This window comes from Thermoanaerobacterium butyriciformans, assembly GCF_017874545.1.
Lineage (GTDB): Bacteria > Bacillota > Thermoanaerobacteria > Thermoanaerobacterales > Thermoanaerobacteraceae > Thermoanaerobacterium > Thermoanaerobacterium butyriciformans.
This window is the reverse complement of record NZ_JAGGLT010000031.1, coordinates 1-41,822: the sequence shown is the minus strand read 5'-3', so window position 1 is coordinate 41,822 and position 41,822 is coordinate 1. Positions and strand designations below refer to the sequence as shown.

General features: G+C 34.5%; 42 protein-coding genes, 2 tRNA genes and 2 other annotated features. Of the genes, 42 read left to right on the top strand and 2 right to left on the bottom strand.

Annotated features, from left to right (window positions below; all coding sequences use genetic code 11):
- Positions 1–494: 494 nt before the first annotated feature.
- The 27 genes from J2Z80_RS12335 to J2Z80_RS12205 all read left to right on the top strand — a co-directional run bounded on the left by J2Z80_RS12335 (position 495) and on the right by J2Z80_RS12205 (position 29,709).
- Positions 495–2,087 (top strand): ammonium transporter, encoded by a 1,593-nt coding sequence (locus tag J2Z80_RS12335; RefSeq protein WP_209454652.1) that lies wholly within the window; start codon positions 495–497, stop codon positions 2,085–2,087.
- The gene (locus J2Z80_RS12330; protein WP_209454651.1) at positions 2,087–2,425 is read left to right on the top strand and encodes a P-II family nitrogen regulator; all 339 of its coding nucleotides are present in this window, start codon (positions 2,087–2,089) and stop codon (positions 2,423–2,425) included. Before J2Z80_RS12335 ends, J2Z80_RS12330 begins: the two co-directional genes overlap by 1 nt.
- A gap of 157 nt (positions 2,426–2,582) precedes the next feature.
- Positions 2,583–4,424, top strand: a complete 1,842-nt coding sequence (gene asnB, locus J2Z80_RS12325; RefSeq protein ID WP_209454650.1) for an asparagine synthase (glutamine-hydrolyzing) — start codon at positions 2,583–2,585, stop codon at positions 4,422–4,424.
- Between the two features lie 117 nt (positions 4,425–4,541).
- Positions 4,542–4,745: a 4Fe-4S binding protein gene (locus J2Z80_RS12320; protein WP_209454649.1), complete on the top strand. Its 204-nt coding sequence runs from the start codon at positions 4,542–4,544 to the stop codon at positions 4,743–4,745.
- 150 nt (positions 4,746–4,895) lie between these two features.
- A complete protein-coding gene (locus tag J2Z80_RS12315; RefSeq protein WP_209454648.1) occupies positions 4,896–6,230 on the top strand; it encodes a GH1 family beta-glucosidase in 1,335 nt (444 codons plus the stop codon).
- Between the two features lie 174 nt (positions 6,231–6,404).
- Entirely contained in the window at positions 6,405–7,367 is a 963-nt protein-coding gene (locus tag J2Z80_RS12310; RefSeq protein ID WP_245301320.1) for a GGDEF domain-containing response regulator, read from the top strand.
- Between the two features lie 49 nt (positions 7,368–7,416).
- Positions 7,417–8,157 carry a DUF6873 family GME fold protein gene (locus J2Z80_RS12305; RefSeq protein WP_432422724.1) on the top strand — a complete coding sequence of 247 codons (741 nt, stop codon included), beginning with the start codon at positions 7,417–7,419 and terminating at the stop codon, positions 8,155–8,157.
- Between the two features lie 54 nt (positions 8,158–8,211).
- Positions 8,212–9,090, top strand: coding sequence for a putative sporulation protein YtxC (gene ytxC / locus J2Z80_RS12300; protein WP_209454647.1), 879 nt, complete (start codon positions 8,212–8,214; stop codon positions 9,088–9,090).
- Positions 9,091–9,167: 77 nt separating this feature from the next.
- On the top strand, positions 9,168–9,767 hold the full coding sequence (locus J2Z80_RS12295; protein WP_209454646.1) for a DUF445 domain-containing protein: 600 nt from the start codon (positions 9,168–9,170) through the stop codon (positions 9,765–9,767).
- A 281-nt stretch (positions 9,768–10,048) separates the two neighbouring features.
- Positions 10,049–11,953, top strand: coding sequence for a threonine--tRNA ligase (thrS, locus tag J2Z80_RS12290; RefSeq protein WP_209454645.1), 1,905 nt, complete (start codon positions 10,049–10,051; stop codon positions 11,951–11,953).
- A gap of 100 nt (positions 11,954–12,053) precedes the next feature.
- Positions 12,054–13,295, top strand: a complete 1,242-nt coding sequence (locus tag J2Z80_RS12285) for an MFS transporter (protein ID WP_209454644.1) — start codon at positions 12,054–12,056, stop codon at positions 13,293–13,295.
- 1 nt (position 13,296) lies between these two features.
- Positions 13,297–14,343 carry a chorismate synthase gene (locus J2Z80_RS12280; protein WP_209454643.1) on the top strand — a complete coding sequence of 349 codons (1,047 nt, stop codon included), beginning with the start codon at positions 13,297–13,299 and terminating at the stop codon, positions 14,341–14,343.
- Between the two features lie 56 nt (positions 14,344–14,399).
- Positions 14,400–14,512, top strand: a sequence feature (ribosomal protein L20 leader region).
- A gap of 21 nt (positions 14,513–14,533) precedes the next feature.
- On the top strand, positions 14,534–15,046 hold the full coding sequence (infC, locus tag J2Z80_RS12275; protein ID WP_209454655.1) for a translation initiation factor IF-3: 513 nt from the start codon (positions 14,534–14,536) through the stop codon (positions 15,044–15,046).
- Between the two features lie 17 nt (positions 15,047–15,063).
- Positions 15,064–15,261, top strand: coding sequence for a 50S ribosomal protein L35 (gene rpmI / locus J2Z80_RS12270; RefSeq protein ID WP_013298266.1), 198 nt, complete (start codon positions 15,064–15,066; stop codon positions 15,259–15,261).
- A 20-nt stretch (positions 15,262–15,281) separates the two neighbouring features.
- The gene (rplT, locus tag J2Z80_RS12265) at positions 15,282–15,641 is read left to right on the top strand and encodes a 50S ribosomal protein L20 (protein WP_209454642.1); all 360 of its coding nucleotides are present in this window, start codon (positions 15,282–15,284) and stop codon (positions 15,639–15,641) included.
- 57 nt (positions 15,642–15,698) lie between these two features.
- Complete coding sequence (locus J2Z80_RS12260; RefSeq protein WP_192403355.1) at positions 15,699–16,469, top strand: TrmH family RNA methyltransferase; 771 nt, start codon at positions 15,699–15,701, stop codon at positions 16,467–16,469.
- A 33-nt stretch (positions 16,470–16,502) separates the two neighbouring features.
- Positions 16,503–16,717 (top strand) — a binding site (T-box leader).
- Between the two features lie 57 nt (positions 16,718–16,774).
- Positions 16,775–17,794, top strand: coding sequence for a phenylalanine--tRNA ligase subunit alpha (gene pheS / locus J2Z80_RS12255; RefSeq protein WP_192403352.1), 1,020 nt, complete (start codon positions 16,775–16,777; stop codon positions 17,792–17,794).
- Positions 17,795–17,806: 12 nt separating this feature from the next.
- Positions 17,807–20,191 (top strand): phenylalanine--tRNA ligase subunit beta, encoded by a 2,385-nt coding sequence (gene pheT, locus J2Z80_RS12250; RefSeq protein WP_209454641.1) that lies wholly within the window; start codon positions 17,807–17,809, stop codon positions 20,189–20,191.
- 98 nt (positions 20,192–20,289) lie between these two features.
- Complete coding sequence (locus tag J2Z80_RS12245) at positions 20,290–20,664, top strand: cell division protein ZapA (protein WP_209454640.1); 375 nt, start codon at positions 20,290–20,292, stop codon at positions 20,662–20,664.
- Between the two features lie 36 nt (positions 20,665–20,700).
- Positions 20,701–23,046: a U32 family peptidase gene (locus J2Z80_RS12240; protein WP_209454639.1), complete on the top strand. Its 2,346-nt coding sequence runs from the start codon at positions 20,701–20,703 to the stop codon at positions 23,044–23,046.
- Positions 23,046–25,406, top strand: a complete 2,361-nt coding sequence (locus J2Z80_RS12235; RefSeq protein WP_209454638.1) for an endonuclease MutS2 — start codon at positions 23,046–23,048, stop codon at positions 25,404–25,406. Before J2Z80_RS12240 ends, J2Z80_RS12235 begins: the two co-directional genes overlap by 1 nt.
- 50 nt (positions 25,407–25,456) lie before the next feature.
- The gene (yunB, locus tag J2Z80_RS12230) at positions 25,457–26,167 is read left to right on the top strand and encodes a sporulation protein YunB (protein WP_209454637.1); all 711 of its coding nucleotides are present in this window, start codon (positions 25,457–25,459) and stop codon (positions 26,165–26,167) included.
- Between the two features lie 38 nt (positions 26,168–26,205).
- Positions 26,206–26,281 (top strand) — tRNA-Ala (locus J2Z80_RS12225).
- 1 nt (position 26,282) lies between these two features.
- Positions 26,283–26,356, top strand: a tRNA-Ile gene (locus tag J2Z80_RS12220).
- A 107-nt stretch (positions 26,357–26,463) separates the two neighbouring features.
- Positions 26,464–27,612 (top strand): sensor histidine kinase, encoded by a 1,149-nt coding sequence (locus J2Z80_RS12215; protein ID WP_209454636.1) that lies wholly within the window; start codon positions 26,464–26,466, stop codon positions 27,610–27,612.
- On the top strand, positions 27,605–28,237 hold the full coding sequence (locus J2Z80_RS12210; protein ID WP_013298257.1) for a response regulator: 633 nt from the start codon (positions 27,605–27,607) through the stop codon (positions 28,235–28,237). Before J2Z80_RS12215 ends, J2Z80_RS12210 begins: the two co-directional genes overlap by 8 nt.
- A gap of 68 nt (positions 28,238–28,305) precedes the next feature.
- Positions 28,306–29,709, top strand: a complete 1,404-nt coding sequence (locus tag J2Z80_RS12205) for an aminopeptidase (protein ID WP_209454635.1) — start codon at positions 28,306–28,308, stop codon at positions 29,707–29,709.
- 64 nt (positions 29,710–29,773) lie between these two features.
- Here the strand turns inward: J2Z80_RS12205 and J2Z80_RS12200 are convergent, their stop codons facing one another.
- On the bottom strand, positions 29,774–30,550 hold the full coding sequence (locus J2Z80_RS12200) for a CAP domain-containing protein (RefSeq protein ID WP_209454634.1): 777 nt from the start codon (positions 30,548–30,550) through the stop codon (positions 29,774–29,776).
- 126 nt (positions 30,551–30,676) lie between these two features.
- Between J2Z80_RS12200 and J2Z80_RS12195 the strand changes: the two genes are divergently transcribed.
- On the top strand, positions 30,677–30,934 hold the full coding sequence (locus J2Z80_RS12195) for a putative Se/S carrier protein (RefSeq protein WP_209454633.1): 258 nt from the start codon (positions 30,677–30,679) through the stop codon (positions 30,932–30,934).
- On the opposite strand, the gene J2Z80_RS12190 is transcribed toward J2Z80_RS12195, so the two are convergent.
- Entirely contained in the window at positions 30,918–32,291 is a 1,374-nt protein-coding gene (locus J2Z80_RS12190) for a coiled-coil domain-containing protein (protein WP_209454632.1), read from the bottom strand. The genes J2Z80_RS12195 and J2Z80_RS12190 overlap by 17 nt on opposite strands.
- Before the next feature lie 129 nt (positions 32,292–32,420).
- Between J2Z80_RS12190 and J2Z80_RS12185 the strand changes: the two genes are divergently transcribed.
- From J2Z80_RS12185 to J2Z80_RS12120, 14 genes are all read left to right on the top strand, one after another.
- A complete protein-coding gene (locus J2Z80_RS12185) occupies positions 32,421–33,005 on the top strand; it encodes a hypothetical protein (RefSeq protein ID WP_245301318.1) in 585 nt (194 codons plus the stop codon).
- 123 nt (positions 33,006–33,128) lie between these two features.
- Positions 33,129–33,494, top strand: coding sequence for a hypothetical protein (locus J2Z80_RS12180; protein WP_245301317.1), 366 nt, complete (start codon positions 33,129–33,131; stop codon positions 33,492–33,494).
- A gap of 456 nt (positions 33,495–33,950) precedes the next feature.
- The gene (locus J2Z80_RS12175) at positions 33,951–35,105 is read left to right on the top strand and encodes a hypothetical protein (RefSeq protein WP_245301316.1); all 1,155 of its coding nucleotides are present in this window, start codon (positions 33,951–33,953) and stop codon (positions 35,103–35,105) included.
- Positions 34,990–35,718, top strand: coding sequence for a CpaE/TadZ family protein (locus J2Z80_RS12170; protein ID WP_245301315.1), 729 nt, complete (start codon positions 34,990–34,992; stop codon positions 35,716–35,718). The genes J2Z80_RS12175 and J2Z80_RS12170 overlap by 116 nt, the downstream gene beginning before the upstream one ends.
- Positions 35,705–36,847, top strand: a complete 1,143-nt coding sequence (locus tag J2Z80_RS12165; RefSeq protein ID WP_209454629.1) for a TadA family conjugal transfer-associated ATPase — start codon at positions 35,705–35,707, stop codon at positions 36,845–36,847. Before J2Z80_RS12170 ends, J2Z80_RS12165 begins: the two co-directional genes overlap by 14 nt.
- Positions 36,844–37,737, top strand: a complete 894-nt coding sequence (locus J2Z80_RS12160; RefSeq protein WP_209454628.1) for a type II secretion system F family protein — start codon at positions 36,844–36,846, stop codon at positions 37,735–37,737. The genes J2Z80_RS12165 and J2Z80_RS12160 overlap by 4 nt, the downstream gene beginning before the upstream one ends.
- 36 nt (positions 37,738–37,773) lie before the next feature.
- Positions 37,774–38,571 carry a type II secretion system F family protein gene (locus tag J2Z80_RS12155; RefSeq protein ID WP_245301314.1) on the top strand — a complete coding sequence of 266 codons (798 nt, stop codon included), beginning with the start codon at positions 37,774–37,776 and terminating at the stop codon, positions 38,569–38,571.
- A 13-nt stretch (positions 38,572–38,584) separates the two neighbouring features.
- Positions 38,585–38,782, top strand: coding sequence for a flagellin (locus J2Z80_RS12150; protein ID WP_209454626.1), 198 nt, complete (start codon positions 38,585–38,587; stop codon positions 38,780–38,782).
- A 40-nt stretch (positions 38,783–38,822) separates the two neighbouring features.
- Positions 38,823–39,248, top strand: a complete 426-nt coding sequence (locus J2Z80_RS12145; protein WP_209454625.1) for a hypothetical protein — start codon at positions 38,823–38,825, stop codon at positions 39,246–39,248.
- Positions 39,238–39,744: a hypothetical protein gene (locus J2Z80_RS12140; RefSeq protein WP_245301313.1), complete on the top strand. Its 507-nt coding sequence runs from the start codon at positions 39,238–39,240 to the stop codon at positions 39,742–39,744. Before J2Z80_RS12145 ends, J2Z80_RS12140 begins: the two co-directional genes overlap by 11 nt.
- A 3-nt stretch (positions 39,745–39,747) precedes the next feature.
- Positions 39,748–40,389, top strand: a complete 642-nt coding sequence (gene cpaB, locus J2Z80_RS12135; protein WP_209454624.1) for a Flp pilus assembly protein CpaB — start codon at positions 39,748–39,750, stop codon at positions 40,387–40,389.
- 11 nt (positions 40,390–40,400) lie between these two features.
- Positions 40,401–40,838 (top strand): A24 family peptidase, encoded by a 438-nt coding sequence (locus tag J2Z80_RS12130; protein ID WP_333511124.1) that lies wholly within the window; start codon positions 40,401–40,403, stop codon positions 40,836–40,838.
- 145 nt (positions 40,839–40,983) lie between these two features.
- A complete protein-coding gene (locus J2Z80_RS12125) occupies positions 40,984–41,352 on the top strand; it encodes a type II toxin-antitoxin system Phd/YefM family antitoxin (protein ID WP_209454623.1) in 369 nt (122 codons plus the stop codon).
- A 1-nt stretch (position 41,353) separates the two neighbouring features.
- Positions 41,354–41,722, top strand: coding sequence for a type II toxin-antitoxin system RelE family toxin (locus J2Z80_RS12120; protein ID WP_209454622.1), 369 nt, complete (start codon positions 41,354–41,356; stop codon positions 41,720–41,722).
- Positions 41,723–41,822: the final 100 nt, after the last annotated feature.

Genomic DNA, 41,822 nt, shown 5'->3' with positions numbered 1-41,822 from the left:
TGTATCGCTCCTTCTATTTCCTTTTGTTTATATTTCTATTTTACCATATTTCATCTAAACTTGGATGAAAAAAATACTTTTGACACCTTAATCATATATTTAATATAAATTTTGCCAGATAAATATAATCAATTTATTTGGCAAATGAAAAGCAAAGGTGCTTAATCTTTATCTTTTAAGATATAAGCACCTTCATTTTTTATAAGGAGGTGATAATATAAGTGAAAAAAATATCTATCATCATCTTATATACCATAAATACAATAATTTTAATTTTAAGTTTGGCGTTTATATTATACAGTATTTCAATGCATAATACAATATTAATTTTTTCAAATCACGTACCAGCATTCATAATGGCATTGCCCATCATCTACCTTGTAATAATATATTTTGCAAGAATTCACAATCTTTCAAAAAGCATAAAAGACAAAAAGTTTTCGATCAGCAATTTTAAAAGAATATAAAAAATAAATAATCTGGAGGTGTTCCTTATGAAAAAGAAAGTGATAATAGGCCTCGTATTGGCAGTGCTCTTGGCAATGACAGTTGGTTTTGCATATGCTGCTGGTGGTGATCCAACAGGAGCAAATCTTGGCACTGCAAAAGACATTGCAAGTGCAGTTGCAGGTAAGCCTACATTAGAAGAAGTAGCGACACAAGTTGCAAAGAATAAGCTTGGGATTAACTTTGTATGGGTTATGTTAACTGCCTTTTTGATATTCTTCTTTCAAGCTGGATTTGCACTTGTTGAAACAGGCTTTACACAGGCTAAAAATGCAATGCACACTATGGCGATGAACCTCATGGTATTTTTAGTAGGTACTGTTGGATTCTTCTTAACAGGTTTTGCATTTATGATGGGAGGTTCAGGAGCATTTTCAAGCCTTGGAGGTACAGCGCCTTTAAACCATGCACTAAGCATAGGAGGATGGAATTTACTTGGATTAAACGGATTTTTCTTATCAAGCGGTGGAACGTATGACGTCGGTGTGTATGCGTTGTTCTTCTTTGAGATGGTATTTATGGATACAACTGTAACCATTCCTACAGGAGCAATGGCAGAAAGAGTTAAATTTTTAGCAATTGTTATCGGATCGTTTTTTGTTTCAATGGTTTATTATCCGATTTATGGAGGCTGGGTCTGGGGAGGAGGATGGCTATCACAGCTTGGAGCCAAACTTGGACTCGGAAATGGTGTAATTGATTTTGCAGGATCTGGTGTTGTTCATGCGATGGGGGGCATGATGGCACTTGCAGGAGCGATGGTAATAGGACCGAGGATAGGAAAATTCAAGAAAGATGGCACACCGGTGCCAATACCGGGTCATGACATACCAATGGCTATTCTCGGTACCATCATACTATTCTTTGGATGGTTCGCATTTAATGCAGGTTCCACACTTAATGGAACGGATTTAAGGCTTGCAGTTGTTGCAACAAATACCATGATCGCCGGTGCTGTAGGAGGACTTGTTGCAATGCTTTATATGTGGTTTAAATACGGAAAGCCTGATCCGTCTATGATGTGCAACGGCGCTTTAGCCGGTCTCGTGGCGATAACGGCTCCGTGTGCGTTTGTAAATGGTATATCGGCTTTTATAATCGGTGCTGTAGCTGGTATCTTGGTCTGCGTATCTGTTGCCTTTGTTGAAAATAAACTGAAGGTAGATGATCCGGTAGGAGCTTTTTCTGTACACGGTGTAAATGGCTTGTGGGGTATTTTAAGCGTCGGTATATTTGCTGACGGCACATATGGTGCTGGACTTAATGGAGTACAAGGTGCTGTAACAGGAATACTCTACGGCAGCACAGGCCAGCTTTGGGCACAGCTCATAGATATAGCAGTTATAATCATATATGGTTTTGGATTAAGCTACTTGTTCTACAAAGCACTTGATGCTATAATGGGTATAAGAGTTAAACCGGAAGACGAGATCGCAGGGCTTGATTTGCCAGAGATGGGCGTTTTAGCGTATCCTGATTTCCAATTGACACCTGTTGTGTACTCAGATGGAGTTCTTGAAAAGAATATGAAAAGTCCGGAAGTTATTGATGATACCGGGATAAGCAAGGGGGTAAAATAATGAAAAAAGTCGATTGTATCGTAAGACCAGATGTTTTAGAAGAAGTTAAGAATGAATTGAGTAAAATAAAAATACATGGGATGACAGTATCACAGGTTTTTGGATGTGGTCTGCAGAAAGGGAAAAAAGAGATCTACAGAGGAGAAGAAATAGAAATAAGCCTCCTCCCAAAAGTTAAGATAGAGATAGTGACAGATGATGCAAGCGTTGAAAGCATCGTAGATGCAGTTACAAAAGTGGCAAGGACAGGCAATGTAGGCGATGGAAAGATATTCATATACGACATACAAGACGCTATAAGGATAAGAACTGGTGAGCGTGGAGAAAAAGCGATATAATAAGTTTTATTGAAATTTCATTAGGCTTCTACACAAGAAAAATTTTTAGTGTAGAAGCCTTTTTCACATTTTACATGATTCCACATATACTACAAACAGATGAAATTCAATATCAAATAAGCTACCCTTATTATTTATATTGGAAGGGGCTGGTAAGATGTGTGGAATAGTTGGATGGGTAAGCTTTGAAGAAGATTTGACACATAGAAGCAGTATAATTGCATCAATGGGTGAAAAGCTTAAGAATCGAGGTCCTGACAGTTGGGGAATATGGCTTTCATCACATTGTGCATTTGCACAGACTAGGCTTATTGTAATTGACCCAGAAGGTGGAGTGCAGCCGATGATTAAAGAATATGGAGATAAAAAATACGTCATCATATATAATGGGGAATTATACAATACAGAGGAAATAAGGCATGAACTTGCATCATTAGGATATACATTTAATGGTCATTCAGACACTGAAGTTCTTTTGACATCATATATCGAATGGGGCACTGAATGTGTATATAAATTAAATGGCATATATGCTTTTGCAGTATGGGATGACCATGAAAATAAGCTTTTTCTTTCGAGAGATCGCTTAGGTGTTAAACCTCTTTTTTATACTTATAAAAATGGGTCACTTATTTTTGGCTCTGAGATAAAAGCTATTTTAGCACATCCATATATTGATGCTGAAGTAGATGCAGAAGGTCTTGCTGAGATATTTGTTATGGGACCTACCAGAACCCCGGGTGTTGGCATTTTTCGTGGCATATATGAGTTAAAGCCCGGGCATTCTATAACATTTAGCAAAAGCGGGATTAAAATTAAAAAATATTGGTCACTAATAAGTAGAGAACATGAGGATGATCTTGATACTACGATGGAAAAGATTCGGTTTCTTTTAGATGATGCCTCAAAACGCCAACTCGTGTCTGATGTGCCGCTGTGCTCACTTCTTTCTGGTGGATTAGACTCAACTGCGGTTTCCGTTTTTGCCAACGAGAAATTAAAAAGATTAGGCAGTAAGCTTATAACATATTCAGTTGATTATATCGGAAATGATAAATATTTTAAGCCAAATCAATTTCAGCCAAATAGCGATTCGGATTTGGTTGAAGATGTTTCAAAAGAAATAGATACAAATCATAATTATGTTTATGTAGATAATGAGGAATTGGCAGATGCACTAATACCAGCTTTATATGCTCGCGATTTACCAGGCATGGCTGATGTTGATTCTTCATTGTACTTATTTTTAAGAGAAGTCAAAAAAGGCGTAAAAGTCGCACTATCAGGTGAAGGTGCTGATGAAGTGTTTGGAGGATATCCATGGTTTAGAAACAAAACTGCTATTGAAGCCAATACTTTTCCGTGGATAAGAATGGTTAAAGAGAGAATGAAGCTGTTATCACCACAAGTAGTAAAGTTGATTCGTCCAATTGAGTACTTAAATGATCGGTACAGAGAAGCTTTAAATGACGTGCCAAAACTTCCTGGTGAAGACAAAGTATCTTCCCGCATGAGAGAGATATTTTATTTGAACCAAACCAGATTCCTTGCTATGCTTCTTGATAGGATGGATAGAATGAGCATGGCATCAGGTTTGGAAGTTCGAGTTCCATTTCTTGATCACAGGCTTGTAGAATATGTATGGAATATCCCATGGGAGATGAAAAATTTGCATAATAGAGAGAAAGGGCTTTTGAGAGAATCATTAAAAGGGTATATACCAGATATGGTTGTAGAGAGAAAGAAGAGCCCATATCCTAAGACACATAACCCAGTCTTTAAAGAGAAAGTAAAAAGCTGGCTTCAAAGGATTATTGACGATCCATCTTCACCGATTCTACAGTTAATCAACAAAAAGGAAGTGCAAAATCTCATAGATACTGATGCCAAAGATTACGATCCAGCATGGTTTTCTCAACTTATGGGTGGTCCACAGCTATATGCATACCTCATACAAGTAAATGAATGGCTTTTAAAATACAAGATAAGAATTTTATAGATGATATTGTAGAAAGATCTTGACAAATAAATCAGAAAACAAGTATAATGTATACAGGCACACCTACTACGGTAGGGGGGTATAATAATCACTGAAGAATTAAAAGGAGGAAATGTTATGAGGTATGCATATGTTGATCAGAATATTTGTGATAGATCACCATTTTGCCCGGCAAGTCGCAGCTGCAAGTTTGGCGCTTTTAAATTAGAAAGAAAAGGCTTATTTCAGGTAGAAATAAATGTTGATAAAGATAAATGTACTGGGTGTGGGGTATGTACCAGATACTGCCCACATGGTGCAATAAAACTTGTTAATGAATAGATGAAGTGTCTAGTTATATTAAATATAGGATTAAAAAAGAAGAAAGGTATGTACGTAATGGTATATACCTATATTTTTTTGTTTATTTTCTTTTATTGAGAGTAAATATATGGTATAATTGTAATTAGATAATTTATGGGAGGGTTTGAAATGTCTGATTTTAATAAAGATTTTTTGTTTGGTGTAGCAACAGCTTCATATCAAGTTGAAGGTGCTTACAATGAGGATGGCAGAAGTATGTCAATCTGGGATACGTTTTGCAGGCAGGATGGAAAGGTATACAATGGCCACAATGGCGATGTAGCTTGTGATCACTACCATCTTTACAAAGATGATGTAAAGATGATGAAAGACTTAGGCATTGAAGCTTATAGATTCTCTATTGCATGGCCTAGAATTTTTCCAGAGAAAGGTCATTACAATTCAAAAGGCATTGATTTTTATAAAAGGCTGACAGATGAGCTACTTAAAAATGATATAAAACCATTTGTCACAATCTATCACTGGGATTTGCCTCAATGGGCTGATGATTTAGGTGGATGGCTTAATAGAGAAGTTGTAGATTGGTTTGGCGAATATGCATCAAAGCTTTTTAACGAGCTTGGCGGGTACATAAAAAATTGGATAACTTTAAATGAGCCTTGGTGTTCATCATTCTTATCATACTTTATAGGTGAGCATGCTCCTGGACACAAAGACTTGGGAGAAGCAGTTTTAGTTTCACACAACCTTTTGCTTGCACATGGCAAGGCTGTAGAAATATTTAGACACATAAATTCAAGTGATTCTAAAATAGGTATAACACTAAATTTAAATGAAGTATTTCCAGCTACAGATAGTCCTGAGGATAAAGCTGCCGCTCAAATAGCTGATGGATTCCAAAACAGATGGTTTTTAGATCCGATATTTAAAGGTGAATATCCAAAGGATATGCTGGAGTTATTTGGTAAATATGCAAAGACTGATTTTATAACCGATGACGACTTAAAGCAGATTTCACAAAAATTAGATTTCCTTGGTGTCAATTATTATACTAGAGCTGTTGTTAAGAAGGGCAATGACGGTATTTTAAATGCTGAGCAAATAGATGTTGATAATGAAAAAACTGAGATGGGATGGGAGGTTTATCCTGAATCACTTTACAATATATTGATGAGATTGAAAAATGAATATACTTTTGATTTGCCATTGTATATTACAGAAAATGGTGCTGCCTATAAAGATGTGGTATCAGATGATGGACACGTCCATGATGAAAAGAGGATCGAGTTTTTGAAGAAACATTTTAAACAGGTTAAGCGTTTCATAGACGATGGAGGAAATTTGAAAGGATATTTTGTGTGGTCATTGATGGACAATTTTGAATGGGCTCATGGTTATTCAAAGAGATTTGGAATAGTATATGTAGATTATGAAACAGAGAAAAGGATATTGAAAGATAGCGCATTGTGGTACAAGAATCTTATTTCAACCAGGACCATTTAACAAAAAAATTAATATTATATATGTATAAAATGGCAGAGCATAAAATCTGCCATTTTATTTTATTGACTATTGCTGCTTTCAATATTATAATTTATTAGTGATGTAATATATTGGTTATTATTTTTTTAATTTACATTTGGTGCGAATCATTCTTATCAAACGCAAATATAATATATGGGTGAAAAAAATTTTGGGGGAAGTAATGTGAATGAAAAAAGTATACTGATCGTAGATGATGATAAGTTTAGCAGAACCATTCTAAAAAACATTCTCAGCGGTGCCGGATATAAAATTTACGAGTCGCAAGACGGTGACGAGGCTTTAAAGCTATATAGGCTGATATTACCGGATATGATTATATTGGATGTTGTCATGCCAGGGTTAAGTGGGTTTGACTTATTGAGGATTTTGAGGGATGAAGAGGAAAATCAATTGGTACCAGTGATTCTTTTGACTTCAAGTGATGATTTTGAAGAAAAGATACATGGGTTGGAGCTTGGTGCTGATGCCTATATAACAAAGCCTTTCAATGAGAAAGAACTTCTCGCACAAGTCAAGAACCTCTTTCAAAGAATTGAGCACAACAGAATGGCCAATCCTTTAACAGGTTTAAGAGGGAATATAGATATCAAATATGAAATTAGAAGGCGTATAAAAAGCGGATCTCTATATGCAGTTCTCTACATTGATTTGGATAATTTTAAGGCTTACAATGATTATTATGGTTTTTCACGTGGAGATAAGATAATAAAGCAGACATCAAGGATATTAAAAGATGCACTTTTTAAATTTGGAAATACAAATGATTTTTTGGGACACATTGGCGGTGACGATTTTATCATTATCACTACACCTGATAGAGTCGAATGTATATGCAATTATATAATAAATAATTTTGATGAAGACATAAAAAGGTATTATGACGATGAAGATGTGGCGAATGGCTATATAGAAGTTATAAATAGGCGCGGTGAGATACAGAGATTTCCATTTGTTTCTATATCAATAGCGGTTGTTACTAATGAAAATAGGAAATTTGAAAATGAGCTTCAGATAAGTGCTGTAGCTGCAGAGATAAAAAGAAAATTGAAGTCTATGGAGGGAAGCAAATATTTAAAAGATAGAAGGAAAAGTTAAGCATACGGTTTGTATGCTAATTTTTTATGCTTAGGTAGGAGGATGTAAATTGTTTTTGAAATACCCTTATGTGCCTGACAGAAAAGTACAAGCTGTGGTGGTAGATGGAAGGCAAATGGAGATAGCATATACATTAAATAGTTTAGGTATAAAGGTTATAATGACAGAAAAACACAATTCACTTTATGAAGCTATATCTTTCCATCCTGATATAATATTGCATAATGCAGGTGATGGCCATATAATCATCGCTCCTGATGTAAATAAACATTTTGTAGATAAATTGAAAGATTTAAATTTAGACGTTAAATTTGGACAAACTATGTTAAGTAGAAACTATCCCGGCAATATAGCATATAATGTAGCAAGATTAGGTGATTATGCATTCCACAACTTAAAATACACTGATCCAATATTAAGAAAAATGCTGGAAGAAAAAGGTGTAAAGTTTATCCATGTAAATCAAGGATATACTAAATGCAATATTGCTATTGTTGATGAATACAGCTTTATTACATCAGATGCAGGAATTTTTAAAACGGCGGTTAAGAAAGGATTTGATTGCCTTTTGATAGAACAAGGTGATATAAAATTATATGGATTTGAATACGGCTTTATTGGAGGAGCATCTGGTTTGATTGATAAAGATGTTTTTTGTGTTGCTGGCGATTTAAGATTTCACAGGAACTATATGAAAATAATTGATTTTTTGAAATATAAAAACAAGGAAGTACTTTTTTTAACATCTGGTGAAGTAAAAGACATTGGTTCCATTATTCCACTCTACTAATGATGCAAAGAAAAAACATTTAGGCACATACTACTAACGAAGGGAGTGAGAAAAATGCAGCTTTTGTCTATCGGTATCCCAAATGCGTTAAAGAATGGCAGTGACTTTTTAAAGCATGGCTTAAAAGACATGAAAACAGAAGGTATAGACGTTAACGTAAATTTAGATAATCGTGGCAATATAACGTTTTTCAATATTGATGTAGAAGATAAAGCCTCATATAAAAATATAACCAAAATAAGACAGCATATATCAGATATTATTTCAGATATAATAGTAAATCAAATTGACAAAAAACTGATAAAAAAGATCATAGATAAATATTATAACTATTTTAATTCTGATGAAAAGCAAAAGATTGCCAACATAGCAAACAGTATTTTAGATAACGATGTAAATAGAGAAACATTTAAATTGGTGAAGAAAGAAAAAATATTTATAGAAATAGAGGATTTTTTAAAGGATAGTGAAACCATAGACATAGAGGGATTTGTTAATTTTAGGCTTCGGGACTTTATTGGAGAGCTAAGTGAAGTTGTCGATAGAGCAGTTGATGAGTACTTGATGCAGAAGGAGTACGATGAATTTATAGGACTTTTAAAGTATTTTGTTGAACTGCAGGATTCTAAAATAGATGTTTTGAATATTCTTGTTGATAAAGGCGGTAAGTTTAGGTTTTTCGATAAGGATAATAACCCAATAACAGGGAAATTCTTAAGCGATATAACTATTGAGTTTAGCGGTGGCGAATTAAGCGATGATGATATGCTTATAAGCACTTTAATAGCGATGGCACCAGCTAAAATCTATATCCATTCTGCAAATAATATAAAAAGCAAAGAAGTCCTTGATACTGTAGAAAAAATTTTTTCAGACAGGGTATTTATATGTAATGGCTGCAGCTTATGTGCTGCACATGAAGCAAGGAAATAATGCCCAGCGGTTGCTGGGTTTTATTATTGTATAAAATCTGCTATTATATATTTAGGCTATTTTGTTGAGGTGATTAAATGCATTTTTTTATACAAATGATGTTTTTAGGGCTTGTTGGGGCAGCTATTGGATGGATAACAAATTATATAGCTGTCGTCATGCTTTTTAGGCCTATTGAGCCAGTAAAAATATTTGGGATTTCTATTCAAGGGCTTATACCAAGAAGGAGAGATGAGATTGCAGCATCTATAGGCAAAGTTGTGGAAAATGAGCTTGTATCAATAGACGATATCTGGGATAAGCTTTTAAACGATGAGAATCGGCAGTATATTTTAGATAGAATACTAAGTGGTATAGGCGATGCTGTGGAAAACAATATGCCATCATTTATACCGAAGTCATTAAAAGCAATGATTGTCAATTACGTAGGTGGTATTGTAAATAAAGAAGCCGAGAAATTTATAGATGAGTCTGCTGCAACCATGCTAAACGATATGTCTGAAAAAGTTGATATAGCAGGAATAGTTGAGGATAAGATAAAGCTTTTTGAGCTTAAAAAACTTGAAAAGATCATTCTGAACGTTTCCAATAAAGAATTAAAGATGATTGTAGTGCTAGGCGGGGTTTTAGGCTTTATAATAGGTATTCTACAGGCATTTGTAGTAAGAGTGTTGTAGATTATTGACAAGTTTCATTATCAATTATATAATAGTAAAAAATCAATATTTCGGCAATGAGAAGGAAAGTAGATATCTAAAAATATCAAAGAGATTGAATGACTTAGGCTGAAATCATTCAAATATTTTTGATATCGAAGACCACCTTTGAGCTGCGGGTGATGAATCCGATCGGTAATACCGTTATAATTTCGAGTATAAATGAGAGTGGAACCGCAGAACCTCTGCCTCTTTTGGCGTGAGGTTTTTTTAGTTTAAAAAATTATAAAGGAGGACAAGATATGAAGATAATTTTAAAAGATGGTACAGAGAAAGAATTTGAAAATGGTAAGAATGTGTACGAAATAGCCAAGAGTTTGAGCCAAAGGCTTGCAAAGGAAGCTGTTGGAGGCAAGTTTAATGGGAAGATTGTGGAGCTTTTTACGCCTATAAATGAAAACGGCAAATTGGAGATATTGACGTTTGATGATGAAGATGGAAAGAAGATATATTGGCATACTTCATCACACATAATGGCGCAGGCAATTAAGAGACTTTATAAAGATGTGAAGCTTACAATAGGTCCTGCCATTGACAACGGATTTTACTATGATTTTGATGTTGATGAGCCATTTACAGTTGATGATTTTTCTAAAATAGAAGAAGAGATGAATAAAATCATAAAAGAAGATTTAAAACTGGAGAGGTTTGTTCTACCTAGAGAAGAAGCTATAAAATTCATGGATGAAAAAGGTGAACCATACAAGGTAGAGCTTATAAAAGATTTGCCTGAAGATGCAGTCATATCTTTTTACAGGCAAGGGGAATTTACAGATCTTTGTGCAGGACCACACCTTCCCAGCACAGGGATGGTAAAATCAATAAAGCTTCTTTCTGTAGCAGGTGCTTACTGGAGAGGCGATGAGCACAATAAAATGCTTCAGAGGATATACGGCATAAGCTTCCCTAAAAAAAGCATGCTGGATGAATACTTAAATATGCTGGAAGAAGCAAAAAAGAGAGATCACAGGAAATTAGGAAAAGAACTAGACCTTTTTAGTATTCACAATGAAGGACCTGGTTTTCCATTTTTCCATCCAAAAGGAATGGTTATAAGAAATATATTGGAAGATTTCTGGAGAAAAGAACATGCAAAAAGAGGCTATCTTGAAATAAAGACACCTATCATATTAAATGAAGAACTATGGCACAGATCAGGACATTGGGATCACTACAAAGAAAACATGTATTTTACAAAAATCGATGGTGAGGATTACGCTATAAAGCCAATGAATTGTCCCGGTGCTTTGCTTGTGTACAATTCAACTATGCACAGCTACAGGGATCTCCCACTTAGGCTTTGCGAGCTTGGATTGGTCCACAGACATGAACTTTCCGGTGCGCTCCACGGCCTTATGAGGGTAAGAAGCTTTACACAAGATGACGCCCATTTATTCATGACGCCTGATCAGGTAGAGTCAGAGATTTTAGGGGTTATAAAACTTATTGACTATTTCTACAAGATATTTGGATTTGATTATTTTGTAGAGCTTTCTACAAGGCCAGAAAATTCCATAGGCTCCGATGAAGACTGGGAACTTGCCACTAACGCATTGATTAAGGCGATGGAGCACATAGGCCTTAACTACAAAGTAAATGAGGGAGATGGAGCATTTTACGGTCCTAAAATAGATTTTCATTTAAAAGATAGCATAGGGCGTACATGGCAGTGCGGAACAATACAGCTAGATTTTCAGATGCCAGAAAGATTTAACTGCGAATACGTAGGTCAAGATGGAGAGAAGCACAGACCTGTCATGCTTCATAGAGTTGTTTTTGGCAGCATAGAAAGGTTTATAGCTATTCTTACAGAGAATTTTGCAGGAGCATTTCCTACATGGCTTGCACCTGTGCAGGTAAAGATTCTCCCTATTTCTGATAAACACTTAGCATATGCCCAGAATATACAGCAGAGACTTTTAGAAAATGATATTAGAGTTGAATTAGATGATAGAAACGAAAAGATAGGCTACAAGATAAGAGAAGCACAAATGCAGAAAATACCTTATATGCTTATACTGGGTGATAAAGAAGTAGAATCAGGCAATGTTTCTGTAAGGTCTAGAAAAGAAGGAGATCTTGGGTCTAAATCAATTCAAGAATTTTTATCATCTATATTGGAAGAAATTAAGAATAAATCTCTTTAAAAAGAATATCCACCGGCTTGCCTGGTGGATATTTTGCTTCTTGATTGCCGTATAAAAACATGATAATCTAGTTATGTAATGATATTAATGGGGGGTTATCATGACAACTAAAAATAGGGAGGTCTATAAATATCTTAACTACAACATAAAGATGAATTTGTTAAACGGCATAACTTTTTCAATAGGGTACAACATGATAATGCCGTTTGTCGGAATATTTGCGATTAAATTAGGTGCTAATAATTATGAAGTCTCCCTTATAAATTCCCTGCCGGCTCTTATGGCTTTAATTGGGATACTGCCTGCGACAATTTTTATCAACAAGTCTAAAAACGTTTTTAAATTTGCATATATTTTGGAATACATAACAAGGGGATTTTACCTTTTAGTAGCATTGGTTCCATTTATGAGCAAATTTAGATCGGAAGCAGTTGTGTTGTTTGTAGGGTTACTTAATTTACCTGCCATCATTACAGGCATGTGCTGGCAGTCGTTTATGAGCGACTTGATTCCTGAAGAGTTTCGCGGAAAAGTGTTTGCAGACAGGAATATTTGGACGGGTGTACTAGGTACTGCATCAGTTTTTATAACAGGTTTGCTGCTGGACAGAATCAAGTTTCCATATGGATATCAAATAATGTTCTTCATAGCTTTCATATTTGGAATCCTTGATGCATACTATTATTCAAGGTTTCACTATGTTGTGAATAAAAAGGAAAAGTCTATATTATTTATAGATTCTTTAAAAGCTATGAAGCAATCGAAGAAGTTTATTTATTTTTGCCTTGCCTCATTTATATTTACTTTTACGTGGATGATGGCATGGCCGATATTTACCATATATAAGGTTGATAATCTTCATTCAAATAATATGTGGATGAGCATATTCACTATTGTAGGATCTGTTGGGTCCATAATTACATACAGATGGTGGGCAAGACTTGCTGACAGACGTGGAAATGGCGTGGCTTTAAGCATAAGTGCGTTGCTTATGGCAACAGTTCCAGTACTTTGGGCTAAAGTTGCAAGACTATTTGTAGGTGCTGTTATTGATTTTTACGGTGGTATGGTAACAGCAGGATACACTATGCTATCATTAAATTGGCTTTTGGAACTGCTGCCTGATCACAAGGAAAAGATGAATTATATAGCAATATACACAATTGTAACGCAGTTTGCAGCATTTTTGTCACCTATTGCAGGAACATGGTTTTATGAAATTATAGGATATGAGAAATTTATGTATGTGACAGCGATTTTAAGAGTATTATCAAGTGTGCTGTTTTTTGCTGTTGCTTTGTACAAAAGCAAAAATGCTTTATTAAGTAAAGGAGGAGTCTAGTTTGAGATACTTAACATCAGGAGAGACACATGGGGAAGCACTTACAGCCATTATTGACGGATTGCCATCAAATCTTTTTATTGACGTAGATTTTATCAATAATGAGCTTGGAAGAAGGCAATCTGGTTATGGCAGAGGTGGAAGGATGGAGATTGAAAAAGATACTGTTCACGTATTAGGTGGTGTTAGAAATAATTTAACGATCGGTGCCCCTCTTTGCATGGTCATAAAAAATCGCGATTACGAAAACTGGAAAGATAGAGACATACCTGTGATTACAAGGCCAAGACCTGGGCATGCTGATTTGTCTGGTGCAATCAAGTATAATCAGAGAGACATGAGAAATATTTTGGAAAGGGCTAGTGCTAGAGAGACTGCCGCAAGAGTTTCTGTTGGAGCTGTTGCTAAGCTTCTTTTGAAGAACTTTGGGATAGAGGTTAAAAGCAATATTCTTGAGATAGGTGGAGAGAAAAACAAGGATAAATGGCATAATATTATAGATGAAGCAAAAAATGATGGCGATACACTAGGAGGGATAATTGAAGTTACTGTAGAAGGTGTACCAATAGGGCTTGGCAGCCATACTCAGTGGGATCGAAAGCTTGATGCGCTGTTGGCTTATAGCGTAATGAGTGTTCAGGCGATAAAGGGCGTGGAATTTGGCATGGGATTCATGGCTGCAAGAAGCAAAGGATCTTCTGTCCATGATGAAATATATTACGACGGAAAATTTTTAAGAAAGACAAACAATGCAGGCGGTATAGAAGGAGGTATTTCCAATGGGATGCCTATCGTAATAAGAGCTGCTATGAAGCCTATACCTACCTTGAGGAAGCCGCTTAATTCGGTTGATATAAACACAAAAGAAGAGATAAAAGCGGTATATGAGCGCTCAGACGTTACAGCGGTGGAAGCAGCTTCCGTTGTTCTTGAAGCTGTTTGTGCATGGACTATAGCCGATGAAATGACAAAAAAATTTGGCGGCGATTCTCTGTCTGAAATGATGGACAATTTTAATATGTACAAGAAAAAAGTGGAAGAATACTGATGATCTTTATGAAATGGTATTGACGAGTACGATAAGTTATGTTATAATTTAACATGTATTTAAAGTAGAAGCACCCGCTTCTCACCTTTCACCACAGGTGTCAGGTTTCTAAAGGGACGTTAGTTAACAGTATATAGAAGCGGGTTTATACCCGCTTTATTTTTTGTAAAATTTTAGGAGGTGCGTATTTATTAACAAGGAGCTGCAGGTTAATGAGGAAATTAGGGATAAGGAAGTGCGCCTCATTGATCAAGATGGTAATCAATTAGGCATAATGTCAGCGAAAGAAGCATATAAGATAGCATTAGAAAGGCACATCGATCTGGTTAAGATTGCGCCACAGGCAAATCCACCAGTATGCAAATTAATGGACTTCGGAAAGTATAGGTATGAGCAAAGCAAGAAGGAAAAAGAATCAAAAAAGAAGCAGAAAGTCATAAATATCAAGGAAATCAGGATGACTCCGGCAATAGAAGAGCATGACTTTGGTGTTAAAGTTAAAAATGCCATGAAGTTTTTAAAAGATGGAGACAAAGTTAAAGTGACTATTAGATTCAGAGGCAGAGAAGCTACACATACAAATCTTGCCGAAGAATTATTAAATAGATTCGCAAAAAGTGTAGAAGAATATGGCAATGTTGAAAAAGCCCCAAATATGGAGGGCAGAAATATGATGATGATATTAGCACCTAAAAACGTTTAATTGAGGAGGATACGAACATGCCTAAAATGAAAACACATAGAGGAGCAGCAAAAAGGTTTGCTCTTACTAAAAGTGGTAAAGTAAAGAGATCTAAAGCTTTTAAAAGACATATACTTACAAAGAAGTCTAGAAAGACTAAGAGAAATCTAAGAAAGATTGCATATCTCTACAAAACTGATGCAAAGAATATAAAGCGTTTGATTCCTTATGCGTAAATAATTAGGAGGTTATAGAAATGTCGAGAGTAAAGTCAGGAAAAGTCACGAGAAGAAGACATAAAAAGATATTAAAACTTGCCAAAGGTTACTATGTCGCAAGAAGCAAACTTTTTAGAGTAGCTAACCAAGCTGTAATGAAGTCACTTAATTATGCATACATTGGTAGGAAATTAAGGAAAAGAGATTTTAGGAAATTATGGATTGCCAGAATTAACGCTGCAGCAAGAGCAAATGGTATATCGTACAGCAGATTTATAAATGGCCTTAAGAAGGCTAACATAGAGATAAACAGAAAGATGCTGTCTGAGATGGCTATACACGACAACAAAGCTTTCGTAGATTTAGTAAACATTGCTAAGCAACAACTAAATGCGTAATTTTTATACCCGGTTATTTGCCGGGTTTTAACCTATATACGGGATAGTGGAGTTTATATGTTAATAACGAGTGAAAAAAATAATCTTATAAAAGACATTAAAAAGTTATCAGAGAAGAAATATAGATATGAAAAGAAGCTCTTTTTTGTAGAGGGCAAAAACAGCGTCTTTGAATCTTTAAAAAGCAGTTTTGAAATTAAGTACGTGTTGGCTTCAGAAGATTGTGACATCGACTTGGATGTTGAAAAAGACAGACTTGTATTTGTAGATAAAAGTATATTTAAAAAGATATCTGACACTGTCACACCACAGATGATAATGGCTGTTGTAAAAATGCCTGATTATAATGTGAATGATTTGATAAAAAAAGATGGCTTGTATGTAATATTAGATGAAGTTCAGGATCCCGGAAATTTAGGTACAATAATAAGGTCTGCAGATGCATTTAATGTAGATGCTGTTTTTACCATAAATAATGCAGTTGATGTCTACAATCCAAAGGTTTTACGGTCTACTATGGGATCTATATTTCATCTACCTGTTGTAAATGATGTGCCAGTTGATAAACTTTTTGAAGCGTTAAAAAGAAACGGTGTAAGGGTTTTGTCAACAAATTTAAAAGCTGAAAAGTACATTTATGATTGTGATATTTCAAGAAATATTGCTTTGATTTTTGGAAATGAATCAAGAGGTGTTAATAAATTACTAGATATGTACGTGGATGGCTCATTTAAAATACCAATGGATGGCATGGCAGAATCTTTAAATGTGTCAGTAGCAGCGTCCATATGCCTGTATGAGTCCCAAAGGCAAAGATTGATTAAATAGAACAAAAATGATATAATATCCCAAAAATATATTGAAAATGCTATGAAGGAGTAAAGTACATTACATCCAATACGACAGGGAGGCGGTGCCATAGATTGAGAGCACTGCTGGTATTGCGTAATGGAAAGTTCCCTCTGGAGCAGTGTGCTGAACTGATAGTAGGCATTACCGGTTTTATCCGTTATATCAAAATGAGTGGGCTTTTTGGCCAAATTAGGTGGTACCACGGTTATATCTCCGTCCTTTTGAAGATGGAGTTTTTTTATTATTAACACCTTAGAAAATAAAGAAAGGAGAGTATTTCTTTGGAAGAGACATTAAGAAATTTATTAGAAGAAGCCAAGAGAGAACTAGAAACCGTCGATAGTATAAAATCACTAGAAGAGCTTAGGGTAAAGTATTTAGGCAAAAAAGGTGAGCTTACAAAGATATTGCGGGGAATGGGAAATTTGTCCCCTGAGGAAAGACCGGTAGTTGGGAAGATATCAAATGAAGTAAGAGCTGAGATTGAAAGCCTTTTGGCAGCAAAAAGAGATGAAATATTAAAAGTAGAGAAGGAAGAAAAGATAAGAAGTGAATATATAGACATAACATTGCCCGGGAAAGTTCATGAAATAGGACATAAACATCCTATGACGAAAGTTTTAGACGAAATAAAGGATATATTTTTAGGGCTTGGGTTTTCTATTGCTGAAGGCCCTGAGATAGAGCTTGATTATTATAATTTTGAAGCGTTAAATACTCCACCAGATCATCCAGCAAGAGATTTGCAAGATACTTTTTATATAACTAAAAATATTTTGCTAAGAACACAGACGTCACCGGTGCAAGTAAGGACTATGGAAAAAAATAAACCACCTATAAAAGTTATCTCACCTGGTAGAGTCTATAGATCTGATGAAACAGATGCAACTCATTCACCTGTATTTAATCAGATAGAAGGACTTGCAGTCGATGAAGGCATAACAATGGGTGATTTGAAGGGTGTTTTAAACTTGTTTGCAAAAAGACTTTTCGGTTCAGATACTAAGACAAAATTTAGGCCCCATTATTTTCCGTTTACGGAGCCTAGTGCAGAAATGGACGTATCATGTTTTGCATGTGGTGGCAAAGGTTGCAGAGTCTGTGGTTATTCAGGTTGGATTGAAATATTAGGATCTGGCATGGTGCATCCAAATGTTCTCAGGATGTCCGGGATAGATCCAGAGAAGTATTCTGGATTTGCTTTTGGAATGGGACTTGACAGGATAACTATGCTAAGCTATGGAATTGATGATTTAAGGCTTTTATATGAAAATGATCTGCGCTTTATTAAACAGTTTTAAGGAGGAAGGCAAATGTTAGTATCGTATTCATGGCTAAAGGACTATGTAGACGTATTGGTGGATGCAAAAAAATTGGCTGATGATCTTACTATGTCAGGTTCAAAAGTTGAAACAATTAAAAGCTACGGCAACGAAATAAAGAATGTTGTAATAGGAAAGATCATTTCTATTGAGAAACACCCGGATGCTGATAAACTTCAGGTAGGAATTGTTGATGTAGGAGAAGAGAAACTGCAGATAATAACTGGTGCTCAAAACATAAAGGTTGGCGATTATATACCTGTTGCACTTCATGGTTCTACGCTGCCAGGTGGTGTGAAAATAAAAAGAGGAAAGCTGAGAGGCCTTGAATCAAATGGCATGATGTGCTCTGCAAAGGAATTGGGATTAGATGAAAGTTTGCTTCCTGACTATCAAAGGAATGGCATATTTATACTTCCAGAACTTCCTATTGGCGAAGATATAAAAAAGGTCCTTGAACTTGATGATGTTATAGAGTTTGAGATAACTCCAAATAGGCCTGATTGTCTATCTGTAGTTGGAATCGCCAGGGAGACTGCAGCAACATACAGAAAAAGCTATAGAATGCCTGAAATAAAGATATATGAAGTTGCTGACAAGAATCCTGCAAATGTTACGATAGATGCTGATGATTTGTGCTATAGGTACGTTGCAAGAGTGATAAGAAATGCAAAGATAGGGCCATCACCTATTTGGATGCAGATGAGATTATTAAAAGCTGGAATAAGACCAATAAACAATATAGTAGATGTTACCAACTACGTAATGATGGAGCTAGGTCAGCCGTTGCATGCTTTTGATTTGGACAAAGTTAAAAATAGACATATAATCGTAAGAAGGGCTAAAAACGGTGAAAAGCTTGTGACTCTCGATGATAAAGAAAGGATACTTGATAGTGAGATGCTGGTAATAGCCGATGAAGAAAAGGCAATAGGTTTGGCTGGTGTTATGGGTGGTCAAAATACTGAAATAACAGATGATACTGTAAATATATTGATAGAAAGTGCCAATTTCAAAGGCAGTAACATAAGGTATACATCTAAAAAACTTGGTCTAAGGAGTGAAGCGTCATCAAGATTTGAGAAAGGACTCGATCCTGAGATTACAGTAATGGCGTGCAATAGAGCAGCACAGCTTATGGCTGAATTAAGCGGCGGTGAGATATTAAACGGCATTGTTGATGTATATCCTAAACCTATAGAAGAAAAAGTTTTAAGCGTAAGGCATAAAAAGATAAATAAACTTCTAGGTACAAATCTAACTATTGGAGAGATGAAAAATATACTTACATTTTTAGACTTTGGGGTTATTTGCGATGGTGAAAACTTAGTCGTGAAGGTTCCAGCTTTTAGAAGCGATATTGAAGGTGAAGCTGATATTGCAGAAGAAATTGGTAGAATGTATGGATACAACAACATAGAAGATACACTCTTAAAAGGCACACAGATTACAGCAGGAGTAAAGACAAGAGAGCAAAAACTAGAAGATCTAGTAAAAGAAGTATTTCTATCATGCGGCTTAAATGAAATTATAACTACTTCTTTTATGGGTATGAAAGACCTTGATAAGATAAACTTACCTGATGATAGCCCTCTTAGAAAAGCAGTGAAGATTATGAATCCTCTTGGAGAAGATCAGGGGTATATGAGAACGACGCTCTTACCGTCCATGTTAAATGTAGTGTATACCAACTACAGTCGTAAGGTTTCTGACCTTAAAGCTTTTGAAATATCTAGAGTATTTATTCCAAAATCGCTGCCTTTAGAAGAACTTCCTGTAGAGGTAAAGACGACGGTAATTGGCATGTATGGCCATGATGTTGATTTTCTGACTTTAAAAGGTGTAATTGAAGTGCTTTTGGATGTGCTTAATGTAAACAACGTTAAATATGTAAGAAGTGAAAATACGCTTTATCATCCAGGCAGGTCTGCAGATATTATTGTTGATGGTGAATGCATAGGTGTTTTTGGAGAAATCAATCCTGACATAGAGGAAAATTACGATATCAATAGAGAAGTATATGTTGCAGAATTAAATCTTGAGCTTCTATTTAAACACGCAAAAGATGATGAGAGAAAATACAAGCTCCTTCCAAAATATCCTGCTGTAGAAAGAGATATTGCTGTATTAGTGGATAAAAATACATTTGTTGCCGATATAGAGAGCATAATAAGAGAAACAGGCGGAAAACTTGTAGATGATGTAAAACTGTTTGATGTGTATACTGGAGAAAACATTCCTGAAGATAAAAAGAGTGTTGCATATTCAATATGGTACAGATCATACGAGAGAACTTTGACAGATGAAGAAGTCAATAAAGTGCACGACAAAATAATCAGGAAGTTAAATGAGAAACTTGGAGCACAACTTAGATAAAAAAGACCGAAAAGGTCTTTTTTTTCTTAATAAAGAAGGAAATCGCAAAGATTTGTAGAAATAAATAAAGTAATGTTTGGTTTTGAGGGGATGTTCTAATGGAAATAAAAAAGATTACGGTAAATATAAATGGAAATGAATATATTTTGAAGACAGATTATCCTGAAGATTATATATTGAAGTTGACAGATCACTTAAATAGTGTAATATCAGGGATTTCTGAAAACTATAGTAAACTGTCAACTCAAATGATTTTGGTCTTGTCAGCTCTTAACATAGCAGATGAACTTTTTATTTCAAAAGAAGAAAATAGTGCTTTAAAAAAAGAGATTGTATCGTTAAAATCAAGGTTAAGTGCTGATGATGAAAGGATAGAAGAATTAACAGAAGAAGTTGAAAAGTTGAAAGAAGAATTAAAAACAGCAAGAGAAGAGTTGGAGGAATACATAAATACATTTGATGATGTTGGTTAAAATTTATTAAAAGAATAAGAGTGATAAGGTGGTTTGATGAAAAAAGTAGAATTATTGGCTCCAGCAGGCAGCCTGGAGACACTTAAAGTTGCTGTAAATTGCGGAGCAGATGCTGTGTATATTGGAGGAAAGTTATTTGGAGCCAGAGCATATGCAGTAAATTTTGGAGAAGAAGAGTTAAAAGAAGCAGTGGAGTACTGCCATCTCAGGGATAAAAAGATATACATTACAGTGAATACTCTTATTTTTAACAAAGAGATTGGCATACTTGCTGATTATATTGATTATCTATACAAGCTAAATGTAGATGCGATTATCGTACAGGATTTTGGGATTGTTAAATTATTGAGAGAGTATTATCCAGAGATAAATATACATGCCAGCACCCAAATGACTTTAAGTAATTTAGAAAGCATTAAGGCTGTAAAAGAGGCGGGAGTGAAAAGAGTAGTGCTGCCACGGGAATTGACATTGAAGGAGATAAAAAATATTAAAACAAATACAGGTATTGAGGTAGAAACCTTTGTGCATGGCGCTTTATGCGTTTCTTACTCTGGACAATGTTTATTTAGCAGTATAATTGGCGGAAGAAGCGGCAATAGAGGCAGATGTGCAGGTCCATGCCGCTTAAAATATGATTTTGTAGATGATAAAGGAAATATAATCGAGGGTAATAAGCATTTGCTTAGCATGGCTGATTTATGTACAATTGATTATGTTGGAGATATGATACAATCTGGTGTAGATTCTTTTAAGATTGAGGGCCGCATGAAGGAAAAAGAATATGTGGCATCAGTTGTGCTATCATATAGAAAGGCGATTGATGCATACTACGATTCAGAAAAATTTGATGTATCAAAAAGTATCGAAATGATGTCTAAAATTTTCAACAGAGGTTTTTCAAATGGATACCTTTATGAAAGAAAGCCTTCTATGATGAGCTATATAAACCCTAAAAATAGAGGGATTCCTTTAGGTAAAGTTTTGGCAAAAGGGAATGGAAGATTAAAATTAAAGCTGTATACTTCATTTTCTGTAGGCGACGGTATTTCTACTGAGACTGGTGAGCATGGATTTAAAGTTGACAAAATTGTAGCAGACGGTATTAAAGCAGATGATGCCGATGAAGGACAGACGGTAGAGCTTAAAGATATGCCAGTAAAAGTAGGTGACATTATTTTTAAAACATACGATGTAAAGTTAAACAGGCAATTTTCAAATATAAAAGAGTATAAATCACCTATTGATGTGTTTGTGAAGATGAAAGAGAATATGCCATTATATATAAAACTTAAAAATGGTGGCATAGAAGTTGTAAATAGCAGTAAAGTCGATGCTGTAAAGGCAGTTAAGAAAGCTATTGATAGAGATACATTGATTGAGAAGGTGTCTTCAATAAATGATACGCCATTTGCCGTGAGAAACATTGAAATTGATATGGATGAAGGACTTTTTTTGCCTTTAAGCGAAATAAAGGAAACCAGAAGGACAGCAGTAGAAAATCTTATAAAGACAAAATTACACTACAATGAACCTAAAAATATACATGTCAAACTGACTGATGATGTTCACGCAAAAAGTAAAGATTTAAAGATATCATTTTATACGGAGAATTTAGAGCATGTTAAGATTGCTTCGCAGGTTGGAGTTGATAGGATTTATTTCAATTACAGATTAAAAGATGAAGATTTGAAAAAAGTGAGGCAGTATTGCGAAGGATGTGAGATAATACCTGCATTTCCTCAGGTTGTAAGGGATGAGATAAAAAACCCAGAGGATGAACTTAAAAAAATAAAGGACATGGGGTTTAAAAAAGTTCTTGTTACTAATTTAGGACTTTATAATTTGTCATTGAAGCTTGGACTTGACGTATGCATTGATTTTAATTTGAATGTTGTAAACAGTTTTTCTGTAGACTTTTTTAAAGAAGCTGATACAATAACGCTGTCAACAGAGCTTAATCTTCACCAGATAGAAGATATAACAAAGAGAGAAAATGTGAGATTTGAATCTATAGCTTATGGCAGGTTACCTCTTATGATAATGGAATACTGTCCGATAAAAAACCTCATAAATTGCGATAAAAATGCATGTGAAAGTGGAAAATATTCATTAAGGGACAGAAAGGGCAATTTCATAAAAGTAGTCAGTGATGGATTTTGCAGAATTAAATTATTAAATTCATCTATACTTACGATGGGAGATAAGATAGATGATTTAAGGAAAGCTGGTCTTTCTTATATTAGGATAAATGATACAATAGAAAGCGATGATGAAATAGAAAATGTGCTAAAAGCGTACAAAAATTCATTGGATTTTGGTACTTATGATCTTCATATTGAAAATTACACAAGAGGACATTTTTACAGGGGAGTATTATAATGGAAGAGAGATATTTTAGAAATTTGGAATTTGACAAAATCGTTAATCATATTGTGAATTTATGCGATTCAGAGCCAGGAAAGGAAATGGCTTTAGATATTAAACCATATGATGATCTTGATAAAGTCGTAAAAGAGATTGATAAAGTAAATGAAGCCGTATCGTTTATAAGTTCATACGGCAATATGTCATTTGCATTTAAAAAAATAGATGACATTTTGAATAAAGCTAAGATAAAGTCAACGCTTAACATCGGACAGCTAATGACAATTTCAAGGTTTTTGTCATTGGCAGGAAGAGTAAAATCATATTTGAGGAGTGAAAAAGAAGAAAGCAATTATCCGCTTTTAAGAGAATACAATATTAGGCTCACAAATCTTAGAGATTTGTACGAGAGAATAGACAGAATTGTTATTTCAGAAGATGAGCTGTCAGATGATGCATCGCCTGTGCTTAAAGATATACGAAGACAAAAAGCGCATATAAATAACAAGATAAAAGATACTTTAAATTCTATAATTGCGTCTTCATCAAAAGAACTTCAAGACCCTATAATAACAATAAGAAATGGAAGATATGTTGTACCAGTAAAGCAGGAGTACAGAGGCACGTTTAAAGGGCTTGTTCACGACCAGTCTTCCAGCGGTGCAACGCTTTTTATAGAGCCTATGACTGTTGTTGAGTTAAACAATGACTTAAGACAGCTTGAAATAAAAGAACATCAAGAAATTGAAAAGATTTTGTCAGAACTTACTGATGAGATAAGTCAGCATATATCTGAGATACACGAAAATATGGTAGCGTTGACTGAGCTTGACGTTATCTTTGCAAAGGCGAAGTATTCTATAAACACAAATTCATCTAAGCCTGTGTTTAATACAGATGGATATGTAAATTTAAAGAATGCCAGACACCCTTTGCTTCCAAAAGATGCAGTTGTGCCAATAAGCGTATATTTAGGTGACTCATTTGATACACTTGTTATAACAGGACCAAATACAGGTGGCAAGACCGTTACCCTTAAAACAGTTGGACTTCTTACTTTGATGGCTATGTCAGGATTAAATATTCCTGCTGACGAAGGTTCAAGTGTAGCTTTTTTTGACAACATATTTGTTGATATAGGCGATGAGCAGAGTATTGAGCAGAGTTTAAGTACATTTTCAGCCCACATGACAAATATTGTGACAATACTGAATAATGTTACAAGCAATAGCTTGGTTTTGCTGGATGAACTGGGAGCTGGTACAGATCCTACAGAAGGCGCTGCCCTTGCAATGAGCATTCTTGACTTTCTTCACAGGATAAATTGCCGTACCATTGCTACAACCCACTACAGTGAGCTTAAACAATATGCATTGAAAAATGATGGTGTGGAAAACGCCTCTGTTGAATTCGATGTAGAGACTTTAAGACCCACATACAGGCTTACGATAGGAATACCCGGTAAAAGCAATGCCTTTGAAATAGGCAGGCGCCTTGGGCTTAATGAAGAAATCATAGATAATGCTAGAAATTATATAACTAACGAAGAGCTGAAATTCGAAGATATAATAAAAGATCTTGAAAATAAGAGGATTGAAGCAGAAAAGGCAAAAGAAGAGATTGAGGCTTTAAAGAGGCAGGTAAACAGCGTAAAAGAGGAGTACGAAAGAAAGAGAAGACAGACTGAAGCAGAAAGAGACAGGATTATAGAAAAAGCAAGGGAAAAAGCAAGAAAGATATTAGAGAATACGAAATCTACCGCAGACGAGATTATTGCAAAGCTAAGAGAGGCTGAAAAATCTGATAAGAAAAATAAACTTATAGAAGAAGCGAGAATGAAGCTTAAAGAAAATATAAGTGAAATGGAAGAAAGCCTTAAAAAGTCTGAAGTTCCTGTGTATAAAAAAATACCTAAAAAAGTTATGCCTGGACAGACGTTTTATATTGTACCGCTTGATCAAACTGGGACAGCATTGTCTGAGCCAGATAAAGATGGAAATGTAAAAATACAGGCAGGAATACTAAAGATGAATGTCCATATAAGCAATTTAAGAGAAGCTGAATCAGATGAAGAAAAAAAGCAGGAAAAAGGCTTTACCGCATATATTAATGAAAAATCTTCCAACATATCAACATCAATAGATCTCCGTGGCAAAACGCTGGAAGAAGCTGAGATAGAAGTGGAAAAATACTTGGACGATGCTTATCTCGCTGGTCTTAAGCAGGTTACAGTAATACATGGCAAGGGGACAGGGATATTACGAAGCGGTATCGCTAGACTTCTTAAAATGAATAAGCACGTTAAATCTTTTAGACTGGGAAGATACGGCGAAGGAGAAGATGGTGTAACAATAGTAGAATTAAAAGAAAAATGAGTAACCAAAACACCTCATCTATCATAAAATGTAGAGGAGGTGTTTTTTATATGAGGAGAAAAAGATGGGGAAGAAGAAGACTTAAATTATATGAAATAAATAAAAGTTACATATACATTTTTCTGATATTATTTTTAATATCTATTATATATTCATTTGTAGCCTATAGACTAGGACCTGCGCTTCTTAAAGCTAGCGAAACTGTAGCACAGGAAGTTGCAATAAAGTCAATTAACAAATCCATCAACGAGAAAGTTTTGAAAGGAATTCAGTATAATGATCTTATCAATGTGAGAACCGACAAAAACGGCAAAGTCTCTATGCTTCAAGCAAATACAATAGAGATGAATATATTGTCTACAAGGATTACTCAGACTGTTCAAGACAACCTAAATAGCATAGGCTCAGTATATGTGAAGCTGCCTCTTGGAAGTCTAATATCAAAAGATATATTTGCCAATACAGGGCCTAGGATAAAGGTCGGGCTGCTACCTATAGGATCTGTATACGTGGATTTTCAATCAAGTTTTGAGCCTGCTGGAATAAATCAGACAAGGCATATAATATATCTTTACATAAAGACAAATATTCAAATCATCGCACCTCTTGCATCGAAGCAAATACAGGTTTCAACCCACATGCCTATTGCTGATAGCATTATCGTAGGCGATGTACCAGAAAGTTTCGTAGATGTAAATGGCAATAAATATACTGTGCCTGTTCCAAATGGTGATTCAAAAATTAACATAGAAAGTAATTGACAACATTATAATATATGGTATAATAATAATTGTTTGACGGGGGTGTAGCTCAGTTGGGAGAGCACCTGCCTTGCAAGCAGGGGGTCAGGAGTTCGAATCTCCTCATCTCCACCATGGGCTTGTAGCTCAGGCGGTAAGAGCGCACGCCTGATAAGCGTGAGGTCGATGGTTCAAGTCCATCTAAGCCCATTTATGAACCCTAGCGGGTCTTTTTTTTATGTCTTAATATAAAAAATGAAGGAATTAGGAATTTTTTGTCGAATAAGATAAATAAAATTTGCCTTTGAGGTGTAAACATGGCTTCCAAGTTTGAATATGATAAAAAGCTGGACAACATAGTTGAGAAAACCATAGAGGTTATAGGTAGTAGCAAGGAACAGATTTCGGAAATATTAGAGAAAACAAGAAACGAGTATCATGAATTGGAAGAGCAAATAAACGAATTAAAAGTAAGAGTAAGATCAGTCATAAAGGAAGTGGAGCTTTTAGAAAGAAAAGAAAAAAGCTCTAAGTTAAAGTTGGCTTATGTAAGTCAAAGATTTGGAAACATAAGTGAAGACGCCATCAAAGAAGCATATGAAGAAGCGAAGGAAATTCAAGTTGAGCTTATTTTAAAAAGGCGAGAAGAGAAAGATCTGATAGCAAGAAGAAATGAATTGGAGAGAAAGCTTATAGAATACAGAGGAATAGTCGAAAAGGCAGAAAAGCTTTCTACTCAGATTGGCGTCGCACTGGATTATTTAACTGGAGATTTAACAAAGCTTCACAACCAATATGAAAAGCTAAAAGACAAGCAGCTTTTGAATATCCGCATAATTGAAGCGCAGGAGGAGGAAAGGAAAAGGATAGCCAGGGAGATACACGATGGTCCAGCACAATCTATGGCAAATGTAATACTGAAAGCAGAATTATGCGAAAAACTTATCAGCAAAGATACTGAAAAAGCCAAGGAAGAACTTAAAAACCTAAAAGATGTTGCACACTATTCATTGAAAGAAGTAAGAAAGATCATATACGATTTAAGACCATCTATTCTTGATGACCTTGGATTAATACCTGCCGTTTCAAAGTACATAAATAATTTTATAAGTGAGACAGGGATAAATGTTGATTTTGTTGCACTGTCAGAGTATAAGAGATTAAAACCCGAAATCGAAATAACTTGTTTTAGAGTTATTCAGGAAGCCCTGACAAATATTCAAAAACATTCAAAGGCAAAAAATGCTATTATAAAATTGGAGTTTGGGGATCGATTTATAAGTATAATCATCAAAGATGATGGCATTGGGTTTGAAAAGCCATCAACAGATAATAAATTTGGCCTATTAGGGATGAGGGAGAGGGTTCAAATATTGGATGGGAAATTTGAGATAAACAGCTCGCCAAATGAAGGAACCCAAATTTATATTTCTATTCCGCTAGGTGGTGATGAAAATAATGATTAATATTTTAATTGCTGACGATCATGTGCTTTTACGCCAAGGATTGAAACAGATAATAGAATTGGAAGAAGACATGAAAGTAATATATCAGGCATCAGATGGTGAAGAAGCATATGAAATCGCTAAAAAAATTTCTCCAGACATAATATTGATGGATATAAACATGCCAAATATAAATGGCATTAAAGCTGCAAAGATGCTTAAAAACGACAACCCAAAGAACAAAATAATGTTTTTAACAATTTACAATGACAAGGAATATTTGATGGAAGCATTAAAAATTGGAGTTGAGGGCTACATCTTAAAAGATGCTGATTCAGATGAGTTGATTAAGGCGATTAGAACAATATCAAACGGAGGTGTTTACATACATCCTTCACTGGTAAGTGAGATAGAAAATTTAGATACAGATGAATGCAAAAAAGAGCTTACTGATAGAGAAATGCAAATATTGAGTTTGATTGCGGAAGGCTATAGCAATAAAGAGATAGCGGATAAATTATTCTTAAGCGAAAAAACAGTTAAAAATCATGTATACAATATATTTAGGAAGCTGGATGTTAAAGATAGAACACAGGCTGCTATATATCTATTAAAAAATAACAACATGTATAATATGCATACATAAAATTTGCTTTTAATCTAAAAATATTTTATAGTTAATATGTAATTTAAAATATTTAGGAGGCGTGAGAAATGGAGAGTGGCGAGTTAAAAGAGATTGAGAAGAAATTAGGATATAAAAGCAAAAATGGATGGCTTAAGGTAAGCGATGAAGAAAGGGAAAAGATATTTGAATTTGCAGAAGATTATAAAACATTTATAGGAGAATGCAAAACAGAAAGAGAAGTTGCTGACAGAATAATAAAGGTTGCTGAAGAAAATGGTTTTATAAATATTGAAACGGCAACTAATTTAAAGCCTGGCAGCAGAGTTTACTATAACAATAAGGGTAAATCAGTTGTAATGGCTGTTATCGGAAGGGATTCTGTGCACAACGGTTTTAAAGCTACAGCTGCTCATATAGATTCTCCTCGGATTGACTTAAAACCGAATCCATTGTATGAAGACAGTGGTTTGGCTTTATTTAAAACACATTATTATGGAGGAATCAAAAAATATCAATGGGTAACGATACCTTTAGCACTTCATGGCGTTGTAATAAAGGAAAATGGTGAAAAGGTTACTTTCCAGCTGGGGGAAAATGATAATGATCCAATATTGTACATAACAGATTTGCTGCCACATCTCGGGAAAGATCAAATGGAGAAAAAAGCTTCCGAAGTAGTATCTGGGGAAGCATTAAATCCAGTTGTTGGCAATATGCCGTTATCTGAAGACGTTTCTGTAAAACCATATTTATTAAAGATTTTAAATGAAAAATACGGAATAGTTGAAGAAGATTTTATAAGCGCAGAGCTGGAACTGGTGCCTGCGTATAAACCGAGGGATATAGGTTTTGACAGAAGTATGATAGGTGCGTATGGGCAGGACGACAGGATATGTGCATACGATGTGTTAAGAGCAATCTTAGACGTAAATAATCCTGAGAAGACTGCTGTAGCTATATTTGCCGATAAAGAAGAGATTGGAAGTATGGGCAATACAGGATTGCAGTCCAGGTTCTTTGAAAACGCCATAGCCGAAATCTTGGAGAAGCAAGAAGGAAGCACAGACATGAAGCTTAGGACGGCTATGAGAAATGCAGAGCTGCTATCGGCAGATGTCAATGCTGGTTTCGACCCATTGTATCCGGATGTAAGTGAGAAGCTTAATAGTTCCTACATAGGAAATGGTATATGTGTGACGAAATACACAGGTTCTCGCGGTAAAAGCGGTTCAAATGATGCAAATGCCGAATTTGTCGCAAAAGTAAGGAAGATATTCAATGAGAACAATGTAGTATGGCAGACTGGAGAACTTGGAAAAGTTGATATAGGTGGCGGCGGAACTGTTGCACTTTACGCTGCAAATTATGGAATGGAAGTTGTAGACTGTGGTGTGGCACTTTTAAGCATGCATTCTCCGTATGAACTTTCATCAAAACTTGACTTGTATATGGGATATAAGGCATATAAATCATTCCTTTTAAGCAAATAAATATCCACCGGCTATGCCGGTGGTTTTACTTTTTGTGATTTTTATTTTGTAGTGATATATAAATTTATTGTTTTATAAACATTTCAACTACTATTACTCCGTTACCATTATTATTTGAGACAACACCTACACCAACTTTGTTGAAATAAGGATTTAAAATGTTGTCTCTGTGCCCACTTGAATTCATTAAGGCATAATGAGCACTTACAACATCGCTATTTTCCGCTATATTTTCCGCAGCAGAATTATAACTTATGCCAAACTGTTTCATCATGTCGAATGGCGAACCATATGTTGGCGATGTATGGGAAAAATAATTATTGCTTTTCATGTCTTCTGCTTTAATGCGAGCTACTTTTGATAAGTTTTCATCGATTGTGAGAGGGCTTAGACCCCTTGATGTTCTTTCTTTATTTATGAGATCTACTAATTGTTTTTCTTGTGCTGATAAACCTTGGTAGTTCTGTTTATCCATATTTGTTACTTGTCCATTACCTATCTGTGTGCCATTTAGTGATGTTGCCGCAGTACTTTTTGACGCACCATTGACAACAGCTTGATTGATTTTAGATGTACTGATAGTTGCTTTGGTCCACCAAAAATTATCACTGTACCAGACATTGGTACTGTTTAAGTAATTTATTTTTATTGGTGCAGTATTAAATCCAGAATATTTTATCGTATTTACATTGGAACTAGTGGTATTATATACCGTATTATATACGACATTGTTTTTTGTATATATTCCAAAGGAATATGATGCTTTTACCGTTGCTAAAGGACTTAATACTGATAATGAAATAACTGCAAATGTTGCATAATATTTTAAGTTTTTCTTCACCAAAATCACTCTCCCTAATTTAATATTCGACAGACATAAAAAAAAACCTTTAAGTAATTATTGGACATGCAGGAAATGCTTATCATTAATAGTTTTTGTGAATATATTAAAATAGGGGGTGCTGAGATGAGATGTGCAATATTAGTATTTTATTCATATCAACATGCAGTCTTGTGCGATAAGGTGTTAAGGCAGAATAATATACCTGTTGAATTTGTTCCAACTCCGCGTTCGATAATGAATAGCTGCAGTCATTCTTTGAAATTTGGATCGGAATACGTAAATGTTGTAAAATCGATTATCCAAAGAATAAATATCCCTTATAAAGGGATATATGAGGTAGAAAAGACTTATAGCGGATACACGGTCATAGGTGTTCGTTAGATTTTCCAAAGAATATAGTTTTTATTTTGTCAATAGTACCATTTTCCACTTTTTCATTTAACTTTGAATTTAATATTAAAATTTTATTCTGCAGATCTTTTATCTGCTTTTTTAATTTTTCGTTTTCGGATAAGACATTGTTGTAGACAGAGTTTAGATTATCAATTTTCGATGTGTATTTCACCCTGTCTTCATAGATTTTTTTTATATTTTCTTTAAGTTCTTCTATATTTCTATTTTTCAGTGCAATCTCATAGCTTTTTTGATTTAGGTTTCTCTCTAAGTGTATTTTTTCTTTTTGGAGATTTTCTATTTTCTTTGAAAGTGTGCTTAAATATTCTTGGACTTCTTTTATATAAAAAGTAAAGTAACTATCTTTGTCGTATGATATATCATTTTTATCTGAATCGAAAGGTAATTCATCTCCATCTTGATTTGCATATATAATTTTTTCAGAGGAAGGCTCAATTTTTTTCACTAGTTCATATGAAGAAGGTTTTTCAGCTAATTTAAATGGTCTGCTGAAACTATTTCCTCCGTCTGATGATATGGCACTATAAAAAGTATTTTGTTGAATCCATGTGCACCAAATGTTGCTGTCGATTATGTTTATACAAGGTCCAAGAATGGTGTCAGAGAATGACAATGTAATTTTTTTGTCCCATGATCCTTTTGGCCATCCACCATCGATTTTTTTTCTGTACTTTAACTCTTTTATTATGTTTTCTTCCACCCAACATATATGGATGTTTCTTTTGTCGTCAATTTTTATATTTGGGCATTCTATAGAGACTGCCTCTGATACTGTAGTTTTCAGTGTCCACATATTGTTTATAAATGTCGTATAGTATATTTTTTGTGTATTTTCAGTGGTTACGTAGACTAAATGAAGTATACCAAATTTATCAAATGCGACGCTATAAAAAGGCTTTATTTGTATATTGTTTATCGCTGCTACTTCATTAACTTTTAGCGCTCCGTTGAAGATGTAGTGTTTTAGAAGTATCTTTTTTGGATTTGACAAATTGTGTTCCATAAAAAATACATGTACATCATCATTGCATATTATAAGCCTAAAATTGTCTATATAAATTGTCTTATCGTTGTAATGATATAAAATCTTTTTGGCAATTTTATTATCACTGGTTAAAGTAGCTAGAACTATATTTTGTTCTTTGCTGTAGTAAGTGATTACAATATTTTTATCCATATTAAAAGCTGCGTCAAAATCGCTTAGTGCATTGTCAATTAGACTTATTTCACTGGGATTTTCACCAGATTCAAATAATGTAATAACATTTTGTTTTAGCGACAACTGATACTTTCTACCTTCACATTTCAATAGCACCTTGTCCATAAAATACCTCCTTTCAAATAAAATTATATTCATAGTTTGTAACAAATATTATAGGTCCTACGTATATTGTTACTAGAAATATGCAAAATCAAATAAATTATAAAAAATTAATCGTAAGGGGGAAATAAAATGGCATTTGCTAAAAAGCTGATTGGAGAACAAGAAGTAGGACCAGGTCCTGTAGAACCAGGTCAACTTCCAGAGCCGACTGAGATAACTTGTATAGAAGTTACAAAGATTTACGATTCTTGCTCACAAAGATTGTGCCTTGACAGCATACCGCCTGTCACATTCGTGCCGACTATCACAAATCCTACTTTTGGACGCTGCGAAAATGTTACTGTAACGCTTGTATCGCCTCCTGGATTTACACTGACACCTATTCCTGAAAGACCAGGCTTTGCAAGAGTGCAGGCTACATTCCAAGTAACATATGATGTTGTAATAACAAATACATCAGGGGACATTCAAACATTAACAGGATTAACAACAACATTTAATAAAGATATAGTCTTATATATACCAGAACCGACAACCGCTATCATGAAATATGAAGCGATAGCTGAATGCTTGTTTGGAAGGGTTAATGTTGGAACACCGACAACATTAGAGGTAATCATAGGTGTATGGATCATCATAAAATCTGCTATGGACGTACAGCTTTTGATTCCTTCGTATGGATTCTGCCCAGTACCACCTGAGTGCGTACCATGAGATGAGAAAATAAGGAGAAAAATGGATAACCACTAAAGCTAATAAGGCTTATTTTTTTAAGGAGATGAAAATTTTGAATACTTTTTATTTTTATCTGAAAGGAAGAAACTAAAAGTGAGATTAATGATAATTATAAGTGTAATAATTTTTATTTTTGTTACAATTTTTCTTGTGATTTATAATATAAACAGTATACACAAAGAAGCTATTATAAAAACAAAAATAGAAAGTATTTTAGAAAAACATATCAAAGATGTTGAAAAAGAAGGTTATTTAAGTTATACGACGTATAAAAAAATAGAAAATGAAATAATGAGAACAGTGAGTTACAAAGGTATTACATCTTATTGTTTTATTACAGGTACAGCTGAAAGAAAAACAAAAGGCGAAAAAGTTTTTATAGAAGTTGATTATGGAGCTTTTTCGCCATTTTATAATATAAGCACAAAAGTCATTAAATCTGGTATAAGTTATTTTGAGGATAAATAATAATTTTACTTTAAAAATTTTTTTGAATATTCTATTTGATAATCATACATTTCAATTAAGTAATTTTTTCGCGTGGCTTCGATATACAGAAAAAAGAGTGATATAAATATTAATCCAAGAAAACATATAATTAAAATTATTACTACTTTGTACGTAGCATCATTAAATGTAATAAGACTATTTTTGGCTACATTAAGAAATTCACTGTATCGTTTATAATCTATGTTCTGTTGCAATTTAGGGAAAGAATTTAAAATAGTGGAAACGAGATTTATTGCATAACTTAATTTCGTCAATTTTTTGTATATCTTAAACTTAAGAATAGAAGGAGATGAAAATTTTGAACACTTTTTATACTGTCGGCTTAGCAGCCGGTTTTTTGTTTGGAATAATTTTAGGGCTTTTAATTAGTCTTTGCTTAATAAAAGAAGGAAGAGATTAGAGAGGAGGTTAAACATGGAAAGGAGAAATAGGTCTGCTGCTTTATCAAGCAGAATAATACCATATCATCCGGAATACAGGAAAATTGCAGGTTCTGTTACGGCTGCGATCCTTTTTGAACAATTGGAATACTGGTTTGACAAATATGACTACAATTACTTTTATAAGTTTTTAGAGCCAGCGCCAAATCATTTTTCATATAAAGAAGGTGATAGCTGGATAGAAGAGCTTGGGTTTTCTATTGATGAATTTAGGTCTGCGTTTGACAAAATAGGAGTAAGATATGGCTCCAGAAACGAATTTTTAAAAGCTAAAGAGGAAGGTAGGTTATTTATTAAAAATGGTAAGGAGAAACTTTACTGCAGCTTTATAGATAAACAGAAAAATGTAACATATTATGTTCGGAATAATGAGCTTGTAGACATGCTATTGGATGAGATTAACCATAAGGAAGTAGAAAATGACGGAGAATTTATTAAACCCAAAGTAGAAAATGAGAAGGCTTTATATCCTGACATGCCTATCTCCCGAGATGGGAAAAGTCCATCTCCTGGAGATGGAGAAAGTCAATCTCCTGGAGATGGGAAAAGCCCATCTCCAGAGGTGGGAAAAACCCATCTCCCTTATATCAATAGATTACATCAGGATATTACTCATAAGAATACATCAATCAATCAATCGGAGGAGATGGACGGACGGATTTTGAAAAATCAGCCAAAAAGTTTAGGAGATGATGTAATAAATAAGCTTAAGAGTAAGTATATGGTTAGTGATGATGACATTAAAACATGTATAGAGAGGATGAAAGGACGAGATATCAAAAGTCCTATTAATTTTCTTGAAAAAACGATAGAAAACTACATCAAGGAAAAATCAATAAGGAAGGCTGTAGACAATGTAAAATCAGGCAATAGCGCAAATTATGCCGTGCCCAGAAATTATTTTAACGGGTATTCTCAGAGAAAGTACAGCAGCGACGATATTGAGGAGCTTGAAAAAATACTTTTAGAAAGATCAAGGTTAAAGAGGGAAGAAAAATTTGGAGGTGATGAGATTGCCAAAGAAAATGATAGCTTTTTGGAGCGCAAATGGAAGCACAGGGAAAACGACATTGGCAATAGCTTTTGCAGCGGCCTTGAAGAAATACAAGACAAATATAGTTCTAGCTGACTTTAAAGAGGTTATGCCGCATATTCATAAATATTTTGGAATTGAACTTAGCGATAAGTCTGATATTTACGAGGCAATTGAGGACAAACGGGATGTGTCTGCTATAATAAAGCACCACTTGAATAAAAATCAGAATACATGGATTTTGTCTGGCATTTCTATGAACGACTTTTCAAAATTTCAAGAGAAGCATTTTTCAATAGTGATTAAGACATTAAAAGATGAATTTGATTATGTTCTGCTTGATACAAATTCAGGAGTGTTTTTTTCGTCAACTTATACAGCTTTAAAAAACAGTGATGTAATTTTGTGCGTGACAGCACCAACTATCTGGAGTGTTGAGGATACTGCAGAAATGATTAAATTCGTCTGTGAGAGATGGGACATAGATAAAAACAAGTTTAAAATTATTCTTAATACGTCTGTTAGAAGCGAAGTTGATGTCAGCACTGTTGAAAGAATTATAGGTGCAGAAACTTTTAACGTAAGATATGGCGAGAAAAATGTATTTCATGATATTGATAGAATTGTTAAGGTTTTGATTGGCAAAGATATTGAAGATATAGGACATATCAAAGCGATGAGAGAGGTGAAAAGCATTGGCGCTGATTGATCCTTTTATACCTGATGATACTATGAAGTATGATGCAAATGCAAATTTTTCTGTTGAAGACGCTTGTGAGGAAATTACTGCAGAGGTGGTTAAAAAATACCCTAAGCTAGTTGCAGAAATTGAAAGTGGAGTGTCTTCTCGCACGATTCTGGAAAGTAAGATTAGAGAGATAGTGATTAACAAAAGGATATATCATGGCAGTATTGAGGCATTTATGCAAAAAATATTTGATACACTCTTTGGATATGGACCACTTCAGCCGTACATAGATGATCCTGAGGTATCTGATATCCTTGTCAATTCATTCAATACTGTTTATATTAAAAAATTTGGGCAGAAGTCTTTAGTACCCGTTAATTTTGGCAGTGAGGAGAAACTTACAAGATACTGCTATAAAATAGCGGCCATGTGCGGCGGAAAACTTGATGAAAACTCAAATGTAGAGGCAGTTCTTACAGACAGAAAAAGAAATTTGAGAATTGTCATATCTCTTAAGCCTATTAATGTTATTTCGCCGTCTATTGCAATAAGAAAGCCTACAACCGGCTTTACTATTGATGAGCTTGTAGAAAAAGGAATGTTTTCGAATGAAGAAAAGGAGCTTTTTGAAAGTGCAGTAAGAGATAGAAAAACTATTGTAATTGCCGGTAAAGGCGGTAGTGGAAAGACAACCCTATTAGGTGCGTTGATTAATGAAGTTCCTTATGAGGAGAGAGGGCTTTTAATTCAGGAGACATTTGAAATCAAGCCGAAACATCCAGATGTTATCTGTAAGCTTGTAAGAATTTCAGACAATCCAGAAGTGAAAGATTATACGCTATTTGAACTTACAAAATTAGGGTTACTTATGAGCATGGACAGGATTTTTATAGGTGAAATAAAGGATAGAGAGGCTATGGACTTTTTTAATGCTGTTTTCACAGGTCATCGTGGCAGTATGGCTACTGTCCATGCTAATTCTGCAAAAGAGGTAATTGATAGATTGGTACTTTTGATGAAGAGATCAGGAACAGATGTACCTATAGAGGATTTAAGGCAGATGCTTTTCTCCTGTCTAGATATGATAATTTTTATGGAAGATTACAGGGTTAAAGAAATATTGGATTTGAAAGGAGGCGGCACTGCTTGATTTATTTGAGCTTTATTCAGTTTGTACTGCTATCTTTAATCATATATACTGCAGCGGTTGCTGTAGAACGTATCAAGTTTAAAAAAAGATTGATTGAGTGGCATTTCAGCGAAAGGGGTTTTATAGCAGGAAAAGGAAGTAAAATCTTAAAAAGTATAGATGTGCTTCTCGCGCAGTCAGGTCTTAAGAGGAGATTGCCTTTTTTCAATGCAAAAAATATGGCTGCAATAAATTTAGTAATTCTAGCTTTGGCTGTTTATTTTTTTCGCAGACTTGGATTTGCAGCATTGTTTTACGCTTTTGCAACTCTGTATTTGCCATTTGCATTTATGATGCTTCTTTCGTCTATAAATGTTAAAAAAGTTAAAGAAGCATATCTTGCCTTCTTAACGACATTTATGGGGTTTTATAATATTGAAGGCAATATCATTAATGCTTTAAAATATACAGCACCTTATATCTCAAATCCTTTAAAGTCAATCATTGAAAGAAATGTTTTTCAATTTGAAAAAACTCAGATAAGCGTATTGGAGTGTTTGGATAACATGGCATCTGAGGCAGGAAACAATGAATTCAGGAAGTTTATAAATTTTGCTAAAATGAGCATTAAATACGGCGGCAATTTTAATAAGGCGATAACTAAGCTTAAAGATCAGGCGGAAAAACTTTATTCACTTGAAGCTATTAAGTCTGCTAATGCCTATGTAGGAAGTATTGTAATACTTGTCATGATAGTTATGAATCTAATGCTTATGGTGAATATTTCAAGTGATCCTGATATTGTATATATTGTTAAAAATACAGTTACAGGACAGGTTATAGCGATGTCTAATGCTGTTTCCATTATTTTTGGATTATACATGATTAAAAATATTAATTCATCTGTTTGAAAGGGGATGTTAAAGATTATTTACAGCCTTTTTTTAATGCCTTTACTGGCTTTTTTAATTTATACAGCTATTAAGGAGTATGAAATTTATAGGCTTAGAAAAAGAATCTACCGTATAAAGCCTATAGATGAAATTTCAAAGCTTTTGGGAAAGACAGTAAAGAAAAGTTTTCTTGATAAAATAAATGAAATGCTTAAAGCAGCGGGAAACCCCTTAAAGCTTACAGCAGAGACGTATATTCTTGCCCACATAGGGCTTCTTTTATTTGCAGTTATATACATTTATTTAACTAAAATGAGTGGATTGCAGGTTGCTTTACTATTTTTGCTTAGCATATTTGGATTGGATTTATATATTCAGTCTGCAAGAAAGGACTGCATAGAGAAATTTAAAAGAGAAATGCCTGAAATAGTGGACTTATTTGAGCTGGGAGCGGCGGCTGACGTGCCGCTTGAAGATATATTTTTGATTACAGCTAAGTCAGCGAAGTCAAAGGAGGTGAGAAGTGCAATAACGAAGCTTGCTGCAGAGTACATTATGACAAGAGAAAAGGAGGTGGCGCTAAGAAAGTTTACTAGTGAAGTCAATCTGCCAGAGGCTAATGTTTTAGCAATGGCTTTGCTGCAAGGGGACAGGACAGGGAGAACCGTGGAAATTTTATCGACTCTTTCATCTTCGCTTTTTAATACTGCAGCATCTAAGATAGCACGTGAGGACAAATCCATGGAATATAAGGTCCTTATTGCTATTTTCTTTTTAATGGCTTCTATAGTTACGCTGTACATTTACTCATATTTTACAAACATTCAAAGTGGATTAAAAATGATTTTTTAAGGAGGCAGATTCTGTGTTGAAGAAATTTAAAGGTTCAATTAAAAAATTTTTACTAAACTCAAAAGGTCTTAGTGAACTTGTTTCAATAGCTTTAGTAATTTTGTTTGTGGTTCTTGTTGCAGCAAACCCTATTAGAAATCTTGGACAGACGACGAGTTCAGGTATTTCAAACCTTAATAGCCAAATGCAGCAGGTTCTAAATGGACAGTAAGGAGGTGATAGCGGGGAGATTAAATTCTCCCTGCTTAACTATGAAAATTAGGAAATATTGGAGAAAGGGGAATGTAGAGTTAATAGCCTTTGTGCTTGTGCTTCCCTTTCTTATAATACCAATTGCTAATACAGTAAATATGCTTATGGATTTGACAAGATACGATACTTTACGCCAGGCTGCAAGAGAAGCAGTCTTAAGAATGGAGATTGAAGGCGGAATGACGGATGATGAGCTTTATAATCTTGAAGCTTTTCTTAAGTCTAAAGGAATTTATACTGATAAAGTTCATATAGATTACACTCCATATCCTGTACCTTACGGTGAAGATGTAAAAGTAAAGATATCAATGGACACCGTAATTAGAAGGTACAGTATTACATTTGGAGGAGTAAAAAGGATTGATAATAATGTTGAGATGGTTTATGGACCTATTACATCTGTTAGCAAAAAGTATGAAAGATAAAAAAGGCAGTGGGGTAATATTATTGACACTGCTTTTTCTCATTCCGCTTTTTGTATTCAGCATATTTTTGATAGAAAGCAGATACCTGTACAATATTAAAAATGTTGCAGATGATGCTGTTGTATCATCAGCTCTTGCTGCACTTAAAAGTGCAGATTCTGTTGATGCAGCTTATGGAGAATATGTTTTAGATAAAGATGCTGCAAAGGATACTTTTTATGAATACCTTAAAAAGAATATGAAGCTTGATGACAATATGAATCCCATGTCTGGAAGTGTGGCAGCAGGGCCAGTACATGTTGATGAATTTATAGTTTACAATCCAGGTGATTATCCCACATATTGTCCTAGAGAGACATTGATAAGAAACACGTCTATTCATGTGATTATAAGTTTTAAAGCCCGAAGACCTGGACTAACAGGTCTGTTTGGAAGATATGTTGATATTGTTGTACATAGAGATGTTGACAATTTCTACAGTTTAGAGGAGGAATGATAGATGGTTTTGTTTAAGAAAAGAATACTTTTGATATTAATAAGTTTGATTTTGGCGGCTATATTGTCGTATTTTCAATATCAGTACTTTTACAAGATGACGGAAAGTGATAAGAAAGTTCAAGTTATAGCAGCATTTTCTGATATTAAGGCAGGAGAAAAAATAGATTCGAAGCTTGGTATAAAGCTTATACCACAGTCTGCGTATGTTAAAGATATGTATTTGCTAAGTGAAAAGCCCTCGGGATATGCTAAAGTGGATATAGCAGAGGGTTCATACGTGATGAAGAGTATGGTTTCTAAAGACAATGTTCCTGTTTTAAAAGAAGGAATGAGAAGGGTGATGATAAGCGTAAATTTAGCGTCTTCTTTGGCAGGTAAAATTAAGCCGGGGGACTGGGTTGATGTTGGATGGGTGCCAAAGAGCGATGAGAAAGGTGGAAGTGGATCTGTAATTGCAAGTAAAGTTGAAATATTTGATATTGTTAACAAATCTGGAGTGGATATTAAAAAAGCTGATAAAAACAATCAGTATGATACGGATTCTTTACTTCCCGCAGCAGTAACACTAATTGTCACACCAGAACAGGCTATTGCTATAAAAGAGTATGAAGCTAAAGGAAGTTTGTTTTTGATGGGATATTAAATAATTTGGAGGTGAGAGAGATAAAATATATACCGGTTATATTTATTCTTGCATATTTAAGTTATGTTGATTTAAAAAAAAGAGAAGTGCCTGATTTTGCGGTCATTGTCCTTTTTATTTATTCTCTTTTTTTCATTAGCAATTTAAAGGAAAGCCTTTTAATGGCTGGAATAGTTTTTATTCTTCTTATGATTACATCACTTATTTCGTCAAGAAGTATTGGCGGTGGGGATATTAAACTTCTGACTGTTTTGGCTTTTTTTATGGGTAAAGATTTCTCTATGCTGGCATTGCCTATGTTTGTACTTCTTATATTTTCTTTGATTTACGGCATATTGAAAGGAAAGGGTTTAAGGCATTATGTGCCACTTGTGCCGTATGTGTTTTTGTCTTACATTTTTTATTTGATTTTGGAGGTGTTTTCGTGGAATTTACACTTCTTATATTAGATGATGATGGATACTATAAACTTTATAGGCAAATAGTAGATATTAATAATTCATCAAAATTTTCATGATTTTTTAATTGAAAATTTCAAACAAGAAATGTATACTTAAATTAAGTAAAGAATAGAATAGGAAGGAGGAATAGATATTGTTTAAGGTGGATGATACGAGTATGAAAAAGAGAAAATTTTCTAATCTTAAAAATTTGGTTTCATGTATGATTTCTGTGAGTGATTTAGGAAGAGGAAAAGCGTCGAAAATCATAGAGGATGTTGCTAAAAAAAAGGAGCATTTTATAGTGATTAAAAATAATAAGCCACAAGCAGTGATTATACCTATCGAACAGTATGACGAACTTATGGAAGCACAGGAAGATCTTGAACTTTTACAGCTTGCAATTGAAAGAACGAAAAATTTGAAAGAGGAAGAATGTATACCTTTTGAAGAAATTCTTAAAGAGGATGGCTTAACGAGAGAAGAATTAAAAAAATATATTGATCTGGTGGAGATTGAATAAAGTGTGGGATGTTTCTTTTATACCGGAAGCGAAGAAAGATTTGCGTAAGTTGGATAAGAGTATCAGAATGGTTATATATTTAGGTATTGAGAAAGTAAGCTCTAATCCTCTACCTCAAAGCGAAGGTGGTTATGGAAAGCCTCTTGGCAATAAGCAGGGAAATAATCTAACAGGTTTTTTTAAGATAAAATATAGAAATATAGGAATACGGGTAGTTTACACACTTGTTAGAGATAAAAAAATTATGAATATAGTAGTTGTTTCTGTAAGAGATGATGATTATTGTTATTCACTGGCAGAGAAAAGAAAAAGAAAATATGGGAGTAAGTTGTTTGAGAAGGGTTTTGAAAATGATATGCGCGCCGATTAAGGCGTTTTTTACTATGAAAACTTATTATATAAGTAGCCAAAAAAGCGCAGACTTCCCCTACAGCTTTTAAAATAGACTTTAAAGGAAATTAATGGATATA

What these genes read in the sequence shown, in the direction of transcription:
- J2Z80_RS12335 (WP_209454652.1), top strand. Translation starts at nt 495, where the DNA reads ATGAAAAAGAAAGTGATAATAGGCCTCGTATTGGCAGTGCTCTTGGCA.
- J2Z80_RS12330 (WP_209454651.1), top strand. Translation starts at nt 2,087, where the DNA reads ATGAAAAAAGTCGATTGTATCGTAAGACCAGATGTTTTAGAAGAAGTT.
- asnB (WP_209454650.1), top strand. Translation starts at nt 2,583, where the DNA reads ATGTGTGGAATAGTTGGATGGGTAAGCTTTGAAGAAGATTTGACACAT.
- J2Z80_RS12320 (WP_209454649.1), top strand. Translation starts at nt 4,542, where the DNA reads ATGAGGTATGCATATGTTGATCAGAATATTTGTGATAGATCACCATTT.
- J2Z80_RS12315 (WP_209454648.1), top strand. Translation starts at nt 4,896, where the DNA reads ATGTCTGATTTTAATAAAGATTTTTTGTTTGGTGTAGCAACAGCTTCA.
- J2Z80_RS12310 (WP_245301320.1), top strand. Translation starts at nt 6,405, where the DNA reads ATGGGTGAAAAAAATTTTGGGGGAAGTAATGTGAATGAAAAAAGTATA.
- ytxC (WP_209454647.1), top strand. Translation starts at nt 8,212, where the DNA reads ATGCAGCTTTTGTCTATCGGTATCCCAAATGCGTTAAAGAATGGCAGT.
- J2Z80_RS12295 (WP_209454646.1), top strand. Translation starts at nt 9,168, where the DNA reads ATGCATTTTTTTATACAAATGATGTTTTTAGGGCTTGTTGGGGCAGCT.
- thrS (WP_209454645.1), top strand. Translation starts at nt 10,049, where the DNA reads ATGAAGATAATTTTAAAAGATGGTACAGAGAAAGAATTTGAAAATGGT.
- J2Z80_RS12285 (WP_209454644.1), top strand. Translation starts at nt 12,054, where the DNA reads ATGACAACTAAAAATAGGGAGGTCTATAAATATCTTAACTACAACATA.
- rpmI (WP_013298266.1), top strand. Translation starts at nt 15,064, where the DNA reads ATGCCTAAAATGAAAACACATAGAGGAGCAGCAAAAAGGTTTGCTCTT.
- rplT (WP_209454642.1), top strand. Translation starts at nt 15,282, where the DNA reads ATGTCGAGAGTAAAGTCAGGAAAAGTCACGAGAAGAAGACATAAAAAG.
- J2Z80_RS12260 (WP_192403355.1), top strand. Translation starts at nt 15,699, where the DNA reads ATGTTAATAACGAGTGAAAAAAATAATCTTATAAAAGACATTAAAAAG.
- pheT (WP_209454641.1), top strand. Translation starts at nt 17,807, where the DNA reads ATGTTAGTATCGTATTCATGGCTAAAGGACTATGTAGACGTATTGGTG.
- J2Z80_RS12245 (WP_209454640.1), top strand. Translation starts at nt 20,290, where the DNA reads ATGGAAATAAAAAAGATTACGGTAAATATAAATGGAAATGAATATATT.
- J2Z80_RS12240 (WP_209454639.1), top strand. Translation starts at nt 20,701, where the DNA reads ATGAAAAAAGTAGAATTATTGGCTCCAGCAGGCAGCCTGGAGACACTT.
- J2Z80_RS12235 (WP_209454638.1), top strand. Translation starts at nt 23,046, where the DNA reads ATGGAAGAGAGATATTTTAGAAATTTGGAATTTGACAAAATCGTTAAT.
- yunB (WP_209454637.1), top strand. Translation starts at nt 25,457, where the DNA reads ATGAGGAGAAAAAGATGGGGAAGAAGAAGACTTAAATTATATGAAATA.
- J2Z80_RS12215 (WP_209454636.1), top strand. Translation starts at nt 26,464, where the DNA reads ATGGCTTCCAAGTTTGAATATGATAAAAAGCTGGACAACATAGTTGAG.
- J2Z80_RS12210 (WP_013298257.1), top strand. Translation starts at nt 27,605, where the DNA reads ATGATTAATATTTTAATTGCTGACGATCATGTGCTTTTACGCCAAGGA.
- J2Z80_RS12205 (WP_209454635.1), top strand. Translation starts at nt 28,306, where the DNA reads ATGGAGAGTGGCGAGTTAAAAGAGATTGAGAAGAAATTAGGATATAAA.
- J2Z80_RS12195 (WP_209454633.1), top strand. Translation starts at nt 30,677, where the DNA reads ATGAGATGTGCAATATTAGTATTTTATTCATATCAACATGCAGTCTTG.
- J2Z80_RS12190 (WP_209454632.1), bottom strand. Translation starts at nt 32,291, where the DNA reads ATGGACAAGGTGCTATTGAAATGTGAAGGTAGAAAGTATCAGTTGTCG.
- J2Z80_RS12185 (WP_245301318.1), top strand. Translation starts at nt 32,421, where the DNA reads ATGGCATTTGCTAAAAAGCTGATTGGAGAACAAGAAGTAGGACCAGGT.
- J2Z80_RS12180 (WP_245301317.1), top strand. Translation starts at nt 33,129, where the DNA reads ATGATAATTATAAGTGTAATAATTTTTATTTTTGTTACAATTTTTCTT.
- J2Z80_RS12175 (WP_245301316.1), top strand. Translation starts at nt 33,951, where the DNA reads ATGGAAAGGAGAAATAGGTCTGCTGCTTTATCAAGCAGAATAATACCA.
- J2Z80_RS12155 (WP_245301314.1), top strand. Translation starts at nt 37,774, where the DNA reads ATGCCTTTACTGGCTTTTTTAATTTATACAGCTATTAAGGAGTATGAA.
- J2Z80_RS12145 (WP_209454625.1), top strand. Translation starts at nt 38,823, where the DNA reads ATGAAAATTAGGAAATATTGGAGAAAGGGGAATGTAGAGTTAATAGCC.
- J2Z80_RS12140 (WP_245301313.1), top strand. Translation starts at nt 39,238, where the DNA reads ATGAAAGATAAAAAAGGCAGTGGGGTAATATTATTGACACTGCTTTTT.
- cpaB (WP_209454624.1), top strand. Translation starts at nt 39,748, where the DNA reads ATGGTTTTGTTTAAGAAAAGAATACTTTTGATATTAATAAGTTTGATT.